This window comes from Bartonella sp. CL435QHHD, from assembly GCF_042195095.1.
Taxonomy (GTDB): Bacteria; Pseudomonadota; Alphaproteobacteria; order Rhizobiales; family Rhizobiaceae; genus Bartonella.
Genome location: NZ_JBHINS010000081.1, coordinates 57,672 through 115,342 on the forward strand (window position 1 = coordinate 57,672; position 57,671 = coordinate 115,342).

Annotated in this window: 38 protein-coding genes, 1 tRNA gene and 1 pseudogene (1 of these 40 only partly in view); 19 read left to right on the plus strand and 21 right to left on the minus strand. The window is 37.0% G+C overall.

Annotated features, from left to right (window positions below; all coding sequences use genetic code 11):
- Positions 1 to 456: 456 nt before the first annotated feature.
- The 5 genes from ACFILH_RS07630 to ACFILH_RS07650 form a co-directional block, all read right to left on the minus strand.
- The gene (locus tag ACFILH_RS07630) at positions 457 to 1,722 is read right to left on the minus strand and encodes an acetyl-CoA carboxylase biotin carboxylase subunit family protein (protein WP_375631304.1); all 1,266 of its coding nucleotides are present in this window, start codon (positions 1,720 to 1,722) and stop codon (positions 457 to 459) included.
- Complete coding sequence (locus ACFILH_RS07635; protein WP_375667599.1) at positions 1,719 to 2,666, minus strand: DMT family transporter; 948 nt, start codon at positions 2,664 to 2,666, stop codon at positions 1,719 to 1,721. The genes ACFILH_RS07630 and ACFILH_RS07635 overlap by 4 nt, the downstream gene beginning before the upstream one ends.
- A complete protein-coding gene (locus ACFILH_RS07640; protein ID WP_375663243.1) occupies positions 2,663 to 3,280 on the minus strand; it encodes a DUF6421 family protein in 618 nt (205 codons plus the stop codon). Before ACFILH_RS07640 ends, ACFILH_RS07635 begins: the two co-directional genes overlap by 4 nt.
- Positions 3,281 to 3,353: 73 nt before the next feature.
- Positions 3,354 to 3,869, minus strand: a complete 516-nt coding sequence (locus ACFILH_RS07645) for a hypothetical protein (protein ID WP_375663244.1) — start codon at positions 3,867 to 3,869, stop codon at positions 3,354 to 3,356.
- A 71-nt stretch (positions 3,870 to 3,940) separates the two neighbouring features.
- Positions 3,941 to 4,363, minus strand: coding sequence for a hypothetical protein (locus ACFILH_RS07650; RefSeq protein WP_375667601.1), 423 nt, complete (start codon positions 4,361 to 4,363; stop codon positions 3,941 to 3,943).
- 694 nt (positions 4,364 to 5,057) lie between these two features.
- On the opposite strand from ACFILH_RS07650, the gene ACFILH_RS07655 reads away from it, so the two are divergent.
- Positions 5,058 to 5,840: an ATP12 family chaperone protein gene (locus ACFILH_RS07655; RefSeq protein ID WP_375657871.1), complete on the plus strand. Its 783-nt coding sequence runs from the start codon at positions 5,058 to 5,060 to the stop codon at positions 5,838 to 5,840.
- Between the two features lie 34 nt (positions 5,841 to 5,874).
- Here ACFILH_RS07655 and ACFILH_RS07660 read toward each other — a convergent pair whose 3' ends face one another.
- From ACFILH_RS07660 to uvrA, 4 genes are all read right to left on the minus strand, one after another.
- Complete coding sequence (locus ACFILH_RS07660; protein WP_375621407.1) at positions 5,875 to 6,420, minus strand: hypothetical protein; 546 nt, start codon at positions 6,418 to 6,420, stop codon at positions 5,875 to 5,877.
- A 156-nt stretch (positions 6,421 to 6,576) separates the two neighbouring features.
- Complete coding sequence (gene glnA, locus ACFILH_RS07665) at positions 6,577 to 7,986, minus strand: type I glutamate--ammonia ligase (RefSeq protein ID WP_375667603.1); 1,410 nt, start codon at positions 7,984 to 7,986, stop codon at positions 6,577 to 6,579.
- A 59-nt stretch (positions 7,987 to 8,045) separates the two neighbouring features.
- The gene (locus ACFILH_RS07670; RefSeq protein WP_015856528.1) at positions 8,046 to 8,384 is read right to left on the minus strand and encodes a P-II family nitrogen regulator; all 339 of its coding nucleotides are present in this window, start codon (positions 8,382 to 8,384) and stop codon (positions 8,046 to 8,048) included.
- 1,071 nt (positions 8,385 to 9,455) lie between these two features.
- Complete coding sequence (uvrA, locus tag ACFILH_RS07675) at positions 9,456 to 12,371, minus strand: excinuclease ABC subunit UvrA (RefSeq protein ID WP_375637459.1); 2,916 nt, start codon at positions 12,369 to 12,371, stop codon at positions 9,456 to 9,458.
- Positions 12,372 to 12,700: 329 nt separating this feature from the next.
- Between uvrA and ssb the strand changes: the two genes are divergently transcribed.
- The 7 genes and pseudogenes from ssb (at position 12,701) to ACFILH_RS07710 (ending at position 22,952) form a co-directional block, all read left to right on the plus strand.
- Complete coding sequence (gene ssb, locus ACFILH_RS07680) at positions 12,701 to 13,207, plus strand: single-stranded DNA-binding protein (RefSeq protein WP_273791491.1); 507 nt, start codon at positions 12,701 to 12,703, stop codon at positions 13,205 to 13,207.
- 230 nt (positions 13,208 to 13,437) lie between these two features.
- A complete protein-coding gene (gene gyrA, locus ACFILH_RS07685) occupies positions 13,438 to 16,221 on the plus strand; it encodes a DNA gyrase subunit A (protein ID WP_375667604.1) in 2,784 nt (927 codons plus the stop codon).
- A 24-nt stretch (positions 16,222 to 16,245) separates the two neighbouring features.
- Positions 16,246 to 16,765, plus strand: a pseudogene (gene coaD / locus ACFILH_RS07690) (pantetheine-phosphate adenylyltransferase).
- Entirely contained in the window at positions 16,755 to 17,348 is a 594-nt protein-coding gene (locus ACFILH_RS07695) for a peptidylprolyl isomerase (protein WP_375660080.1), read from the plus strand. The pseudogene coaD and the gene ACFILH_RS07695 overlap by 11 nt, the downstream one beginning before the upstream one ends.
- A gap of 18 nt (positions 17,349 to 17,366) precedes the next feature.
- Entirely contained in the window at positions 17,367 to 17,879 is a 513-nt protein-coding gene (locus ACFILH_RS07700; protein ID WP_375664124.1) for a peptidylprolyl isomerase, read from the plus strand.
- A 1,454-nt stretch (positions 17,880 to 19,333) separates the two neighbouring features.
- Entirely contained in the window at positions 19,334 to 20,452 is a 1,119-nt protein-coding gene (gene tgt / locus ACFILH_RS07705; RefSeq protein WP_375667606.1) for a tRNA guanosine(34) transglycosylase Tgt, read from the plus strand.
- Positions 20,453 to 21,752: 1,300 nt separating this feature from the next.
- Positions 21,753 to 22,952 (plus strand): MFS transporter, encoded by a 1,200-nt coding sequence (locus ACFILH_RS07710; RefSeq protein ID WP_375631313.1) that lies wholly within the window; start codon positions 21,753 to 21,755, stop codon positions 22,950 to 22,952.
- A 42-nt stretch (positions 22,953 to 22,994) separates the two neighbouring features.
- On the opposite strand, the gene ACFILH_RS07715 is transcribed toward ACFILH_RS07710, so the two are convergent.
- The 3 genes from ACFILH_RS07715 to ACFILH_RS07725 all read right to left on the minus strand — a co-directional run bounded on the left by ACFILH_RS07715 (position 22,995) and on the right by ACFILH_RS07725 (position 26,639).
- Positions 22,995 to 24,419 (minus strand): MFS transporter, encoded by a 1,425-nt coding sequence (locus ACFILH_RS07715; protein ID WP_375631314.1) that lies wholly within the window; start codon positions 24,417 to 24,419, stop codon positions 22,995 to 22,997.
- 118 nt (positions 24,420 to 24,537) lie between these two features.
- Positions 24,538 to 25,752, minus strand: a complete 1,215-nt coding sequence (locus ACFILH_RS07720; protein WP_375631315.1) for an NADP-dependent isocitrate dehydrogenase — start codon at positions 25,750 to 25,752, stop codon at positions 24,538 to 24,540.
- A gap of 812 nt (positions 25,753 to 26,564) precedes the next feature.
- Positions 26,565 to 26,639, minus strand: a tRNA-Glu gene (locus ACFILH_RS07725).
- A gap of 1,346 nt (positions 26,640 to 27,985) precedes the next feature.
- Between ACFILH_RS07725 and ACFILH_RS07730 the strand changes: the two genes are divergently transcribed.
- Both ACFILH_RS07730 and glpX read left to right on the plus strand, forming a co-directional pair.
- Positions 27,986 to 29,302: a homoserine dehydrogenase gene (locus ACFILH_RS07730; RefSeq protein ID WP_273791204.1), complete on the plus strand. Its 1,317-nt coding sequence runs from the start codon at positions 27,986 to 27,988 to the stop codon at positions 29,300 to 29,302.
- A 140-nt stretch (positions 29,303 to 29,442) separates the two neighbouring features.
- Positions 29,443 to 30,429, plus strand: coding sequence for a class II fructose-bisphosphatase (gene glpX, locus ACFILH_RS07735; RefSeq protein ID WP_375667608.1), 987 nt, complete (start codon positions 29,443 to 29,445; stop codon positions 30,427 to 30,429).
- Positions 30,430 to 30,534: 105 nt separating this feature from the next.
- On the opposite strand, the gene ACFILH_RS07740 is transcribed toward glpX, so the two are convergent.
- Entirely contained in the window at positions 30,535 to 31,641 is a 1,107-nt protein-coding gene (locus ACFILH_RS07740) for a branched-chain amino acid aminotransferase (protein ID WP_375667610.1), read from the minus strand.
- Positions 31,642 to 31,951: 310 nt separating this feature from the next.
- On the opposite strand from ACFILH_RS07740, the gene ACFILH_RS07745 reads away from it, so the two are divergent.
- Complete coding sequence (locus tag ACFILH_RS07745) at positions 31,952 to 32,227, plus strand: hypothetical protein (RefSeq protein WP_273791201.1); 276 nt, start codon at positions 31,952 to 31,954, stop codon at positions 32,225 to 32,227.
- A gap of 176 nt (positions 32,228 to 32,403) precedes the next feature.
- On the opposite strand, the gene ACFILH_RS07750 is transcribed toward ACFILH_RS07745, so the two are convergent.
- The 3 genes from ACFILH_RS07750 to ACFILH_RS07760 all read right to left on the minus strand — a co-directional run bounded on the left by ACFILH_RS07750 (position 32,404) and on the right by ACFILH_RS07760 (position 38,062).
- Positions 32,404 to 34,920 carry an SPOR domain-containing protein gene (locus ACFILH_RS07750; RefSeq protein ID WP_375667611.1) on the minus strand — a complete coding sequence of 839 codons (2,517 nt, stop codon included), beginning with the start codon at positions 34,918 to 34,920 and terminating at the stop codon, positions 32,404 to 32,406.
- A 151-nt stretch (positions 34,921 to 35,071) separates the two neighbouring features.
- Entirely contained in the window at positions 35,072 to 36,829 is a 1,758-nt protein-coding gene (gene argS / locus ACFILH_RS07755) for an arginine--tRNA ligase (RefSeq protein ID WP_375637463.1), read from the minus strand.
- 30 nt (positions 36,830 to 36,859) lie between these two features.
- Positions 36,860 to 38,062: a deoxyguanosinetriphosphate triphosphohydrolase gene (locus ACFILH_RS07760; RefSeq protein ID WP_273791198.1), complete on the minus strand. Its 1,203-nt coding sequence runs from the start codon at positions 38,060 to 38,062 to the stop codon at positions 36,860 to 36,862.
- A gap of 108 nt (positions 38,063 to 38,170) precedes the next feature.
- On the opposite strand from ACFILH_RS07760, the gene ACFILH_RS07765 reads away from it, so the two are divergent.
- The 5 genes from ACFILH_RS07765 to glmS all read left to right on the plus strand — a co-directional run bounded on the left by ACFILH_RS07765 (position 38,171) and on the right by glmS (position 43,716).
- Complete coding sequence (locus tag ACFILH_RS07765; RefSeq protein WP_273791197.1) at positions 38,171 to 38,494, plus strand: iron-sulfur cluster assembly accessory protein; 324 nt, start codon at positions 38,171 to 38,173, stop codon at positions 38,492 to 38,494.
- Positions 38,495 to 38,533: 39 nt separating this feature from the next.
- Positions 38,534 to 39,523, plus strand: coding sequence for a carboxypeptidase regulatory-like domain-containing protein (locus tag ACFILH_RS07770; RefSeq protein ID WP_375664103.1), 990 nt, complete (start codon positions 38,534 to 38,536; stop codon positions 39,521 to 39,523).
- Between the two features lie 43 nt (positions 39,524 to 39,566).
- Complete coding sequence (locus ACFILH_RS07775) at positions 39,567 to 40,355, plus strand: cytochrome c biogenesis CcdA family protein (protein ID WP_375631278.1); 789 nt, start codon at positions 39,567 to 39,569, stop codon at positions 40,353 to 40,355.
- Between the two features lie 14 nt (positions 40,356 to 40,369).
- Entirely contained in the window at positions 40,370 to 41,719 is a 1,350-nt protein-coding gene (gene glmU / locus ACFILH_RS07780) for a bifunctional UDP-N-acetylglucosamine diphosphorylase/glucosamine-1-phosphate N-acetyltransferase GlmU (RefSeq protein WP_375657879.1), read from the plus strand.
- Between the two features lie 173 nt (positions 41,720 to 41,892).
- Positions 41,893 to 43,716 carry a glutamine--fructose-6-phosphate transaminase (isomerizing) gene (gene glmS, locus ACFILH_RS07785; RefSeq protein ID WP_375663626.1) on the plus strand — a complete coding sequence of 608 codons (1,824 nt, stop codon included), beginning with the start codon at positions 41,893 to 41,895 and terminating at the stop codon, positions 43,714 to 43,716.
- Positions 43,717 to 44,107: 391 nt separating this feature from the next.
- Here the strand turns inward: glmS and recG are convergent, their stop codons facing one another.
- Positions 44,108 to 46,216, minus strand: coding sequence for an ATP-dependent DNA helicase RecG (recG, locus tag ACFILH_RS07790; protein ID WP_375667613.1), 2,109 nt, complete (start codon positions 46,214 to 46,216; stop codon positions 44,108 to 44,110).
- A 376-nt stretch (positions 46,217 to 46,592) separates the two neighbouring features.
- On the opposite strand from recG, the gene dnaE reads away from it, so the two are divergent.
- Positions 46,593 to 50,060 (plus strand): DNA polymerase III subunit alpha, encoded by a 3,468-nt coding sequence (dnaE, locus tag ACFILH_RS07795; protein ID WP_375664102.1) that lies wholly within the window; start codon positions 46,593 to 46,595, stop codon positions 50,058 to 50,060.
- Positions 50,061 to 50,253: 193 nt separating this feature from the next.
- Here the strand turns inward: dnaE and ACFILH_RS07800 are convergent, their stop codons facing one another.
- Positions 50,254 to 51,501, minus strand: a complete 1,248-nt coding sequence (locus ACFILH_RS07800; RefSeq protein ID WP_375657881.1) for an FAD-binding protein — start codon at positions 51,499 to 51,501, stop codon at positions 50,254 to 50,256.
- Positions 51,502 to 51,553: 52 nt separating this feature from the next.
- Positions 51,554 to 51,802, minus strand: coding sequence for a zinc-finger domain-containing protein (locus ACFILH_RS07805; protein WP_375657882.1), 249 nt, complete (start codon positions 51,800 to 51,802; stop codon positions 51,554 to 51,556).
- A 326-nt stretch (positions 51,803 to 52,128) separates the two neighbouring features.
- Here ACFILH_RS07805 and ACFILH_RS07810 point away from each other — a divergent pair, with 326 nt between their 5' ends.
- Entirely contained in the window at positions 52,129 to 54,309 is a 2,181-nt protein-coding gene (locus ACFILH_RS07810) for an RNA degradosome polyphosphate kinase (RefSeq protein WP_375667614.1), read from the plus strand.
- Between the two features lie 6 nt (positions 54,310 to 54,315).
- The gene (gene ppx, locus ACFILH_RS07815; protein WP_375667616.1) at positions 54,316 to 55,833 is read left to right on the plus strand and encodes an exopolyphosphatase; all 1,518 of its coding nucleotides are present in this window, start codon (positions 54,316 to 54,318) and stop codon (positions 55,831 to 55,833) included.
- A gap of 270 nt (positions 55,834 to 56,103) precedes the next feature.
- On the opposite strand, the gene ACFILH_RS07820 is transcribed toward ppx, so the two are convergent.
- Positions 56,104 to 56,289 carry a helix-turn-helix transcriptional regulator gene (locus ACFILH_RS07820; protein WP_375643226.1) on the minus strand — a complete coding sequence of 62 codons (186 nt, stop codon included), beginning with the start codon at positions 56,287 to 56,289 and terminating at the stop codon, positions 56,104 to 56,106.
- 647 nt (positions 56,290 to 56,936) lie between these two features.
- A protein-coding gene (rnd, locus tag ACFILH_RS07825) for a ribonuclease D (RefSeq protein ID WP_273791188.1) crosses the window boundary here: on the minus strand, positions 56,937 to 57,671 show its 3' portion. It continues 420 nt past the right edge of the window; only the last 735 of its 1,155 coding nucleotides appear in the window; its start codon lies beyond the right edge, outside the window — the gene reads right to left on this strand; its stop codon occupies positions 56,937 to 56,939.

Below are 57,671 nucleotides of genomic sequence, written 5' to 3' on the forward strand. Positions count from 1 at the left end.
AGTGGTAAAGCTTGAACACTTTTAACATCAAATTCAATATTTTCAGTTCTTAATAAAGATAAATCCTTTAAAAAAATTGTTCTAATGGCTGTATTGAATATATGAACAAGATCATGTCTTCTTTGTTAAATAGATATGAAATATAAGTTTTAAATCAAAGTGGGGGAGGTAAGATCTTTTTTTCTTCTTTTAAGACGTGGGGAGAAGAGGTTGATCGTATCAAAAAAGTCGTTTAGAAGTTTTTATTATTGTTTCAAATATAGAAACATTGAAGAGCTTTTATTAAAATGGGGTGTAAAAGTAGATTATATCTTCCTCAATTCCTGTTTTTTGAAATATGCACCTTTAATGGAAGATGTTTGCAAAGTTTTAGGCAATCGCATTCGCATTGTGAGTTCGTTTGTATCGATAAGATTTATATTAAAGTTCAGGGGCAGTAAAAATATCTTTATCGGACTATTGATAAACATGGTGTTTCCATATGATGCTTAAGGTGTCATCGAGCCATTTGTGGTAATTGCGTGCTTCTTCGTTTGAGTTATGAACAGAGAAAATAAAACCAGGATATCCACCAAATGCTGGTGGAGGTGGTGAAAGATGATTGGTTTCAAAGAAAATGATAGTTCTGGCGGTTTGAGGATGCTGTGCAACCTTATCTAGACCTAAAAATCCAGAAAACCGTCCATGACCACGAAGAGGAATAATATAATTTGCCGCCACTTTTTCAGCTGGGAGTATATCGGGAAGGTCTGGGGTTTGTTCAGCTAAAGCGGCATTCATACATAGTTTTGCAAATGAAATCCCTGTACCTTGCTCAACAATAAAATGGGAGACACCCGATCCACCTATACGAGCGCCAATCTCAATGATATAAGGTAAATTATGAGCATCTAGGCGTAGCTCTACATGGGCAGCACCTATATTTATACCAAGAGCTTTAACTCCAGAGCATGCAGCCTCACATAAAGCAATAATTAAAGGATCATCTATATCACAGCGTTGACGATAAATTGTTTCTTCAAACCATGGTCCCTCAGGCTGTCCCTTGTCTCCAACGGCCAGAACGTGTACACCTGCTGTATCAACAAAGCATTCTACGACAAACTCTTTTCCTGGCAAATACTGTTCTACGACTAAACCTACAGGTTTACTTTTATCATTAAAACGTGCCATGTCTTTATGCTGAACATTCCATACGGCTTTAATGAGATCAGGAAGTTCGGCGGAATTTTTAGCTAACATTACGCCTGTACTTGCCCATCCAGAGACGGGTTTAATAACGAGTGGATAATCCAAGGCTTGTGTTTGTGATAGGTCTTCTGGATGATCTATATAAAAGAATCCTGGTGTTCTTAAGCCTGCTTTAGCGAAAGCTTGACGCATGAGATATTTATTTCTGGTTAATGCTGCTACTTCTGGTTCAATACTTGGAGTATTGATTTTTTTTGCAGCCAAAGCTGTCCATAGGATGGCTTCTTCGCGAAGGGTCATAACCCCAGAAATATTGCGTTCTTTTGCTCCCGTTGCAAAAGTGTCTAGAGCTGCCTCTGGGTTATCAAAAACAGGAAGTTGCCAAGTTGAAGTTACTGCTGCAGGGTGTTGAGAGGGAACGCTTTCAGCGGTATCATAGATCATTACTAATTCGATATTAGCTGCTTGTGCTGCTTCAAATATAAATGGTAATTTTGCATTGCGCTGGCAAATTAACGCGAGTTTTTTCATTTTGTTTCCTCATTAAATTTGGAGTTTTGAGAATGGCGTTTATGTTGCCATGTAGATACCTTTGATGCATCTATAAATAAGAGTGTCATCCCTATAACAACTACAATCATAGCAATTATTTTGATCATATTGAGAGAAGGGCTCGAGCCGATTATCCATTCACATGCAATCACTGCAAAAGGGGATAATACGCCGATAGTGTTGGCGTATAATACGCCTCCTTCGGCTAAAACTTTTTGATATAATACGTAAACTGGTGCCGAGCAAACAGTTCCTAAAATCAATATTTTAAATATATCTTCTAACTTAAGATAGAAGAGTGGGGCAGGATCAAAAATAAATAATGGCATAAATGATGCTGCAGAAATTGTCGTGATCCAAGCCAGTGAGGTGAGCAAAGGTAGATTTTTAAGATAACGTTTAGACAATAAGCCATAAGCAGAGTAAGAAAGTGCTGCTGTTAAGGCAAGCACTACTCCTATCAGGTTATAATATCCACCTTCTCCACTATTTATATTGAATACTACAGCTGCTACACTGACAATTATCACTCCACTAAGCTTCAGCCATGAGAATTTAAGGACATTTGTCAATGCACCTAATATATAAGTAATTCCTGGAATAGTAGCGAGCACCATGGTTAAATCACTGGCTTTGAGTGATTTTAATGCACCAAAACTGCATACAAAATACAGCGAAAATCCTAACACTGAGAGAATTAAAAAAGAAGGTATCATGGAAAGCAATGGTAGGGATCTGAAAACAGCTTTCTCACGAAATATTGCAATCAGCCATAAGGTGGCAGCGGTGGCAAACAACCTAAGTCCAACCGCATGCATGACGGGTATATTGCTAACCAAATTCTTAGATAATAACCAACTTATGGAAAACAATGCTAGAATGGCAAAAGTAAATAATAATAATCGTCTTTTTATAAAACTCAATGATTTAATCCTCTAATCACTCGCTGTGCATAAGATGATGTTGAAAAATTAAATCGTGACTTTGAGGTCTGTGGTTTTCCAAGATTATTTTGGATATAATCTTTAGCTCCTGCCAAATAAGCGCCATCATCTAATGCTTCAAGTGCTTCTATATCTGCTATCATCAATATTATTACTTTTTCAAGACGCTCCAAATCAAATTGAAGATAACCTTGATTTGTTTCAATCAATGCTTTGTTCCGCATCAATATTTCAAAAAGCAAGATCCCTGTACCAGCATCGAATTTCATATGCTGATCAGAATCTTTTGGATAACGAAATATGCGTTCTAATAGGATAAATTCAGTTATTTCTTTCCAAAATTTTGGATGATTTTGTAGCATAATACGCACTGTAATTAAAACAACTTTAGTTTCTTCTAGAAGACCTGTAAACCAATTTAATTTTATATACAGATTTTTATCCAATGGCCGCGGTCCGGTATGATGTGCATAGTCATGATAATAGCCCCACAAACAGCGAGCATCGTAAATGTCTTCTTTAGATAAGTTACGACTATGCAATTGACCGAACAGGAATTTACTATCTCGACCGAGTAAACGTTCAGCTTCCACAATTGTCTGCTTGTTGTAAATATCAAAGAATTTACTGAAAAAAAAACAAAGCCAATGCTTGCTTTGTTTTTTTTTAAGCAGCCGCTACAGATTCTGGGAATAGAACAATGCAATTGCCTTCTAAAAAACCTCTTGATGCTATTCCCATTTTTATACATTGAAAAGGTGATACATAATTATTTGTATATTTTGAGGCGTCAGCAAGATAGGCCGTTTCATGACGATATCCTGTAACTAATTCCAGCCGGAATCCTTCTGGATCAGGTCTATTTGTTGCACGCATTGGAGCCAAGAAAAACAAGGGAGCATCTGGTAATGGGGCTTTGAAAGCAGCCAAAGTGTTATCAAATTTAGGAGGGGTCGTTAAACCGCTGATTATCCACTGATGAAGATCATCAGAAATGGTCGCTAAAAGTTTTGGAGATAATCCGTCAAGAATATTGGCATGGTGGTTCAGCAGAGTGATCAATTCATTGATCATATTATTATCTGCTGAAGTTGGTTCTTTAATGCTCCCATCTCGTTCTTGGCGCATACGGAATTTGTCAACCAAGTTAACAATGGAAAGAAGCGCTTCAGATTTTTTCATGATTAGTTGACTTTAGTGAGTGGGGCAAAAAGGCCATTGGCACTTGTCCAAAATTGTCGACAATATTCAGCCTATAGCGATTTGCCGCAACCGATGTTGTGATACAAGAATCTTGCTTTTTCAGCCTTACAAAGAACGGCTGCATCAGCATTGCTGTTGGCAAATACTTTGTCATATTGATGAGCTACTAGAGATTGTGGGGCAGGATGAGTCGCTACGGTTTTAATTTCATCAGCGTTATTGCGTTTAGCTAAAACCATAGAGTGAGTAGGCATGATAAAGCTGTCAAATAATTGCATATCATCTAAACGGGTAAATATGAGTGTATGCAAATCAGGGTAAGTAGCATGGCTTAGGAGATACCTATCTTTTTTTTTGAGCAAGTTCATTAAATGCTTCTTCAAGAGTTGCGTATAAGATAATACGGGATCTCGAGTCAGTGGACAAAATATTTTTATTGTGATTGTTAAGCCACCACTGTGCTGCTGTTGCACAGTTAGTATCTGCAGGGATAAGTGTAAAAGCATAATTTTCAGATTACATGATCTCTATTCTTTTAATTATGCGACTAAATTTAAATTAGTGTAATATGTAGAGTATATAAAGAACAATGCGTTAAGTAATTTAGTGCTTTATAAAATCATGTATATGTGAAAGAAAATTTACGATAAATTTTGTCTTGTCATTATTCTATCATGCCGTAAAACATCGTCGTTTAGGGGAGTGATTGAGCAGAAAAAATTCTATGCAGGGTATTTATTGGATATGTTAGAGAATTATTGGAATGGTTAAGCGAAGGTGAATGACACGTAAACCGTACTGCTCTATCATTTTTTGGATGAGCAGCGTTTTTGAATCTATTCATATTGATAATACTATTGTAGATGAATAATAAGCAAATTGGTAAGGCGTGAACATCTTTGCCATAAAACTCAATATATTTAATTTCTTAATTAAGATCATACTTTTAAAAATTGTTTTACTATTATGATTGTATTGAATATATAAAAGGCAATCATCATTGTCTTGTTTGTAAAAGAAACATGAAATATAACTCTTAAATTAGAGTGGGATTGGCTAGATTTTTTCTTCTTTGGAATCGTTAAGAAGGTCAGATTAAACCTTATTGAAGCTACAGAACCTAAAAAAACAGTCGTTTTTTTTGTGAAAAGATCAGAGGTAAACAATATGCGTGAGATTTTGGATCGTTTTGATATACCATTGAATAAGAAGAGTTCTGTTCAAAAGATTCAAAATCTTTCATGCCAATCACACCCAAAACGGTTTTATAAGCAAGTGAAGATCGCTTGTGAGGAGGTCGGCTTTACGATTTTGTTGGATGAACGTCCCGTAAAAACGCCCGCAAGGCGTCATTTTCATGTGCCAACAGAAGTGTTTGCTGAATATGTTGCTCAGGAATTTGAGAACCAAAAGCACGTTGTTGATCCTGCAAAAATGCCGATGACGCGTTTGGTTAATACTGTTATTGATGGTATCGCTGATGATATGCAGGTGGTTTTTGAAGATTTATTGCGTTTCGTTGCATGTGATATGATCTTTTATCGTGCACAGACACCTAAAGAGTTGGTGCAAAAACAATCTGAGCAATGGGATCCTTTATTAGATTGGGCAGAAAAAAAACTGGGTGCAAGGTTTTATTTGACAGAAGGGCTGATGCATGTGGAACAATCACCAGAAGCACTTCAAGCTGTGAGTCATTATTTACGTAGCGTTGAGTCTCCTTATATGCTTGCTGCACTTCATATGATGACAACCTTAACGGGATCTGCTCTCATTGCTCTTGCTGTTGCTGCGGGAAACATTGATGCTGATCATGCTTGGTCTATTGCCCATTTAGATGAAGATTGGATGATGGAGCAATGGGGAATAGATAAAGAAACAATGGTACGTCGTGCTCATAAAAAAGTTGAATTTAAGGCTGCTGCTACAATTGTTACAACTTGTTTATAGGGGTAAATCTTTTATTTACGTGCATTCTTTTGGCTCAGAGTATTTTTGTGACTTTTTGAGGATTGGTTTTTACTTTATCAAGTCCAGGAAATAGTTCATTGGTTATGGTTAAGAGCGCTTCGTCATTACCACGGATAAAATACCATTGGTTATCGTGAAGTAGGGCAATAATTTCAGTTTGAATAGAGCATTTTTTTCCAGCATTTGTTGTGGTTACAAGCTCCACGGGTATAACAAAATAAGGGGTACCATTATCAAGGGTACCTTCACGTTTTTGTTTTTGATCAATGTTGATCGTTTCAATCTTGTAACTTTCTGCCAACCGTTCTATTTGGCTTTTCATGATTTGTAGAAATTGTGATTGATTAAGATTTTTTTTGGCGGTTAAGCGGTTGATGACTTGGGGAGGAATAGCATTTAAGATGGCATTTGCATCGGCATTTTTAAGTGCTTTACTATAAGCAGATGTTGCTTTCTCAAGAGTTGTAAGTTTTTGGTTGGTTATTGTATGTGCTTTAGTTGTTGATGTGATAAAGACAATGCATAAAAGAACGGGAACGAGAAAACAAATTCGCGGCATTAGAAACCTTTGTTAATTCATTTGAAGAGATTCAACACATTATAAAGGAAAAGCAGACGAGCAAAAAGCCTCTTGCGCTTTTGCATGAGAAGAATATCCACAAAAATGGAGGCTTTTGCCTCCATTTTAAAAATCAAAAGAATGCGTATTGATTGTTTAAACAGAATAGTACATATCAAATTCAACAGGATGGGGTGTTGTTTCGTAACGCAAGACTTCTTGCATCTTTACTTGAATGAAGGAATTAATCTGATCATCATCAAAAACGTCGCCAGCTTTAAGAAAGCCACGATCTTTGTCAAGTGCTTCAAGCGCTTCACGCAGGCTTCCTGAAACAGTAGGGATTTCTTTAAGTTCCTTTAAGGGAAGATCATAAAGATCTTTATCCATAGCATGTCCGGGATGAATTTTGTTTTTGATGCCATCAAGACCAGCCATTAAAAGGGCTGCAAATGCCAAATAGGGATTTGCTGTTGGGTCTGGAAAACGCACTTCTACGCGTTTTGAATTTGGTGAGGAGCTCATAGGAATACGGCAAGATGCAGAACGATTACGTGCTGAATAGGCAAGAAGAACAGGAGCTTCATAACCAGGAACCAAACGTTTATAGGAGTTTGTGGATGGGTTTGTAAAAGCATTGATTGCTTTTGCGTGCTTAATAACACCACCGATAAAAAACAGACAGGTTTCTGATAGTCCGGCATATTCATTTCCTGCAAAAATGGGTTTGCCATCTTTCCAAATGGAAATGTGGACATGCATTCCAGAGCCGTTATCACCAAAAACTGGTTTTGGCATGAAGGTTGCTGTTTTCCCATAACTATTTGCTATTTGATGTACAACATATTTAAAAATTTGCATCTTGTCAGCCTCGCGAACAAGTGTATCAAAACGAATACCCAATTCATGTTGGCCTGCTGCTACTTCGTGATGGTGTTTTTCGACCTGTACGCCCATATCCTTGAGTGCTGTGAGCATTTCAGAACGCATATCTTGGCAGGAATCAATTGGCGGAACAGGAAGGTAGCCTCCCTTTATTCGTGGGCGATGCCCTAGATTTCCTGTTTCATATTCCGTATCATCATTGGAGGGAAGTTCACTTGAATTGAGTTTAAACCCTGTGTTGTAAGGGTCCGTTTTATAGCGCACATCATCAAAGATAAAAAACTCTGCTTCTGGACCTACATTGATTGTATCTCCAATGCCTAAAGATTTCATATAAACCTCAGCCCTTTTGGCGATAGAACGAGGATCTCTACGATAAAATTCACCAGAAACAGGATCAAGTACATCACAAAATATGACCAAAGTAGATTGAGCAAAAAAAGGATCAATGTGTGCTGTTTCTGGATCTGGCATTAAAACCATGTCAGATTCATTAATTGTTTTCCAACCAGCAATTGAAGAACCATCAAACATGACACCATCACTAAAAGTATCTTCGCTGATCTCTGCGATATCCATTGTAATGTGATGCAATTTTCCTCGTGGATCAGTAAAACGTAAATCAACAAAACGGATTTCGTTGTCTGTAATCTGTTTGATAATATCTGATGCGGTTGTCATATTCAATTTCCTTAATGTGGCGTTGAGGTGGATAAAAAAGTGAATTTTCTCGTTATTTATTAAAGGGCATCGATACCGGTTTCGTCCGTGCCTATACGAATTGCATCATCAATGGAAAAGACAAATATTTTTCCATCTCCTATATGTTTGGTTTGAGCTGCTTTACGTATTGCATCAACAGTTTGTTCCAGTTTTTCATCGGACACAACAATTTCAATCTTTACTTTAGGTAGAAAGTCAACAACATATTTCGTACCACGATAAAGTTCTGTATGTTCCCTTTGACGACCAAAACCTTTCGCTTCTGTTACTGTAATACCATGTAACCCAATTTTTTGAAGCGCTTCTTTCACTTCATCAAGTTTGAAAGGTTTTATAATGGCTTCAATTTTTTTCATGCTGAAATTATCTCCAACGTTATTTTGTCTTTTTAGACTGCATCACATTATATTGACAACTGTAAGATGTCCAACAGATACTTTGTGCACAAAAAGTCGCAAATAATGATACTCTAAGCTCTTTTAGGAGAGTTTCTTTTGTAGAATACAGTCAAACACTGTTTTTTGGGAAAAAACCTTACAATTCTTTTACAAGAATTCAAATTATACAATAAAAGAGTTTTGTTTCTTTTTTTTAGATAACACATTTACTTATAAGGATAATTAGACATTTTCCACATTAAATGAGAAACTCTAATAGCGTAGGATTTTCTCATTTTAGATCTTTTTGTCGTCAATCAATCAAAACAATACCTTTATATATCATAAATAGTACGAGTGTGTGGGTAACAACATTTGAAAAAAGAAATAAAATGTTTTTTATGAAAGCTTTCTATCACTAAAGGCTTTACAATATTAGGGAGTAGGGGAGATAAATATTGGAAAAGAGTGTGATGTTGCTGATTATGCTTCTTCATAAACGTAAAAATGGTGGTGTACAATAAATGAGTTTATCATTATAGCATTCATAGCTGCTGTTGTGAAATGGGCTTGGGAGCATTGAGAAATGTTTCTTTAAAACAGATGTGTGAATTGGCAATGCAAATATATTCCGTTTGGGGCGTTTTGTCCCTTCGTGAGGAATATGATCCCATTAAGGAACGCGATGAATAAAAGCGTGAAGCAATGGCAATCTTCATTATAAGATATTGCCGCGGATTCCTTTGAAATCATAAAGATAAATTAAGAAGTGATGTAAAGATAGGAACTTATTTATACCTTTAAAACTTCGTATTTTTCCCAGTTTAGGCTGTCTGGTCGTTTCAGGTATAAACAAAACAGAGAATAAATATGCAATTATGCGCGCATTCTTATTTGGCAATACGACAACTGAAACAGCTTATAAAGCGCTAAATTGTTTTTAGTCTTTGCTTCAAACGTGTTGCACTACTGGAATTAGGTGTTGGTTTACAGGTAATAGTAAAAGTACAGGCTTTGTTAGTATGCTGTATTTTACAATAAAAAGCGTTTCTAAGAATTGGAATTATAGAGAGATGGGCGTAGTAAAACATCTTTTAGAAATTTTCCCGTATAGGAAGCGGGAACCTTAATGATGTCTTCAGGGCGTCCAATTGCAACAATTTCACCACCGCGATCTCCACCTTCTGGTCCTAAATCAATAATCCAGTCGGCTGTCTTTATAACATCAAGGTTATGTTCAATGACTATAACTGTGTTGCCCTGCTCGACTAGTTCGTGAAGCACTTCAAGAAGTTTGGAAATATCATGAAAATGTAAACCTGTTGTCGGTTCATCCAAAATATAGAGTGTACGTCCCGTTGTTTTACGAGAAAGTTCTTTCGCAAGTTTTACACGTTGTGCTTCCCCACCAGAAAGTGTGGTTGCTTGCTGTCCTACTTTTATGTAACCCAATCCTACTTTAATGAGAGTTTCCATTTTATTATGAATAGCGGGAATAGCTTGGAAAAATTCTTCTGCCTTTTCAATTGTCATATCCAAAATATCGGCTATAGACTGTCCTTTGAATTTTATTTCTAGTGTTTCTCGGTTATAGCGTTTTCCTTTACAGACATCGCAAGTAACATAGACATCAGGTAAAAAGTGCATTTCAATTTTGATGACTCCGTCGCCTTGACATGCTTCGCACCGTCCTCCTTTAACATTAAATGAAAAACGCCCAGCTTTGTAACCGCGGGCTTTTGATTCTGGAAGATCAGCAAACCACTCACGAATCGGTGTAAAAGCACCTGTATAGGTTGCGGGATTAGAGCGTGGGGTGCGTCCAATAGGGGACTGGTTGATATCAATGACTTTATCAAGAAATTCTAATCCATCAATTTTGTCATAGCTGGCAGGGCTGTGATGAGAGCCCATGATATGATGTGATGCTGCTTTGAAAAGCGTTTCAATAAGAAATGTTGATTTTCCTCCTCCAGAAACACCAGTTATGCATGTGAAGGTTCCAAGAGGAATATTCGCATTGATATTTTTGAGGTTATTGCCTTTGGCGCCAATGACTTTAAGTGTTTTCGTTTTTGATATTTTGCGTCGCTTTGTCGGCATTTTAACAGCCATTTTTCCTGAAAGGTATTGGCCTGTGAGAGAGGCTGAATTTTCTATAATTTCCTGCGGTGTCCCTTGCGCTATGATTTCTCCACCATGAACGCCCGCGGCAGGCCCCATATCAACAACATAGTCTGCTGTGAGAATAGCATCTTCATCATGTTCAACAACAATAACTGTATTGCCAAGATTGCGCAAATGACGCAGCATTTCCAAAAGGCGTTCATTATCGCGTTGGTGTAAACCGATAGATGGTTCATCTAAAATATAAAGAACACCTGTAAGACCAGAACCAATTTGGGATGCCAACCGAATGCGTTGGCTTTCTCCCCCTGAAAGCGTTCCTGAATTTCGAGACAAGGTAAGATATTCCAATCCTACATGATTTAAAAAAGCCAAGCGTTCACGAATTTCTTTTAAAATACGTACGGCGATATTACGTTGTTTTTCTGTGAGATATTGATGAACATTGGCAAACCAATCATCTGCCTTTAGAATAGAAAGATCTGATATTTGCCCAATATGCATTCCGTTTATTTTTACAGCAAGTGCCTCTGGTTTTAAACGATAACCGTGACAAGCTGGGCAGGGCGAAGAAGACATATAACGTTCGATTTCTTCTCGAGACCAAGCAGAATCGGTTTCTTTCCAGCGTCTCTCCATATTAGGGATGATTCCTTCAAAGGGTTGGGTCATTTTATGCGAACCAGAATTATTTTTATAGATAAAAGAAATTTCATCTCTTTTTGTACCGTAGAGAATAGCCTGTTGTGCTTCACTAGAGAGTTCACACCATTGATCTGTGAGTTTGAAACCGTAAGCTTTTCCTAATGCTTCTAAGGTTTGACTATAATAAAGTGAATCCGATTTAGCCCAAGGAGCAATGGCTCCATTCTTTAGGGTAAGGTTTTTATTTGGCACAATTTTTAGTGGATCCATTGCCTTTTTGATACCCAATCCATCGCAGAGAGGACAGGCCCCAAAAGGATTATTGAACGAAAAAAGGCGTGGTTCAATTTCAGGAATAGAGAAACCCGATACTGGGCAGGAAAACTTTTCTGAAAAAATGAGCCGTTTGTGTGTATCATTTTTTGATTTATGAGCAGATTCCTTTGTCGTTTCTTTTTGTGCTAAGGGTTGGTCTGCCATTTCAGCTATGGCAAGCCCATTTGCTAGCTGTAAACAGGTTTCTATACTATCAGCCAAGCGAGAGGTGATATCCTTCTGTACAACAATGCGGTCTACCACGACATCGATGTCGTGTTTATATTTTTTATCAAGAGGTGGAATATCAGCGATTTCATAGAATTTTCCATCAACTTTAGCGCGTTGAAATCCTCTTTTTAAAAGTTCTGTTAGCTCTTTTTTATATTCTCCCTTTCGTCCTCGCACTAAGGGTGCCATAATAAAAATTCGTGTTCCTTCTGGTAAGGACATAATTTGATCCACCATTTGACTTACTGTCTGGCTTTCAATAGGAAGTCCTGTTGCAGGAGAATGAGGAATACCAATACGTGCAAAGAGAAGACGCATGTAATCGTGGATTTCAGTAACGGTACCTACCGTTGAACGAGGGTTGCGACTGGTTGTTTTTTGTTCAATGGAGATAGCTGGAGAGAGACCGTCTATGCGGTCGACATCGGGTTTTTGCATGACTTCCAAAAATTGGCGTGCATAGGCTGAAAGGCTTTCGACATAGCGACGTTGTCCTTCAGCGTAAATTGTATCAAACGCTAAAGATGATTTCCCTGATCCAGAAAGTCCTGTTATAACAATGAGTTTGTCACGAGGCAGATCAAGATCAATATTTTTAAGGTTATGCTCACGTGCACCGCGAATGGAGATATATTTTTGATGAGTCATACTTTATCCTTGGCATATGTGGCAAAAATTGAGCACCTAAAATGGAATAAAACTGTTTTTTTAGAATTACAATGTGTTTAACTGCTTTAATGCAAAAGGAAGGTATAAGTTTTGTGAAAAAAATACAAATGAGCAGCTTTTTATTCTCTCGTGGTGGAATAAACTATGTGTTTTTATCATCTTTTGGTATAATTACACTCAATACAGTATTGAGAAAGGATAGCATACCCATATTGATGGTCAATTGCGACATGTAAATTGAAGGTCAAGATGGTTATAACTGTTATAGAACAGAGTACTTTACGAATTAAAATTTTGGAGTTTATACGATGGCTGGTAGCCTTAATAAAGTTATTTTGATTGGTAATCTTGGTGCCGATCCTGAAATCCGCCGTTTGAATTCTGGTGATCAAGTGGCAAATCTGCGTATTGCTACTTCAGAAAGTTGGCGCGATCGGAATACAAATGAGCGAAAAGAACGCACTGAGTGGCATAGTATTGTTATTTTTAATGAAAACCTTGTCAAAGTTGCAGAGCAATATTTAAAAAAAGGCAGCAAAATTTATATTGAGGGGCAGTTACAGACACGAAAATGGCAAGATCAAAATGGAAATGACCGTTATACAACAGAGATTGTTTTGCAAAAGTACCGTGGCGAATTACAAATGCTTGATGGGCGGGGAGCTGCGAGCGGGGAGCAAGGAGCAAGTCAAGGGGGGAGTTATAGTGGTGGCTTTGCCGATAGTCACTCAAATCAGAGAAATACTTTTGGTCAAAATAATAATCAATTGGGAGAAAGTTTTTCACACAAATTAGATGATGATGTCCCTTTTTAAGAGTCTTTAAATTGCAGTATTATGATCATTTTATGGTTTGCTTGTTTCAGATTTTTGAAGTTTAGCGAAGTGAAAATTGTTAATTATTATTGGTAATTTAAAATATAAATTAATAACATCTTGAAAAATATTGTTAAATTTCTTTTTTGTCATGGGAGAGAAATTAGCATTTTGGTGTATTTTTCGCTATAAATAAAGTGAAATGATTCTTTTTTGAAAGTTTTGAAATTGTGACCGATCTTACTCCACACCCAGAACGTGATGTGCTAACCGGTATTGAACCAATCAGTATTATTGATGAAATGCAACGCTCCTATCTCGATTATGCGATGAGCGTGATTGTTTCACGTGCACTCCCTGATGTCCGTGATGGTCTTAAGCCTGTTCATCGACGTATCCTTCATGCTATGAATGAGATGGGGCTTTCTTTTAATAAGTCGTATCGTAAATCTGCTGGTGTTGTTGGTGAGGTTATGGGGAAATTTCATCCCCATGGTGATGCTTCAATTTACGATGCATTAGTGCGTATGGCGCAGGACTTTTCTTTAAGAAATCCATTAATTGATGGTCAGGGAAATTTTGGTTCCGTTGATGGTGATCCACCTGCGGCCATGCGCTATACTGAGTGTCGTTTAGAAAAAGTTTCAGAAGAACTTTTAGCTGATATTGATAAAGATACTGTTGATTTTCAGGATAATTACGATGGGCGTGAGCGTGAACCGGTTGTCTTGCCAGCGCGTTTTCCCAATCTTTTGGTTAATGGGTCAGGGGGGATTGCTGTGGGAATGGCAACCAATATTCCTCCCCATAATCTTGGTGAAGTCGTTGATGGTTGTATCGCTTTGATTGATAATCCCGATATCACACTTGATAAAATAATTGAAATTATTCCTGGTCCGGATTTTCCTACAGGGGGCATTATCCTCGGACATTCTGGTGTTCGTGCAGCTTATGAAACAGGGCGTGGCTCAATCATTATGCGTGCTAAAGTTGAGATCGAAGAGATTCGCAATGGTCGACAAGCAATTATTGTGAGTGAGATCCCTTATCAAGTTAATAAGGCAACGATGATTGAGAAAATGGCCGAATTGGTGCGCGATAAACGCATTGAAGGAATCTCTGATTTGCGTGACGAATCTGATCGTGATGGATATCGGGTCGTTATTGAGCTGAAGAAAGATGTTGTTGCAGAAGTTGTTTTAAACCAATTATATCGGTATACGCCGCTGCAAACTTCCTTTGGTTGTAATATGGTTGCTTTGAATGGGGGAAAACCCGAACAGATGACGTTGCTTGATATGCTTCGTGCATTTGTTTCTTTTCGGGAAGAAGTTGTCAGTCGGCGAACAAAATATCTTTTGCGTAAAGCGCGTGAGCGAGCACATGTTTTGGTTGGTCTTGCCCTTGCTGTTGCCAATATTGATGAAATTATAGCGCTTATTCGCAAAGCTCCTGATCCGCAGACAGCACGTGCACAGTTAATGGAGCGACGCTGGCCAGCGATGGATGTTGCGCCTTTGATTAAACTTATTGATGATCCTCGTCATATTATTCATGAGGATGGTACTTATAATCTCTCTGAAGAACAGGCGCGTGCTATTTTAGAATTGCGTTTGCAACGATTGACAGCCCTTGGGCGTGATGAAATTGCTGATGAATTGAATAAAATTGGTGTGGATATCGCTGACTATCTTGAGATCTTGGCATCACGCGTGCGGATTATGTGTATTGTTAAGGATGAGTTGAGTGCTCTTCGTGAGGAGTTTGCAACGCCGCGACGTACCGTATTTGGTTTTGGTAGCGCTGAGATGGAGAGTGAAGATCTGATCGCGCCAGAGGATATGGTGGTAACGGTAAGCCATAGTGGTTATATTAAGCGTGTGCCTCTTAATACCTATCGTGCACAGCGACGTGGTGGTAAGGGGCGTTCTGGTATGTCCACGAAGGATGAGGATTTTGTAACGCGGTTGTTTGTTGCCAATACGCATACTCCGGTTCTTTTCTTTTCATCACGTGGGATTGTTTATAAGGAAAAAGTTTGGCGACTGCCGCTGGGGACACCCCAATCGCGTGGGCGGGCTTTGATCAATATGCTTCCCTTACAACAAGGTGAGCGTATTACAACGATTATGCCTTTGCCTGAAGATGAAGCGAGCTGGAGTGCATTAGATATTATGTTTGCGACAACACGTGGAACTGTGCGTCGTAATAAATTATCAGATTTCGTTCAGGTTAATCGTAATGGTAAAATTGCGATGAAACTTGATGAAGAAGATGAAATTCTTTCTGTTGAAACCTGTACAGAACATGATGATGTTGTTCTAACAACAGCCAATGGACAATGTATCCGTTTTCCAGTTGTTGATGTTCGGGTCTTTGCTGGGCGTAATTCTGTGGGAGTTCGTGGTATCAATTTAGCTAAAGGCGATAAAGTCATTTCGATGACAATTTTAGAGCATGTCGAGGCGACGTCCATTGAGCGTTCTGCTTATATTAAACGTGTAATGAATGAACGGCGTGCTTCTGGTGCAGATGCTGATGTTGAAGATGTTATAACTCTTGATGAAGAAGATGGGGGTGCTGAAACAGAGTTAACAGATGAACGTTATGCAGAACTTCATGCACGTGAACAAATGCTTTTGACAGTGAGTGAATTTGGTTATGGTAAACGTTCTTCTTCCTATGAGTTCCGGATTTCGGGACGTGGCGGAAAGGGGATTCGCGCAACAGATCCATCTAAAACAGCTGAAATTGGTAAATTAGTAGCGGCTTTTCCGGTGAAGGCGCAAGATCAAATTATGTTGGTATCAGATGGGGGGCAGCTTATTCGTGTCCCTGTTGAGGGAATTCGTACTGCTGGGCGCTCAACTAAGGGAGTCACAATTTTTAATACAGCCAAAGGTGAAAGAGTCGTATCGGTTGAACGTATTTCTGAACCTGAAGATGATACGAGTTCATTAGATGATGAAGGTGAGAAGCATTCTGATACAGTTGATATGAGCGAAGAAAAATAATTTTTAAGAGGAAGGAGTAAAGTCATGAAAATTGCTCTTTACGCGGGTTCTTTTGATCCTCTTACAAATGGTCATCTTGATGTTTTGAAAGGGTGTTTTGTGTTAGCTGATAAGGTGGTCGTCGCTATAGGGATACAGGCTGACAAAAAAACACTCTTTAGCTTCGAAGAGCGTGTTGATTTCATTACGCAGGTCGGGAAAGACTTGTTTGGTGCAGATTCTAATCGATTGCAGGTTCTTTCATTTAGCAACCTTCTCATTGAGAAGGCGCGTGAAGTTGGTGCTTCATTTCTCATTCGTGGATTGCGTGATGGTACTGATCTTGATTATGAAATGCAAATGGCCGGGATGAATGGCGTTATGGCTCCTGAATTGCAAACTGTTTTTTTGCCGGCAAGTGTTTCTGGGCGTGCGATAACTTCTACATTGGTACGCCAAATTGCCTCTATGGGAGGTGATGTAACACCATTTGTACCGCCCAATGTTGCACAAGCTTTGAGCTCGAAATTCCAATCTTTTAGGGGAGAATAATTGTGTCTCGTAGAACTTTTGCTGTTTTGATATGTGTGTTTTGTTTTTTTTCATTGTCCGCTGTCGCTGGTAATCCTAGACCAGCAAGCGATGCAAGCCTTCTTGTTTTATCTCTCAAAGATGGTGATGTCATTATTCGTCTGCGTCCTGATTTGGCGCCAAAACATGTTGCGCAAATCAAAAGATTAACAGAGGAGGGGGCCTATAATAATGTTGTGTTTCATCGTGTTATTCCTAATTTCATGGCACAAACTGGTGATGTAGAATTTGGAAAAAAAGGCAGTAGAGATTTTGATCTGAAACGCGTTGGTATGGGTGGCTCAAATTATCCCAATATACCGGCAGAGTTTTCAAAACAGCCGTTTAAGCGTGGTACAGTTGGGATGGCACGGTCACAAGATCCGGATTCCGCGAATTCTCAATTCTTCATTTGTTTTGATGATGCTGCTTTTTTAAACGGTCAGTATACGGTTGTTGGAGAGGTTATAAAGGGGATGGATGTTGTTGATAAAATAAAAAAAGGTACGACAAATAATAATGGATCTGTAAAAAATCCTGATGTTATTAATGCTGCTACTTTACAAGTTGAGAAATGAATCAAGGGAGCTTTCCATATGGCTGAGAATAAAAATCCAGAAAATACTTTAATTCTTGAAACAACAAAGGGCAGGGTTGTTATTGAGCTTTTTGCTGATTTAGCACCTTGTCATGTTGCACGTATTAAAGAATTGGTACGTGAAGGTGCTTATGATAATGTTATTTTCCATCGCGTTATTGATGGTTTTATGGCGCAAACAGGGGATGTGCAATTTGGAAAGAAGGATAGTGAAAAATTCAATTTATCACGTGCGGGTATGGGGGGGGCAGAAAAACCAAATTTAACAGCAGAGTTTTCAAATCTTTCTCATAAGCGTGGTACAGTTTCTATGGCACGGAGTCAGAATCCAAATTCTGCTAACTCTCAGTTTTTTATTTGTTTTGCAGATGCTCCGTGGCTTGATCGTCAATATTCCATATGGGGGCAGGTTGTTGAAGGTATGGAAAATGTTGATAAAATTAAACGTGGTGAACCTGTTTCAGATCCAGATTCAATTACCAAAGCCATTATTGCTGCGGATACAAAATAGTATAAACTATACTGATTTTAATTATAAGTTTCTAAGAAAAAAATACTCTTTTCTGATCAATAAAGGCACACAAAACTCTTTTGTAGTATCACGCTTACCTTTTATAATTTCGAGCTAAGCATTGTCCATATATTTCCTTCAATCGGATCTTCCTTAAGAATATAACGCAAAGGATTTGTACAAACACTTGTCAGAATAAGAAAACGCAAAGTCTGTTGTATTATGGTTGTTGTTTGGCAAAGTGTTTTATAAAAAATTTGGCAGTTCTCTTCCATCCATTGCTGGTCTTAATAGTTTTATGATGTTACTTTCCTGAGAGAGCGTGTGCTTTTGTTTCTGCTTGTAAATCAACATCCAATCCTAATGCAGAAGCATGTTTGAAACACATATTAAGACGGATAAGAGCTTTACTCGCTCATCCAGTTTTCTTAGCAAGGTGGAAAACCAGCATTTATATATATATATTGGCGTAATCTTTAAAATAAGAAGACAGTTTAATCTTAGAAGAATATAATAAAGGCGCAGAAGTGAAATAAATGGCTAGTCTTGCCATCTCCTTTTTAATTCAACTTTACTTTTTTAAGTATCTAACGCAATATCTTTTAAATAATGAAGATTATGTATGGACTTACGCTTTTATTTTTCTCGTTTTTTTATAGAGGAACGCTCCAAACGGAATACACTTGTGTTGCATATTTACGTGTTTTTTTAAGAAGCATTTCTCAGTACATATCAACATTCACTTCCACGATGACATTCATGGCATGTATAGTTTTAAAGCTATAAATAGTATAAAATATTATGCACCACCATCTTTAAAGCTTGTGAAGGAGCAAACGGGTACCATCATACGCTTTTTCAGCCTCTAATGTTACGATAGAGCTTTTGGTATTTGAGAATCTTTACAAAAAGCATTTTTAGTTTTTTAAAGTATTTTTATTTACACGTTAATTTCTTTTGTGAATTATCTCCAATGCCAAGAGCTATCTCAATATTGTGAGTGGATAAATGATTATGTTCATTTGCACTTTTATTAAGCGTGAGGATCGCTGTGCCCAGTAGATGAAAAATTTTTATCTGTAAAAGTTAAAGAATATTGTGAGCTGTACAATGCGTTCAAAATTTTCTTTTATGGGTACAAAGTTACTGCTTATGGAAGTATGTGAAGATGAAATTATTGTGATAATAATTTTGCAGTTCTGTTAAGGATAAGCGTAGGTATTTTGAGGTATGATATTATAAGGATTTTACTATTTTTCTAGAGTTAGATTATCACTTTTATTATGGTGATTTCTTAACAAGAAATGTTCTTTTATCTCGTTTAATTTTTGATGCTGGTTACAATATTGAGCGAATCAAAAATTAATTCATAAAGCTTATGACAATGCGCGTAAGGGGATATCTTTTTTCTTTCTATAGAGATATGCATTGATGGAATCAAAAAGACGAGAGTTATGATAAAGACATTTCATTATAGAAAAATTGCTCAAGATGGGTATGCACGTCGAGGAGAAATTATAACGGGGCGAGGATGTGTTCGTACACCCGCATTTATGCCTGTTGGGACGGCAGGAACTGTTAAGGCTATGTATATGGATCAAATTCGTGATCTTGGTGCAGATATCATTTTGGGGAATACTTATCATTTAATGTTACGTCCAGGAGCTGAACGTGTTGCGCGTTTGGGAGGATTACATGAATTTTCACGCTGGAGCGGACCTATTTTAACCGATTCTGGTGGCTTTCAGGTTATGTCATTGGCGGGAATCCGTAAAATTACTGAACAAGGTGTGATTTTTCGCTCTTACATTAATGGAGCTTACTATGAAATGAGTCCAGAGCGTTCTATCGAAATTCAAGGACTTCTTGGTGCGGATATCCAGATGCAGTTGGATCAATGTATTGCATTACCAGCAACTGAAAAAGAAATGGAAGAAGCTATGGAACTTTCATTGCGGTGGGCGCTGCGTTGTAAAACAGCTTTTGGAGATCAGCCAGATAAAGCATTGTTTGGGATTGTTCAAGGTGGTGATAATATGAAACTGCGTGAACGTTCTGCTCAAGCATTAAAAGAAATGGATTTAAAAGGTTACGCTATTGGAGGGCTTGCTGTTGGTGAGCCGCAGAGTGTTATGATAGCAGTATTGGATACTACTTGTCCGATTTTACCAGAGGATAAACCACGCTACCTTATGGGAGTAGGGACACCTGATGATATTTTACAAAGTGTTGCACGTGGTGTTGATATGTTTGATTGTGTTATGCCAACGCGTGCAGGACGTCATGGTTTAGCTTTTACCCGCTTTGGTAGAATTAATTTGCGTAATGCGCGTTATGCAGAAGATCCACATCCTCTTGATCCACAGTCACTTTGTTCAGCAGCACATGATTATAGTTGTGCTTATTTGCATCATTTGATCAAATCTGGTGAATCTCTTGGGGGGATGTTGTTGACTTGGAATAATCTTTTTTATTATCAACAACTTATGCAGGGAATTCGTGATGCCATTGAGGAAGGCTGTTATGCTGATTTTTGCGCTGAAACGCGTGCTCTATGGGCACAAGGACGCTAAAATATTAATCGTAATATAACGCCTCATTTTTTTATTGAATTTATTCTCGCACTTACAAATTTAGTTAAAAATATGAAATTAGAAACATCTTCCAAAATTATAAAATTTCACTATCTTAAAATATAACAGTGCGGTTTTATAAGGGCACATATTCTGTTTCTAATTACTATATAAAAACAGAAACTGTTACTCCGGTACGCGCTACCTGATCCGGAGAAAAACAGTTTTTCTGTTTCTGATGACTGTTTACAGCAACAATGTTAATGAGGCGTTAGCGAACTCTTAAAGAAGTATGAAAATTGTATTTTTATGAGATATTTTGTGTTTTTTATTATTAAAGGTAAAGAATGGATTATATACAATCGAACAGATAAATTTTTAGAAAATTAAAATAAAACTAAAATAAGATTACATATTTAAAATGTTATAATTTTATATTGTTATTATTTTTATATATTAATATAAATATTATTTACAGAGATTTATATAATATTATTAATATTGTAAAACTAAAAAGCTATAGTTTCAATGTAATAAAAATTACATATTAATCACAATAATTATCATATATTATAAAATATCAATAGATATATTTAAACAAAACTTATTATATTTGTTTTGTACTTTGTTTATAGAATTTATATGAAAATAATCATAATATATTTACGTGAATATTTTAATTTACAGATAGTGAGTTAGATATCTGATGCGATTCCTCTGTGAGGGAGGGGGAAAGATGCCTAAAAGAGGATATTTAATAAATCTAGAAACCAAGCACTATTATCATGAGAATTTTTTAAAGACTCTATAATAATTTATAAGAATGGCCTAAAGTTGAAATTATAGCTTATCGATTTGGGGGATCTGCATTTAGGTAGCAAAAATAAAGCAACAATAATTGGGGGAGAAGTTTTATCTTTGTATCAAGATAATGATGAGATATTGTTCACTTGTTTGAAATGCATTATTCAGCAAATTTTAGAATTATTTATAGGGTATAGTATATCGTTGTAAAATAAAGTTTTCACTGTAAAATTTCAACGGCTGAAAAGAGGAGACAAAGTTTATTATCTGGTATATCTGATAGAAATAGGTGAATGTGAATACGTCTATGACCTTGAGGTTTTCAAAGATTTTCCATTAAAGAATCTTACTTAAAACTCCATAAAATGCTTTATATATAAAAATATTTCTAAAACTTTATTGGGGACTATTGGGCATGCGTATAACAATGTTTTGAATTTTTGTTTGTGTGTATTACAGATATTTACAGTTAAAACTCCTATCCAGAAGTGATGATATGAGGGATTCTTATCAACAAAAGGTTCTTGCATTGGGAATTGATTCGAGAATACGACGTTTAATAATTTTAGCTCTTGCTGTGGGCAGTTTTGCTATTGGTACTGCAGAGTTTGTTGCAATGGGGCTACTGCCAGAGATGGCACGAAGTTCCTATGTTGATATTCCTACCGCTGGTCAATATATTTCTGCTTATGCATTAGGAGTTGTGATTGGAGCACCTCTTTTAGCTGTGGCAACAGCTCAGGTATCACGCAAAACTGTTTTGATAGGCTTGATGCTTTTTTATGCCTTAGCAAATATTGCTAGTGCCTTTGTTTCTGATTTTAGCATATTAGTAGTATTACGTTTTCTCAGTGGACTTCCCCATGGAATCTATTTTGGACTTGCGGCTATGGTTGCCTCTTCAATGGTAGAAATGAAAGAACGTTCTAAAGCTGTTGGATATGTTATGCTTGGCTTAACAATTGCAACCGTTTTGGGAGCACCCAGTGCTACTTGGATTGGTCAACTTATTGGTTGGCAGATTGCTTTTGTCCTTGTGGGGATGATCGCTTTATTATGTTGTTTGCTTATTTGGAATTTTTTTCCTTGTGATTCAAGTTTTCCAAAAACGAATCCTTTGCAAGAAATGGGTGCATTAAAGCAAAAGCAGGTGTGGCTTCTTTTGTTGATGGTGTCGGTGGGAGCGTCAGGATTATTTTCTGTTTTCACTTATATCAAGCCAACATTAATGCATATTTCTGGTGTTTCACTTGAGTTGGTACCATTTATTATGCCGTTAGTTGGATTGGGAATGGTGGTAGGAAATCTCTTGGGGCCTAAATTAGCCGTTAAAATTGGTATTTCGCCGATGATATTTTTTTCTATGCTTTGGAGCGTATTTGTTTTTTTTATTTTTTTATTTTTATCCTATGCTCCGTTAACAGCGGCAATAGGATGCTTTTTTGTTGGAACTTCTTTTGCTGCTATGCCTTCTATACAAACAAAAATTATGGATGTTGCACTACAGGGACAGATTTTGGCAGGAGCATTAATGCAGTCTGCTTTTAATATTGCCAACGCTCTTGGTGCAGAATCTGGAGCATTAGTTTTAAAATTGGGTTATAGTTATGAATATACAGCTGTTTTAGGAAGTGTTCTAACTTTGTGTGGATTAATGGTTTTTTGCGTCTCATGGTATATGGAGAAGCATGCTTAATGTTTTTCATTTTTAAAATGAAGAAGGTATTTTTATATTTATTTAATTATTGGAATGTCCTGTTGGATTTTTTAACATGCAGTAAGAAATGCGCAGCGCTAATGGAATAGCAAAACAAAATAAAAAACCAATGAGCACTACAAGAAGAGTTTTTGCTGCTAAGATCATTCCTATTGTTCCTCCAGGATTAAAGAGTCCGGCAAGATTGGTGATAACTCCGGCTAGAGTTGCACTCAATGCAGCTGAAAATAGTTGTACGGAGGTAAGGGATTCACTGGCACGGAGAGCATCTTCATCATTTGTACATTGTAAAATTCGTGTGAGCAAATGTGGCCATGCTATGCCTGCACTGATTCCAATAGAAAATAGTGCTAAGCAAATAATAAAAATATATTCAAGCGTGGAAACTTCTGTTGGTATGAGCCATAAAAGAATCGCTATGCCTAACAGTTTTAATAGGGGCGAGTATATAATGATGTTGCGAATTTTTTTTGTGGAGACAGCAGCACTTGAGAGGGCTCCACACGTCCACCCTAGGCTCATAAGTGTTGCTATATAACCGGCTATAAGTGGAGCTTGTCCATGAAGTTCTTGAAGAAAAAGTGGTAAATAAAGTTCTATACTGTACACGACTGTTGTCATAACGAGTATTAATGCGTAAACAGGAAAAATTTCAGAAGAGAAAGAAAAGGATTTGCGCGGCAACATAGGATGAAAGCTATATGATTCGATTTTTGCTAAAACAAAGAGAAGACTAAGTCCGATAACTAATCCGCAAATTTTTGCCATTGTTGTGTCCATAGCTCCTCCAACAGAGATGATAAAAATCAATAAGGTGAGTGTGAGAAGCTGGAGAAGAGGGAGGGGGGATGTTGGAACATAGTTTTCATTCTTTTTGGGTAAAATTTTAAAGGCTATGAGTGAGAAGAATATAGCTAATGCGCCAATGATCCAAAAGGATGCTCTCCATAGGCCATAATATACAGAAATTCCTCCGATTGCTGGTCCTAACAAGGTTGATATTCCCCACATTCCAGAGATAACACTTAATGCGTGTGACCATAAAGATGGGCTGAAAACAATACGTACCATGGAATAGGATAGAGATAACAAAGAACCACTTCCCAATCCTTGAATAAAGCGTCCTATTAAAAATAATGGCATAGATGAAGAAATGCTGCACAGGAAAGTGCCTAGGGTAAAGATAAGACCAGAGATAACATAAGCGTTGCGAGGACCTAATTTCCCTAATATTTTTGTTGCAAGTGAAGTACCAAGGAGTGAAGCTGTAATAAAGACAGTCGCCACCCAAGAATAATATTCATTGCCAATATGATTTATAAGGGAAGGTAAAATAGTAATAACAATATAAACATTGGTAGCGTGTAATATAACACCACCTGTAAACGTTAAAAAGCAAAGACCATTTTTACCCAATAAAAGCTCAGACCAGCTCTGTTGTTTCACTGTTTTTTGCTATTTAATAAAAATTTATCCTCTTTTTACTTATAAGGTACTTCTTTGAATTTGCCAAGAGAAATTCAAAGCTCTGTTTAGAGCTTTGAATTTTAATTTAATTAATAACTTAATTGCCCATTGCTTTTTTGAGATTCTCATCAATTTTATCGAGGAAACCTGTTGTAGAAAGCCATTTTTGTTTAGGCCCAATCAAAAGTGCGAGATCTTTAGTCATAAAACCTTCTTCGACGGTTTTAATACAAACTTCTTCCAATGTCGTGGAAAAGTTTTTTAATTTCTCATTGTTATCTAGTTTAGCACGGTGCGCCAGTCCACGTGTCCATGCGAAAATAGATGCAATAGAATTTGTTGATGTTTCTTCGCCTCTTTGATGCTGACGGTAATGGCGTGTTACGGTGCCGTGTGCAGCCTCTGCTTCAACAATTTTACCATCAGGTGTCATGAGAACAGAAGTCATGAGACCAAGAGAACCAAAGCCTTGGGCAACAATATCAGATTGGACATCACCATCATAGTTTTTACATGCCCATACGTATCCACCTGACCACTTTAATGCAGAAGCAACCATATCATCAATAAGACGGTGTTCGTAATATAATTTACGGTTTTCAAATTCAGTTTTAAATTCCATATCGAATATTTCTTGAAAGATATCTTTAAAACGACCATCGTAAGCTTTTAGAATGGTATTTTTTGTTGAAAGATAAACTGGAACATTCCGTTGTAGTCCATAATTAAAGGATGCGCGGGCAAAATCACGAATTGACTCATCAAGGTTATACATAGCCATGGCAACCCCTGCGCTTGGAGCATCAAAAACATCATGTTCAATAACTTGATTGTCATCACCTACAAATTTAATACTTAATTTCCCTTTTCCTGGAAATTTAAAATCTGTTGCCTTGTATTGATCGCCAAAAGCGTGACGTCCTATAATAATTGGCTTTGTCCAGTTAGGAATAAGGCGAGGGACATTTTTACAGATAATGGGTTCGCGAAAAATGACTCCTCCTAAAATATTGCGGATTGTACCATTAGGTGATTTCCACATTTTTTTTAGGTTAAATTCTTTAACGCGTGCCTCATCAGGTGTGATGGTTGCGCATTTTATACCAACCCCATATTCTTTTATAGCATTGGCAGAATCGATTGTTACTTGATCATTGGTTGCATCACGATTTTCGACGGAAAGATCATAATATTTTAGATCAATGTCGAGGTAGGGATGGATTAATTTATCTTTGATATATTTCCAGATGATGCGGGTCATCTCATCCCCATCAAGTTCAACAACGGGGTTTTCTACTTTGATCTTTACCATTAGAAATCCTTTTTCTTTTAAGCGATACTACTTATATAACACTTTCAACTTTATAATGAAAAGTAAAAACAAGGGAAAAAAGCATTCAAATATGAGCTTTTAGAATATATTATCAATAGAGTGTAAAATTTTGTTGGAGGGTTTAATCCTTGAAAAGAAGTGATGTGTTTATAAATCTATAAGTATTCTATGATTGATGAAGAATCTGTTTAATAGATAAGGTAGTTAGATCACCGAGGGACGGGGATTATGCGTTTTTATTATCAGAGATTCCATTTAATAAATTGATCGTATTCTGAATTATAGTTTCTTGATTTGTTGTGTGAGGTGAATAAGCATCTATTTTTTATATTGCTATTTCAACTCTAAGATTACGGTTTGTTTATTTATAAAAAGTTTAATGTGATAACAAAGGCACTGTAATTAGAAATGCTTCATATAAAATGCGTTTGGGATAAACTTCAGTTTTGAAGGTTGGAAAAAACGTATAAATGATGCGGCTGGTTTAATTTAAAAATTAACAGCATACGCAAGAATATGACTTATAAAATTACCGTATCGCGAGCTAGAATACTCTAATTCTTATATTTTATAGATTCTTATTGTTATAACTGTGCGCAGTAAAGCACTATCCTCGAAATGCAACAAAGAAATTAATCACCTAATGATTCTTGTATCCTTTTTACAAAGAGATTCCTTTTAATTTACGAAGAAATTCCTTTTAAAATCTTGTTCTCTCGTTTTTATTTATGCATCCCTCATTTTTAAAAACACAAATAAAATGAATATATTACACATAGAAAAAAGGAGGATGGTACGCCCAAGGGGAATCGAACCCCTGTTTCCGCCGTGAAAGGGCGATGTCCTAACCGCTAGACGATGGGCGCAAACCAATGATGAGGCTTATAGAGAGGATCTTTTTACTTCGCAAGCCCTCTGTGTCATTTTTTTTGAAAAAAGTGTGTTTTATTGAATAATTTTTGAGAAACTCTTGTTTGAATCATCTTATTTTCTAAGATTTTTTGTAGAAAAAATGTAAAGTTATCATCATTGATAGAAAGTTTTGATGTGGGTATCATCTCAGCAAATGATATTTGCATTTATTTTCAGTTTGAAAAGTAGGCAAAAATGATCAAAACAGCATTTTAAATGTATTTATTTTTTACATATTTTATCGTTTGTTATCTTTGTTGTCACATGAGAATATTATTTAACTTGCTTGAAAGAGCCTTTATACGGAAGATTTCTCATTTGAGCTTATCATAAAGCAAAAACTGTATAATTTATAAAGTAGAAATACAATATTTATTACCAAATAAACAAATAATACCAATCATACAAAAGTTTTTTTATGAATAATCCATAGATTACTTACAATTTAACAAAATATAAATAGATATCTGTATAATAAAAATGAAAATATTAAATCAATTTTTATAGAATATATTAAAAATATTTTTTATATTTACTTTTACATGTCTGTAAGAAATTTAAGATTAAAAACCCTTCATTTGCTCTTTTATATATTGAGAAGGTTCTTGATTTGAAAATGAATTAGCGTGGATAAAGGGTAGATTGAGTTTTTTTTCATTTCAATTCGCTAGTTTTTTAAAGAGGTGGCAATAAGTTGAGATAAAATATTCAAATTTTGAAACTTTATTCTCTATATTTATAATATTTCAGAATTATGGTGTGCGCATATTAAGTTTTGTTTTTTACTTTAATGTAAGGTTCTATTTTGATATATGAGTGCGTTAAGATTTTGCATTAAAGATTTATATTTAAAGCTATGGAATGGTAGGAAGAAATGTGTTATTATGTACTGATCTACTTTATTTTATCCATTCTCTTAATTTATCATATAAAAGAATGTTTTTTGTTCCATACTTGTTGATTTAGAAGAGATGTTTTATTCTTTCTTACTAAGTCTTCAATATTCTTTAACTTGTTATTGATTATTTTTTAGAACTTTTCTTTATGGAAACTTGCATTTATCAGTTTTACAGATTTTCATTCTGAATTAAATATTTTATAAAGATTCTGAAATCTTTGAAGACAATAAATATTATATTTTTAGGAATGTTGATTGAACAAGCGGGGATAATTCTATTGGAAAAAATGAAGTGAATAGAGCGGGGTATTTCTTTTGTTCTTATGGATGTAAATATTCTTTGTGTTGATTGGCACATCATTTAAACGATTTTTCAATGAAGATAGGGATCAGTGGTTAATAATGGCAGAAGCTTTAAAAGTTGGTGTTGCGGGACTTGGTACGGTTGGTACTTCAGTTGTTCGAGCTCTATGTGAAAAAGCGAATAGTTTAGCTTGTCAATGTGGGCGATTCATCAAAGTTGTTGCTGTTAGTGCGCGCGATAAAGGCCGCAATCGTGGACTTGATCTCAGTGATATAAAATGGTTTGATTCACCTGTGGAGTTGGCTGCTTCTGATGAGATTGATGTTTTTGTAGAGTTAATTGGTGGTGAATTGGATGTGGTGTATACCGCTGTTAAGAGAGCGCTTGAGGCGGGACATCATGTTGTAACAGCCAATAAAGCTCTTCTTGCTCGACATGGAGTAGAGCTGGCTATAATTGCAGAAAAAAAAGGTGTTTTTCTTCATTTTGAAGCAGCTGTTGCAGGGGGGATTCCTGTCATCAAAGCGATGAGAGAATCACTTGTTAGTAATCGCATATCGCGAATTTATGGTATTCTCAATGGAACCTGTAATTATATATTAACACGCATGTTTACGGAAGGTCTTTCATTTAAAGATTGTTTAGCAGATGCACAGAGACTTGGGTATGCTGAAGCAGATCCAACTTTTGATATTGAGGGAAATGATACTGCTCATAAATTAGCTTTGTTGACAAGCTTGGCATTTGGAACAGCTATTTCGTTAGATGATGTTTATGTTGAAGGAATTCATAATATTTCGCAAATTGATATTCGAGCAGCTGATGAATTGGGGTATCGGATTAAGCTTTTAGGGGTTGCATTAAAAACGGATTCTGGAATAGAGCAACGCGTTCATCCAACAATGGTACCAGCATCCTCAATGATTGCACAGATAAATGGTGTAACCAATGCTCTTTCTATTCAAAGTGATTTATTAGGTGAATTACTGTTTTCTGGTCCTGGCGCTGGAGGAAAGGCAACAGCATCAGCCGTTATTGGTGATTTGGCTGATATAGCAAAAGCGCGTTCTGGTTTTCAGTATGCACCTGTTTTAAGACGTCCAGCATTAGAACTTGCTCCTCATAAAAAAGCACGTATTTCGCATCATGCAGGTGGTTATTTTATTCGTTTAAATGTTCATGATCGTACTGGTGTTTTTGCCGCGGTCGCAAGGCATATGGCTGATAATCACATCTCATTGGAGTCGATTGTTCAAAGATCTTTTGTAGAAGATCAAATTGAAAAAACAATTATTTTAATTACGCATGAAACAACAGAGGTGAATGTACGACAGGCACTTGCAGAAATTGAAAAAGATGGACATCTTGTTGCAAAATCTCAATTTATTCGTATTGAACCTATGGCAAAGAATTGATAACTTTCTTGATAATAAAAACGCACGCTTGAGTTCTTTTATCTCTTGTGAAAAATTTTCATCTTTGCCAAAAAACTTTATTCTTAGTATTTAATAAGGACTCATATTTTTCTGGTATTCATTCGGTAGGATTTTTTCATATGCCCACAACTCAGAAGATTTTAAATGGACTTGATCGTATTTTGACGCTTGAATTGGTACGTGTTACTGAACGTGCTGCTGTTGCTGCTGCACGCTGGCGCGGACGTGGCGATGAAAAGGCAGCGGATCAGGCTGCTGTAGATGCAATGCGGCAAGAACTTAATCGATTGCCTATTGATGGTACAGTGGTGATTGGTGAAGGTGAGCGGGATGAAGCGCCTATGCTTTATATTGGAGAAAAAGTGGGTCTTCAAAGTGGATTGGCGATCGATATTGCACTTGATCCACTAGAGGGTACAACACTTTGTGCTAAAAATATTGCTAATTCTTTGGCAGTAGTTGCAATTGCTGAAAAGGGTAATCTCCTTTACGCTCCTGATGTTTATATGAACAAAATTGCTATTGGTCCTGGTTATCCAAAGGGAATAGTCGATATAGATGCTTCTCCTACCGATAATATACATGCTCTTGCGAAGGCTAAAGGAGTGGCTGTTAATCAGATTGTTGTTTGTATTATGGATAGACCTCGTCATGAAAAATTGGTTGATGAAGTACGAGCGACAGGGGCGTCGATTCGCTTGATTGGGGATGGAGATGTGGCTGCTGTTATTGATACAACTGATCCAGAAGAAACAGGTATTGATATCTATATGGGGATTGGTGGAGCACCTGAAGGTGTTTTAGCTTCTGCTGCTTTGCGCTGCATTGGAGGACAGATGCAAGGTCGTTTGCTGCTTGATACAGAAGAGAAAATTGCTCGTGCAGCTAAAATGGGGATTAGTGATCCCAATAAGGTTTATACAATGGAAGAAATGGCAAAGGGTGATGTTTTGTTTTCAGCAACAGGGGTGACAGATGGTAATATGCTTTCTGGTGTTAAATTTACACCTCACTACATTCAAACGGAAACTCTCGTAATGCGCGCCCATACGGGTACAGTTCGTAATATTAAAGCAAAGCATAGAGATCATTCAAAATTTGATTAATGTTTTCTTTTTTATCACTAAAAATAAAAGGAGTTTTTTTAGGAAATACGCTCCCATGAAGCTACTTTCATGGAAGCGTTTATAGATATGGGAATACCCTTAATATTATGAGAGTTGCACAGAATGCACCCAGCCATTTTTATCTTCTATGTTCCCTTTTTGAATGCCAACCAATTGTTTACGAAGCTGCTTTGTGACTTCTCCAACTGTTTCATTTCCAATAATAAATTCTCCTCCTTTATATCTAAAACGACCAATTGATGTGACAACGGCAGCTGTACCACAAGCAAAGGCTTCTTTAAGGTGTCCACTCTTTGCATCTTCTTGAAGCGCGGCAAAAGAATAAGGACGCTCTTCTATTTTTAATCCCATTTGTTTTGCCAACTCTAAGAGTGAATGACGTGTTATTCCTGGAAGGATAGTTCCATTAAGTGGGGGGGTTACAAGTGTATTATTGTCCATAATAAAGCAGACATTCATACCACCAAGTTCTTCAATCCATTTATGTTCAATCATATCAAGAAAGAGTACTTGGCTACAATTGTTTTCAGTTGCACTTTTTTGTGCAAGTAAGCTTGCTGCATAGTTTCCACCACATTTGGCAGCCCCTGTTCCTCTTGGACCGGCACGACTATAATCTGTTTCAATCCAGACGTTGACAGATTTTTCTTCTCCTTTGAAATAGGATTCAACTGGAGAGGCTATGATACAAAAAAGATATTTTTGAGAAGGGCGGACTCCCAAAAAGTTTTCATTGCCAAACATAAATGGACGGATATAGAGGCTAGCGTTGGGCTGATCAGAAACCCATTTTTGATCAATCTTTACTAATTGATGAACGGCATCCAGAAAAATATCTTTTGGCAATTCTGGCATAGCTAAACGCCTCGCTGATTCTATAAAGCGTTGTGCATTGGCATCAGGACGGAAGAGCAAGATGCGCCCATCTTTTGCACGATATGCTTTTAAACCCTCAAAAATTTCCTGTCCGTAATGTAAAACGGTACTTGCAGGGTTAATTTCTAAAGCTTTGTATTGAGAGATGATAGCATTGTGCCAGCCTTTGTCTTCAGTCCATTGAATAGTACACATGTGGTCTGTAAAAAATTGACCAAAACCGGGACTTTTTAAAATTTCTTCATATTTTTCTTCTGACAGAGGAGATGGGTGCTTTTCTATTTTAAAGGGAAGCGATGATATGGGAGATTTCATAAAAAACCTTTTGAGTATGTTTCATTTTTATTAATAAAAATAATGAAATATTTTGATTATAACTCTATTATTAACAAAACCTTTGTGTCAATGTTTTATTATAGAATACAAAGGGGTTTATTATAGAATTCAAAGGCTAGGGTAGGGTAGATATTTTAATTCTATCCTCGCCTCTTTTTCTCAACTTTATGAAGTAAGCTGGAACTTTTGTCTATAATTATCGTTTTCTCATAATAAGTATCTGAATAATTTCATATATGCATATTTTCTAGAAATTTAAAGGTAAGGGAATTGAGAAAAGGAATCCACTATGATTGATAAAAATTATCACACATATGAAGAACGTATGGCCGCAGAAAGAAAAGGTCGTGAACAACGTGTTTCAATCGCTAAGGGTATTTTTGCTATTCTTCTTGCGATGGTTATTATCTGGTTTATTTTTGGTTTTTTAGGATCTTTTTTTGCAAAATCTCCTGAACATAGTTCGCGTTATAATACTCCAGAAACAAGCCAAAGTGTAACAACGCCAAAAAAAGATTTAAATTCACTTCCTCCTGTACCTTATACCTATAAGGGTACGGAGTGATTTTTTCATAAATATAATCTTTTAGATAGGGCGAAAATCGACGTAGATTAAGGAATAAAGTCAGCACAAAGACATAAAAAGATTGGAACGATTTTAATTTCTGAAGTTTTTGATAAGTAATTAAATGGTATGAAAATAAATCATGCAACGGTTTTAACAACCGTTGCATGTTTGGTTTAGCGTGTGATGAAGCAGCTTCCACCAGAACTTTTAATGGATTCACAAAGGATTATGGCTTCATTACGGTCTTGCGCTTGAATCCGAACACGGTAATAAGTACCTTTTCCTGGTATAAAAGCGGATTGAATATTTAAAGAACGGGCGCCGATAAGGAATCCAAATTTAGATTTCATATTTTTTAAAGAATTTCTAGCGAGCTCATGCGTTGGTTGAGATGCAAGTTGTACGTAATAACTTTCTGAATTTTGTGCTGCGACTCTGTTTGGTGATGTGGAGCGAGACGCGGCTGGTGTTTCAACTTGTGTATTTCTTTCTGCATGAGAAGGAATAGGGATAAATTTTTCTTCAATATTTGAGCTAGAATTATTTTCTGCAATTATTTTATCAATATTATTTTTGAGATCATGATCTCTTTCTTGGTCGTTTATATCAGAATCATGCGACGAAACAAGGGACGAATCTTGAAGTTCATTAGAAGCTTGATCAATGCTTTCTTCAGATTGAGCAGCAGTTTTGCTGTTTGTTTGATGCGCGGGGGCTAGTGTAACTGTACCATCTTGATTGACAATAACAGTTTGTACTTCTCGCATTGGAATAGTATGGTTTATGGCTTCTGTGACTGCAACTTCAACATCAGATTCATTTAAAGACGAGGAGGAAACGTTTGAAGATTCTTCAGGGTTTAATTCTTTTAAATTTTCAGGTTGTTCAGAGTTATCAATAAGAAATTGTTGTGTATTTTCTTGTTTCTCATTTTGTTCAGTTGTTTGTTTATAGATATCTAAATTATGTGCAACATCATTTTTCGTTTCAGTTGTTTCTGGTTTGAATTTAAAAGGCGTATTATCAGCGTGGATAATGACCGTTTCTTCATTTTTTTGTGATGGCATAAAAAAGTGAGAATAACCTGCAAATCCAATTCCTATTAAAATAAGTATAAAAAAACCTTTAATGAAAGTTTTACCAAAAATAAAACTTTTTAAGGGAGGAGGAGCTGATGGATGCGTGGGAACCTCATCTGAGCTTGTGTATGATGAATTCTCGCTAAAAGAGGGGAAATTATATTCCATATTGGCAGAAGAAGAATAGTCGGAATTTTGTTCTTTAGAGTTTATATAAACACCTTCTTTTGAATTTTGCATAGACTGATGAAAAACTTCACTAAAAACTTCATTCTTCTGTTGTTTTTGAGAAAAATTATCTGTTGGAACATTTCCTACATTGAGTACATCAGCAAATTCTTCTTCTAAACCACCATTAGTTGGCACATCATATTCTGGCGCTTCATACGGGACTTCTGGAACCATAATAGGACCAGTTTTTTCTACAATTTCCTCTGAAAATTTATAAGTATCAACATTGGGAGGGGGAGTATCTCTGTGCGTATAGTTATGGGCAAAAAAGCCATCCGTTTGTTTTGTATTTAAAGAGGGTGATGAGGAAAGAAACTCATCTAAATTATTTTCATTATATGAAATTTCTCTATTTGGGTTAGAGGCACCTTCGGCATTATTGATGTATTGGGCTCGAGCCTCATCATATATCGGAACTTTTTCGCTATAAGTTTCTTGTTGTGAGGGGGGGGCTTCAAAAAAATGGGGATAATTGGTTGTATGATCTTCTTGTGAAGCCCCCTTTAAATAAGATTGTCTATCAACTGGTGGAGAATCTAAAGGTGAGGAGAAGGTACTTGTTGTTTGATTTCTTGCAGTGTTTTGTCTTTCTGACACAAGATTAGAAGATGAGAAAAACTCATTTTCCTCTGTAGAAGAGGAGGCATCAGGATAATCTTTTTTAATCCAATTTTCTTGATCAGCTGAAATTTTATAGGGATGGTTTATAGGAGTGTCATAGAGGTTTGGATTGTCATCATAAGTTTTTTGTATATTCGTAGTCTCAGGTTGTTGTGAATTTATTTGTGAAAAACGATTGGTTTGTTCAACATCTTCTGGCATCTCTCTCTTATTTTCGTGCCTTTCAGATTTATCAAAAAAGAAATTTTCTGATTCTGATTGTGACATAAGATTACTTTTTTCAAGAAAAGGATCAGCACTGGTTGCTGTTGTTTTCTGTTGATGTGATTGATTCTTTGGGATTGGTAATGGAGAAAGCTCATCTAAAATTTGTTCTTCATCATGACTGCTAGGTGAAGAATATTTCTCTTCAGATAAATTATTTTGTTTTGAATGGTTGAAAGAAGCAGCTTGTGCAATATTTGAGGCTGTTGCGTTGCTGGTTGCATACAAGTCCCATTGTTTTTTTTGATCATCAAACGGTAAGTCATGTGCTAAATTATTTTCAAGTTCCTCTTCTAGAAAGGACAAATCAAAATCATCATCATGGGATGATATTTCGGGGTGAGATGTTGATCGATCTGTTTTTAAAGAAGATTGCTCATTTTGGTTTCCGCTTTGTTTGTGCGGATTAAAAATGCGCGTAAGCCTTTCTAAAGGATCATGGTGTTCATGATCGTGTTTTGTTTCGTGTAGATTTTTGCGATCGTTATCGCTCATAGCTTTTCTCACATGGTGGTTTGCACTTACGTGCAATCAATGGTTGATTTTGATTTGTTATATTAAAATTATAAATTTTCCCCCTCTCATGCAATGATACATGAAAAAGTTTATTAATAGAGTACCTATTGTATGTATTTATAGAACTTTTTCAACGCATTTCTATGGGTGCTTCGACTCCTATGATGGTAAGCCCTGATGATAAAATATTGATAACAGCTTGTATCAATCCTAATCTTGCAAAGGATAACTCTTTATCATCAGGTTGAATAAAGCGTAAATTGAGATTTTCACTCCCTTTATTCCAATGGGTGTGAAAATTGGAGGCAAGGTCATAAAGATAAAACGCTAATCGATGCGGTTCCTTATGAACTACGGCCTGTTCAATGATACGTGGATATTCAGAAAGTTTGCGTATTAACAATATTTCATGGTCATCTGTTAATCGATGAAGATGGGCAATCAATGTATCATTTGAAAAGCTTTTAATATGAAGCGCTTCTTGTGCTTGACGAAAGACTGAGTGACAACGTGCACTTGCATATTGTACGTAAAAGATGGGGTTATCTTTTGATTGTTCTGTTACTTTTGCAAAATCAAAATCAAGAGGTGCTTCACACTTACGGTATAGCATCATAAAACGCACAGGATCACGCCCAACCTCTTCGACAACATCCCGTAGAGTGACAAAAGATCCTGCTCTTTTTGACATGCGTACAGGATGACCGTTGCGAAAAAGTTTTACCAATTGACACAAGAAGACACTTAATTTAGCCTTATCCCCAGAAATTGCTTTTGCCATTGCCTCCAGCCGCTTTACATAGCCAGCATGGTCTGCGCCTAGAATATAAATCATTTCATCAAAATGACGATTAAATTTATCCCGAAAATAAGCAACATCAGCAGCAAAATAAGTGTAAGAACCGTCAGATTTGACTAAAACACGGTCTTGGTCATCACCGACATTTGTTGAACGGAACAAAGTTTGTTCGCTTGGTTCCCAGTCTTCTGTATTTTGTCCCTTGGGAGGGGGGAGTTTTCCTTTGTAGATATAACCATTTAAAGTGAGGTCGTTGATGGTGTTACGAATGGCGCGTGCATTATCAGCATAAAGCATTCGCTCAGAGAAAAAGATATCATGATAAATATTAAGAGCAGCCAAATCTTCGCGAATCATGGACATCATTGCATGAATTGCACGTTCTTTCACAAGAGATAAGGCTTCATCTTTATCCATCGTGAGGAGTTGGTCACCAAACTCTTGAGCAAGCGATTGACCCAATGGTATCAAGTATTCTCCAGGATAGAGTCCTTCTGGAATTTCATTAATTTTTTGCCCAAGAGCCTCACGATAGCGCAATAGTACAGAATGGGCGAGGACTTCGATTTGTTGACCAGCATCATTGATATAATATTCTTTTGTAATGTTATAGCCCGTAAATTGCAGCAAATTGGAGAGAACATCCCCAACAACCGCTCCGCGGCAGTGTCCTACATGCATTGGTCCTGTCGGATTTGCTGAGACATATTCAACATTGATGCGTTTTCCTTGTCCCATTGGAATACGACCATAAGAAGTGCCTAATTCAAGCATGGATTTTATAGCATCTTGCCAAAATAATTTTGTAAGCTTTATGTTTATAAAACCAGGACCGGCAACATCTATATTTTCGATAGAGGGATCATTTTTAAGAAGTTCTATGATTTTATCTGCAAGTGCACGTGGATTGATTCCAATAGATTTTGCAAGCACCATAGCAGCATTGGTTGATAAATGACCATGGGAGGAATCACGTGGAGGATCAACAGTGATTTTTGATAAATCTAGATCTTCTCCATTTTTTCCTTTTAGATCAGATAATTCAATTGATCTCTTAATTTTTTTTTCGAAGTTTTTAAAGATATTCATATTTAGCTTCCATGATGATGCCAAAAGCCATTAAACGAAATTATCTGTATGGTCAAATAAACGGTGATATTCACGTAGAGCGTAGTGATCTGTCATGCCTGAAAGAAAGTCAGCAATCAAACGTGCTAACTCTTGATTTTTTAAGTGCACTGTTTTGCTCTGCCAACTTTCAGGCATTGTATTTGGATTTTCATAATAACAATTGAATAATTTTTGTACAATGCATTTTGCTGCATTGCGACGACTAAGAACTTGTTCATGATAGTAAAGATTTTTAAATAAAAAGTTTTTTAGTTCTTTTTCATAAACGGTCATTGTTGGTGAAAAGGTGACAATAGTTTGTTTTGCTTGGTGAATATCGTTTATGCTTGTTGGTTTGATGCGTGCTAAATTTTTTTGTGACTGTTTGATAACATCTTCAACCATGGTTGTTATTTGTCTTCGTACAAGTGTGTAACCGCGACGCGTTTGGTCGAGATGGGGATGCTCATCTGTTATATCTTTTAATATTGCTGCTGTTAGTGAAACATGTTCAAATTGATCGAGTGTTAAAAATTGCGAACGTAGACCATCATCAATATCATGCGCATTGTATGCGATATCATCTGCAATAGCAGCACATTGCGCTTCTAGTCCTGCAAAACAATCGAGTGCAAGGTCTTGCTTTGCATTGTATTGTAAAATATCGATAGGAACCTCCTTATTCTTCGCGTGGGGACCTAAAAGGGGGCCATTGTGCTTTACAAGTCCTTCGAGGGTTTCCCATGTAAGGTTAAGTCCATCAAAATTTGCATAGCGCTGTTCTAGTTTTGTTACAATGCGTAATGCTTGTGCATTATGATCAAAGCCGCCATAATGTACCATGGCTTCATTAAGAGCATCTTCTCCAGCATGGCCAAAGGGTGTGTGTCCAAAGTCGTGAACAAGGGCAATGGCTTCGGCAAGGTCTTCATCAAGACACAGGGCACGGGCTAATGTTCTTGCAATTTGAGAAACCTCTATGGAATGGGTTAGGCGAGTACGGTAATGATCGCTTTCATCAGCAATAAACACTTGCGTTTTATGTTTAAGACGTCGAAATGCATTAGAATGAATAATACGATCTCTATCTCGTTGAAAAGGTGAGCGTGTGGTGCTCATCGTTTCATGGTATAACCGACCACGGCTTGTTTGTGGATGAGCACTGTACACTGCTCGAGATTGGTAATTGAAGTTGATATTGCCTATATCCATTGCAAGCTGCCCATTATCATCTTAAAATCGAGAGTGGTTTATGACAAATAAACTGATCTTTGAGTGTGGGATACTCTTTCTTGATGGTTTAATGCAAGGATATATAAAATGAATGTGAAAATTTCAGATGTTGCTGCTAAAAAAATTGCACAGATACTTTTGCGTGAACCCGATAAAATAGCATTACGTATTTCTGTTGAAGGTGGTGGGTGTTCTGGTTTTTCTTATAAATATGACTTGGTTTCTGAAATGTGTGAAGATGACCTCGTTCTCAAAAAAGACGGGGCAGTTGTGTTTATTGATTTACTATCACTTCCTTTCATGGAAGGAGCTGAGATTGATTTTGTTGATGATCTTATGGGGCAGTCTTTTCAAATCCACAATCCCAATGCTGTTTCATCATGTGGTTGTGGTGTAAGTTTCTCAATTTAAAATGATGGCTGTGTGATATTGTTTCTTGAAAAAAAGATCATGTTGGTCAACAATGCAAAAATGGGTATTCTTATAAAAATAGTGCACCGATGTATATGGTTGTGCGTGGTGCTTGCTTTATTGACTTGGAGCCACTGTGCTTTTTCTGAAGCAGGAGAAGGGCAAGATCAGCAGCAGGGACAATCAAGGAGTTTTATTGTAAAGACTCAAGAGCAGGAAAACGAAAATTTAGCATATCAAACACAACTCATTTTGAATGCTCGATTAACAAATAGTCATCCGGATATTGAAAAAGGGCTTGTCTGGCGGGTTTATGCCCCTATTCTAGGGATTGATAATAAATTACCATTAGTGGCAACCTATAAGGGGGGAAGTGCACGTTTTGATCTCGAACCAGGAAGTTATCTTGTTCATGTCTCATTTGGTCATATGAGTGCTGTGCGCCATATTCGTTTAGAAAATGGGCAGAGTCTTGTAAAAAACTTTAATCTTGAGGCTGGTGGTGTCATTTTAAATGCAACACTGCTCAATGGCGTAATGAATGAAAAGGAACTCCGTTTTACCATTTATGAGGATGAAAAAGAAAATGATGATACGGGAGTGATTATATCAAATGTTAAACCCCAATCAGTTGTGCGTTTAAAAGCTGGCCGCTACCATGTTGCTTCCCATTATGGTTCCATTAATGCGACGGCTCGTTCGGATATTCAAGTGGATGCTGGTAAAATAACAGAAGTTACTCTTGAACATCAGGCCGCTCAGATTGTCTTAAAACTGGTACGGCAAGAAGGAGGGGAAGCGCTTGCAGATACAAGTTGGTCTCTTGCCAATGATTCTGGTGATATCGTTTATGAAACAGTTGGTGCGTATGTTTCACTCGTGTTAGCGGAGGGAGAGTATATTGCAATTGCTAAAAATAAAGATAAAATCTATCAGAAAGTTTTTTCAGTCGTTTCTGGTCATGATGAAGATATAAGTGTGGTGGCGAATGAACAAAATATGCAACAAATTGATGAAGATGTGGATTGATTGTTGTTCATGGGGGTAAGCTATGATGAAAGACGGGGTATGAATTTTGATTGAAATTTCAACAGTTGGTGTGTTTTTTGCTGGGGCACTCTCTTTTTTGTCACCATGCGTTTTGCCATTAGTTCCTCCTTATTTGTGCTATATGGCAGGGGTTGGTATTGATGATTTTCGTTCAGAAAAGCCTGATGAGAAAGTCTTTATACGGTGGGCTTTACTGTCTTCTGTTATTGCTTTTGTTCTTGGGTTTACGACTGTTTTTGTTGCTTTAGGTGCCAGTGCTAGCACAATTGGGAAATTCATCGGTTATTATCGTGATTGGTTTGCTCTTGCTGCTGGAATTGTCATTATTATTTTTGGTTTAAATTTTTTGGGGATTTTCAAAATCGCTTTTTTATTTCGTGAAGCGCGTTTTCAGACCAAAAAAACACCTGCTGGTCCTTTAGGCGCGTATATTATCGGTTTAGCTTTTGCTTTTGGTTGGACACCGTGTATTGGCCCTATTTTAGGTCCTATTATAACGCTTGCTGGAACAAAAGAAACTGTGGGAGAGGGAGCTGTTCTCTTAGCGGTTTATGCATTAGGTCTTGCTATTCCTTTTATGTTAGCAGCTTTATTTTCGAGCAGTTTTATGCGATTTTTAGGAGCTTTTCGTATTCATTTAGGAAAAGTTGAAAAAATTATTGGTGTTTTTCTTATTCTTACAGGGATTTTGTTTTTAACAGGTTCTATGCAGGATCTTTCATTTTGGCTTTTAGAACATTATCCTTCGTTGAGTTATATTGAAGATATTCGTTGGCACAATATTATGAATTTTTTTGGATTTTCTCGTTAGTCTTATGTGTTTTTATGGTTAGAAGTTGTCTTTCTATTGTTCTTGCCGCAGGTGAGGGGACGCGCATGAAATCGTCTCTGCCTAAGGTACTTCATAAAATTGCTGGATTGCCTCTTATATGCCATGTTCTAAAACAAATAGAATTGGCAGGCTCTTCACAATTAGCAGTTGTTGTGGGATTTGGTGCTAAGGAGGTTACGCACGTTGTTCAGTCATTTGTAAAAGATGTAATGATTTTTGAACAAAAAGAGCGTTTAGGAACAGCTCATGCTGTTTTGTCTGCTCGTTCAGCTTTGCAAAAGGAAGTGGATGATGTTCTCATTGTTTTTGGGGATACTCCTCTCATTCAGCAAGATTCATTGCACCAAATGCGTGCACAGCTTGCTGATGGAGCAGATGTTGTTTTTGCAGGTTTTCATACCAAAAATCCAACAGGTTATGGGCGTCTTCTCGAGAAAAATGGTCAATTGATTGCAATTGTAGAAGAAAAAGACGCTAGCGATGAAGAAAAAAAGATTTCTTTTTGTAACGGTGGAATACTCGCTATGCGTGGAAAACATGCACTTTCTCTTTTAGAGAAAGTTGGTAATAACAATGTGAAAAAAGAATATTACTTAACAGATATTGCTTCTCTTGCAACACGCAAGGGATTAGATGTGCGTGTTGTTGAAGTTCCTTTTGAAGATATTGTAGGAATTAACAATGGTCTTGAGCTTTCTGAGGCTGATTCTTTGTGGCAAAAACGTAAAGCGCGCGATTTAATGTTATCGGGTGTTACACTCTTAAAGCCAGAAACACTCTATTTTTCTTATGATACAGAAATTGAACCAGGAGTGGTGATAGAACCAAATGTTTATTTTGGGTTAAGCGTAAAAGTACAATCTGGTGCGGTTATTCATGCATTTAGTTATCTCGAAGGTGCTGTGGTTGGTAGAGATGCACAGATTGGTCCCTATGCACGTTTGCGTCCTGGAACAGAGTTGGCGAAGTCCGTAAAGATTGGAAATTTTTGTGAAGTCAAACAAGCTAAGGTAGGAGAATCTTCTAAAATCAATCATTTAAGTTATATTGGTGATGCTGAAATTGGTGCACATACCAATATTGGAGCCGGTACAATTACTTGCAATTATGATGGATTTAACAAATATAAAACCGTGATTGGTGATCATGCTTTTGTTGGGTCTAATACGGCACTTGTTTCCCCATTGATAATAGGGGATGGCTCTTATGTTGCTTCAGGAAGTGTTATTACTGAAAATATTCCTATGAACAGTATGGCTTTTGGGCGTGCACGACAGGTTATAAAAGAGGGCTATGCGACAAAATTTCGAGAGCGCTTGTTAGAAAACAAACAGAAAAAATGATTATTTTCGGCTTATTCTTTTGTTTCGTGTTAATCTAACGATGGATGGGAGGTTTATTCTTAAAGATTGCCGTACTCCATGTTTGAATTATTTTTATTATTTATAGTTTTAAATAAAGGCTGTTGGATTGTTTTATAAGATTTAAATCTTAAGATGTGGGTTGGAGCTTTTTAATGTGTGGAATTATTGGAATTCTTGGAAAGAGGTGTGTTTCGTCCTCTTTGGTTGAGGGGTTAAAACGTCTTGAATATAGAGGGTATGATTCATCTGGGGTGGCAACGGTCCATAATGGGCATCTTTATCGTGTACGTGCTGAGGGGAAGCTTGTTCATTTAGAAGAAAAATTAAAAAAAACACCTCTGGAGGGAAATTTAGGGATTGGTCATACCCGTTGGGCTACGCATGGAATTGCTGTTGAACGCAATGCGCATCCCCATGTGACTGAAAAGCTTGCGATTGTTCATAATGGTATTATTGAAAATTTTGTAGAACTGCAAAAGGAACTCATAGAGGATGGTTGTATCTTTGAAACAGAGACGGATACGGAAGTTATTGCACATTTAATAACGCGTGCATTAAAAGATGGTCTTTCTCCGCAAGAAGCCATACGCACCAGTTGGAAAAGGCTGCAGGGGGCTTTTGCTATTGCTCTTATTTTCGAAGGTGAAGATAACCTTATGATTGCGGCGTGTTCTGGTCCACCTCTGGCAATTGGTTATGGAAAAGATGAATTTTTTGTGGGGTCAGATGCGATTGCTTTGGCACCATTCGTTGATTATATTAGCTATATGGAAGATGGGGATTGGGCTGTTCTCACACGGGAGGGTGTTACAATTTATGATGCTAATAACCAACCGGTAAAACGTCCTGTGACGACATTACTTGAAGGGGCTTTATTGATTTCTAAGGGTAATCATCGTCATTTTATGCACAAGGAAATGTTTGAACAACCTGAAGTGATTTCTCATAATTTGGCGCATTATCTTGATCTTGGAAATTATGTCGTTCGACCCCTTGAGAATTTGATTGATTGGAAAAATATTCATCGTCTCCTTTTTGCGAGTTGTGGAACGGCGTATTATTCAACCTTAGTTGCGCGCTATTGGTTTGAGAAATTTGCCGCTTTAAGTGTTGATAATGATGTTGCTTCGGAGTTTCGTTATCGTGAACCTCCTATAACGTCTGATGTGTTATCGCTGTTTGTTTCTCAATCTGGTGAGACAGCTGATACATTGGCTTCTTTGCGTTATTGTCGTGAGCGGGGTGTAAAAACAGCAACAATTGTGAATGTAGAGCAATCAACAATGGCAAGGGAGGCTGATTTTATTCTCCCAACACTTGCCGGACCGGAAATAGGTGTTGCTTCAACAAAAGCTTTTACCTGTCAATTGGCAACGCTTGCTTCACTAGCACTTAGTGCTGCTAAACAACGTGGCTATCTTTCGGCTCAAATGGAAAAGAAACTGGTTCAACAGTTGGCAGAAGTTCCACGTATTTTAAATGAGGTCTTAAAACTAGAGAGAAAAATTGAATGTATTTGTCGTGATTTGGTGAATGCAAAAAGTGTTCTTTATCTGGGACGTGGAACTTCTTATCCGATTGCTTTGGAGGGAGCCCTTAAACTGAAAGAGCTTTCTTATATTCATGCTGAAGGTTATGCGGCAGGTGAATTAAAGCATGGACCAATTGCTCTGGTGGATGAGACAATACCCGTTATTGTTGTTGCACCGTATGATCGGTGGTTTGAAAAAACTTTTTCTAATATGCAAGAAGTGGTAGCGCGTAATGGTCGTATTATTTTAATAACCGATAAAAAAGGAGCAGAAGTAGCTTGTCTTAAGACTTTATCAACGATCACTTTGCCAGATGTTCCAGAATTTATTTCTCCTATTATTTATGCACTCCCTGTTCAGTTAATCGCTTATCATACGGCTGTTTTATTAGGAACAGATGTTGATCAACCCCGTAATTTAGCAAAATCAGTCACGGTTGAATAAAAGTATATTTCTGAATCTTTTGGAGAATAATCAAGTGTAAGAAATTGATTTATAATGAAACTTATTTTTTCATTTTTCTCTGTTGAACGAGAATACTGAAGAAAAGTTTTTTCTTTCTAAATCCTTTACGATAAAACGAAAAATATTTTCTTACCTATCAAAAAATAGATCAGTTATGTGAATATAATGGTAGAAAAAGACGCAATATTGCTTCTACTGTTTTAATGCAAGAATAATTCAGATTGAGAGAGAAGATAGTGCTGTTGATTTGTTATTCGTTCATGAAGCATAAAGATGCTAAGAGACTGCGTAGATCATTTATGGGTAATTCTAAGAGAGAAAACCATATTTGAACAGAGAGGTATTTAAGTTTTTTATTAGAGGGTCTTTGTTATCCTGCTCGTAAGAGGCGTGCAGCATCGTTGTGTCCGAAAAGATAAAGGAGCAACCGTAAAGCTTGTCCTTGCTCAGAAGAAAGATAAGGATCGCGTTGTAAAAATAAACGAGCATATTTTCTTGCCATTGACAAAAGATCGCTATGAACTGCAAGGTTTGCTATATGAAATTCAGGGACTCCGGATTGTTTTGTACCTAAAAGTTCTCCTTCGCCTCGTAGGCGCCAATCTTCTTCAGCAATTTCAAAACCATCTTCTGTATTGCGGATAATATTAAGGCGTGTTGCTGCTGTTTTAGTCAGTGGATCTTTATAGAGCAAAATGCAGGAAGATTTTTTATCGCCTCGTCCTACACGTCCACGTAATTGGTGCAATTGTGAAAGGCCAAAATGTTCCGCGTGTTCGATGATAATGATCGAAGCATCTGGAATATCTACTCCCACTTCAATGACGGTGGTTGCAACTAAAATACGTGTATTTCCACATTTAAAAGATGCCATAGCGGCTTCTTTTTCTGCTGTAGACATTTTTCCATGGATCATACCAACGTGTGCTCCAAAGCGCTCATGGAGAAATGCAAAGCGGTTTTCAATTGAAGTGAGATCAAGAGCTGTCGATTCTTCTACTAAAGGACAAATCCAATAGAGCTTTTCTCCTTTTTCTAATGCAATTGCGATTCTCTCTATAAGCTCATGAAGACGTTTCAAAGAAAGCGTTGCTGTTGTAATGGGTTGTCGTCCCATTGGTTTTTCGGTAATTTTAGAGACATCCATATCACCAAAAGCTGTTAAGACGAGTGTGCGCGGAATGGGTGTGGCGGTCATAACCAGCATATCAGCTTTATTGCCTTTTTCTGTAAGAGCGATACGTTGATGGACACCAAAACGGTGTTGTTCATCGATAATGGTTAAAGCGAGATTATTATAAGTAACGCTGTTTTGTATGAGAGCATGGGTTCCGATGACAATAGAAACTTGACCTGACAGAATATCATTCACGATATTTGTCCTCAACTTCCCTTTTTCTCGTCCTGTTAAAAGGGTTGTTTGTAATCCGACCTTTTCGGCAAGAGGAGCGATGGTGGCAAAATGTTGCCTGGCAAGCACTTCGGTTGGTGCCATTAAAGCTGATTGTCCTGAATTTTCAGCAATTTGTGCCATTGCCATCAATGCAACAACAGTTTTTCCTGCGCCTACATCACCTTGAAGTAGTCTTAGCATCGGTTCTGGTGAAGCAAGATCATTTGCGATATCTTCTACTGCTTTTTTTTGTCCGGTTGTGAGTTGAAAGGGGAGGATATTGAGCAATTTTTTAGTATAAATTCCTGTTGATGGTCGAGAAGTGCCAACAAGAGATTTAGTTTTCAAACGCACGAGTCCTAGTGCCAATTGACAAGCGAGCAATTCATCATAGGCAAGACGTTTGCGTGCTGTACTTTCTAAGGATAGATCGTCGGGGTTAATGGGCGCATGGATACGGCGTAAAGCAACAGAAAAAGAAGGAAAATTTTGCTGCTTTTTCACATTTTCATCTATCCATTCTGGGAGGAGTGGAATAAAATCAAGAGCGTTTTGTATGGCGCGTCTTAGTGTCTTTGCAGTTAGTCCTGCAGTAGAGGGATAGACAGGTTCGATGAGAGGTATCTGATTTGATTGTTCGCTCGAGGCAATATAGTCTGGATGCGCCATTGAAAGCTGTCCATTAAACCATTCAACTTTTCCTGATATAATGACTTTTTTTCCTTCGGGGAGTTGTTTTTTTAGCCAAAGAGGTTGAGCATGAAAAAAGACTAAATTTATTTTTCCTGTGTGATCATGGGCAATAACTCGATAGGGAATTCGGTTGTGACCACGGGGTGGTGATTGATGTTGATCGATGATAATTTCGAGCGTAACAGTATCTCCTTCTTTTGCACAAGCAATGCTGGGACGCATTCTGCGGTCTATAACGGAATGGGGCATTAATTGAAGAAGGTCAATAAGGGTTGCTTCGCGTTGTGTAGGATTAACATCTAAGAGTTTGGTCAATAAACCATAGACTTTAGGTGTAATACCAGAAAGAGTTCGAATAGAATTAAAAAGAGGGGTAAGAAGACTTGGAGGCATGAGCAAATTTAACCTGCCCTTTTTGTTTTTTCTAGACCTTTAGAAGAGCTTTTTGGGGATAACGTCATAAAGAGGAGGTTGTTTTATTTACACATTGAACTTTAGGAAGAAAAATACAATTAAAGGGTCAAAAATTAAAGTGCTTAGATGAGGTATATTGTTTTTCTTTTTATTTTAGGTGTTTATTTGCTGTGAATAGAAGCATTTTCTTGATAGAACTCTCTTATAAATATTAATAAAATTGGGATATTTCTCCTATGTATGATGATGAATTTATAGCTTTAAAGTTATGATAAACAGAAGTTTTTTCTTTTATAAGGGGTGCTGTTTAGCATTTATTTTGTAGTGGGAAATTGTGAGAGTGGTAAAAAATAAAATGCAAGAGAACAAAAATTCTCTTCCTCGCTTTATTCATTTGAGAGTGCATTCAGCTTATTCCTTGCTCGAGGGGGCTTTAAAAATCCCCCAAATTATTCAACAGGCGATTTCAGATCATGCACCAGCGGTTGCTATTACCGATACCAATAATTTATTTGGTGCTTTGGAATTTTCACAGCATTGTCTTTCTCATGGGGTCCAACCTATTATTGGTTGTCAGCTTACTGTTGACTTTCGTGATGAAAATGATCATTCACGTTTGGCTAAATGGCGTAATTCTTCTGATTTCTGCTCTATTGTTCTTTTGGCTGCTAGCAAAACCGGTTATGCTCATTTGGTTCGTCTTGTTAGCCGTGCTTATCTTGATAAATGTGATACTGATCCTCCTCATATTAAAGCTGATTGGTTGTCAGAACACAGTGAAGGAATAATCGCTTTAACGGGAGGAAAGGGAGGACCTATTAATCTTTCTTTGGCAGAAGAGAAAAAAGAACATGCTGTTGAGCGCTTAATTTATTTGAAAAAATCTTTTGCTGATCGTCTTTATGTGGAGTTACAACGGCATGGCTCTTATGATCAGAGAGTAGAAGCTGATCTTATTGAATTGGCTTATGCGCATGAAATTCCTCTTGTTGCAACAAATGAAGCTTTTTTTCTGAAGAGAGAAGGATATGAAGCCCATGATGCGCTGATGGCTGTTTCAGAAGGACAAATCGTCTCTAATCCAGATCGCAAACGTGTGACGCCAGATCATTATTTGAAGTCACAAGATGAAATGGTTACACTGTTTTCTGATCTTCCAGAAGCTTTGGAAAATAGTGTTGAAATTGCATTGCGTTGTCATATTGCCACGCCTCTTCGAAAACCGATATTGCCTCGTTTTATAGAACAATCTGCTAATTCAGAAAATACTTTAGAAATAGAAGATAGTGAGTTGTTAAATCAAGCTAAAGCTGGTTTGAAGATGCGGCTTGAAACAATAGGGTTGGCTGAAGGGTATACGATTGCAGATTATGAACAGCGGCTTGATTATGAAATTTCAGTTATTACGCGTATGCAATTTTCTGGATATTTTCTTATCGTTTCAGATTTCATAAAATGGGCAAAGGTTCATGATATTCCCGTTGGACCAGGACGGGGTTCTGGTGCTGGTTCACTTGTTGCTTATGCATTGACGATTACTGATGTTGATCCCTTACGGTTTTCTCTTCTCTTTGAACGTTTTCTCAACCCAGATCGTGTTTCGATGCCAGATTTTGATATCGACTTTTGTCAAGAGCGGCGCGAAGAAGTTATTCAATATGTTCAAAAAAAATATGGACGTGATCAAGTTGCTCAAATTATTACCTTTGGTAAGTTACAGGCGCGTGCAGTTTTGCGTGATGTGGGGCGTGTTTTAGAAGTTCCTTATCGTCAGGTGGATTATCTTACAAAATTAATTCCTGCCACGCCAGGAAGTCAGGTAGAATTGGCTGATGCTATTAAGGATGAACCTAAATTTGAAGAGGAAAAGAAAAAAGATCCCGTTGTTGTCCGCGCATTAGATATAGCACTTCAGTTGGAGGGACTTTATCGTCATGCTTCAACTCATGCTGCTGGGATTGTTATCGGAGATCGTCCACTTTGGGAGCTTGTCCCGATGTATCGTGATCCTCGTTCTGATATGCCTGTTACACAATTTAACATGAAATATGTGGAACAGGCGGGGCTGGTAAAATTTGATTTTCTTGGATTAAAAACGCTTACTGTTTTGAAAATGGCAGTCGATTTTGTTGCCAGAAAGGGGATTAAAATAGATTTATCAAATATTCCTCTGAATGATGAAGCAACCTACGCTATGATGGCACGTGGTGAAACGGTTGGTGTGTTTCAGGTGGAAAGTTCTGGTATGCGCAAGGCGTTGATTGGAATGAAGCCAGACCGTATTGAAGATATTATTGCGCTGGTCGCACTTTATCGTCCAGGTCCAATGGAGAATATTCCAACCTATAATGCACGCAAACATGGGGAAGAGGAAATTGCTTCTATTCATCCTAAAATAGATCATCTGATCAAAGAAACACAAGGTGTGATTGTTTATCAAGAACAGGTGATGCAGATTGCTCAGGTTCTTTCTGGTTATTCGCTTGGAGAAGCTGATTTATTACGTCGTGCTATGGGGAAAAAAATTCATGCTGAAATGCAAAAACAGCGTACGCGTTTTGTCAATGGAGCTGTTGCAGGTGGCGTGGATAAAGATCAAGCTGATATTATCTTTGATCTTTTAGCAAAATTTGCCGATTATGGTTTTAATAAATCGCATGCTGCTGCTTATGCAATTGTTTCTTACCAAACGGCTTATATGAAAGCAAACTATCCCGTTGAGTTTTTAGCTGCTTCAATGACATATGATATGACGAATACAGATAAGCTCAATGATTTTCGGCGTGAAGCATTAAGGTTGGGTATTGAAGTTATTGCACCTTCTATACAAACATCTCATCGTGTTTTTGAGGTTGGTGATAACTGTATTTATTATTCTCTTGCTGCCATTAAAGGTGTGGGAGAAACTGTTGTAGATCATATTGTTTCTTGTCGTGGGAATAAGATTTTTAAGGATTTGGAAGATTTTTGTGCGCGTGTTGATCCTCGTATTGTTAATAAGCGTGCGATGGAAAGTTTAGTTTGTGCTGGTGCTTTTGATTGTTTTAACATTGCACGTGAGGTTTTATTAGCCAATCTTGGAACCCTTCATGCGCGTGCACTTCGTATTCTCGATGACAATTCTAGCGGGCAGGTTGATATATTTGGAATGGCAGGCGGATTAAAAGAACCATTGATTTTATCGCAAACAACCCCTTGGTTGCCGGCTGAGAAACTTTATCGAGAATTTCAAGCTATAGGTTTTTACTTTTCTGCGCATCCTTTGGAGGAGTATCAAGCTATTCTAAACAAAAAACGCATTCAGACTTGGGGTAATTTTGCCAATGCCGTTAAAGGGGGAGCAACGGCTGCACGGCTTGCTGGAACTGTTGTGGCAAAAAACGTGCGCAAAACAAAATCTGGTAAAAAAATGGGAATTATTCATTTTTCTGATACAAGTGGACAATATGAAGCAGTTCTCTTTTCTGAGGCACTCTCGGATTATGAAGAGATGCTAGAACCCGGAAAATCTTTTATTATTACGGTGAGCGCAGAAAATCGTTCTGAAGGAGTTAGTTTGCGAATTGAAACAATTCAGTCTTTGGAAAATGAATCATTACAACAGCATAAAATGATGCGTCTCTTTATAAAAACAGTTGATATGCTTCCACAAATTGAACAAAACTTAAATCTTGGGGGGAATGGAGAGGTGGGGCTTATTTTAATTCAAGAGGATGGATTGCGAGAAGTCGAAATTGCGCTTCCTAAGCGATATAAGGTAAATTCACATGTCGCAAATGCTATGAAATTAATTCAGGGTGTTGTTGATGTAGAATTGAGTTAAAGAAAGATTAAAGATGGGAGCTGATTTTGAGTGGTGTTTTTGCTTTTAGGAGAGCTAAAAATTGAGCTTTTAAAATCGGATTGTAGGTTTCGAAAAATATTGCTTTTATTTGAGTAAATTATGATATTTTTTTAGTGTCATAAAATTAAAAAAAATCTCGTTCTTTCGTAATATTCAAAGTGTCGGAAGGATTTTATAAGTTTTTATCATTATTTTTTATAGAATTCATCGCATCATACATGTAAAGCCAATTGAGATCTGACATAATGCTCTCTGGTGTACGAATTTTCATCATGAGATTGCGTGCAATTGCTATGGGACCGGTTGCATGATAGGCTAATCTATTGAAATCTCCGCGTTTTTTTACTGCTGCAATACGGGGTGTGCGTGTTGTTTCGTAAAGCGAAAGTGCTTTCGTTAATGAAAAATCTTTCAATGAAAGTGCTTTTGCTAATGTGGCAGCATCTTCGATTGCCATAGCGGCACCCTGTGCTGCAAAAGGTAAGGTAGCATGTGCGCAATCGCCAACAAATACTTGTCTCTCTAAACCGATAAAACGATTTTGTTTCATTTGAAAGAGTGGCCAATAACTCCATTCATCAATATGATCGAAAATTTGTAAGATTTTTGAATTCCAATCTTTAAAAAGAGATTTGAGTTTTTCTTTATTTCCTTTATGGGCCCATCCTTCTTTTGAATTTTTTCCATGCGTAATGGCGACAAAATTAAAAATTTTTTCTGATGATTGAATGGGGTAGACAACAAGATGATTTTTTGGTCCCATCCAAGCCGTAATTGTCTTCATATTTTGCAATGAAGAACGAAAGTTTTGAGGAAGATTATCAAATGTTGTTGTTGCACGCCAAGCAATAAAGCCACTAAAATTTGCTTTTTCATGAAAAGGAGATTGTTGCCGTAATGTTGACCAAACGCCATCACATCCGATCAGGAGGGGCGTTGAATGAAGCTGTTCTGTTGCCGTATCTGTTTTTATTGTCGTGATTTTAATGTTGGTTGCAGATTGGGTAGAAGATACAATCGTTTCGCCTGCTTTGTATTTGATCAAAGGATTTTCAATCACTGCATTATATAAAATTTTTTGTAAAGCCGCACGGTGAATCGTCATATAAGGGGCTTTCCAATATTTTTCTGTTAGATTAATAAGATGAGCCCGTAGATGTATTTTTAAAGATAATCCATCTTTTAACTCAAGAAAATATGGGATTGTCGCGACTTCAGTGAGTTTGTTAAGAAGTTTCCAGCGAGCAAGAATAGATGTTGCATTTGGTGTCAGTTGAATACCAGCGCCTATCGTTTCAAGTTGCTTACACTTTTCGATAATGGTGCTTGCAATTCCTTTATGAGCGAGTGCTAAAGCAGTGCTTAAACCAGCAATTCCTCCTCCAACGATGATGGGTGACTGTTCCACAAATGATTTCATATTAAACAAGCAGAATGAAAAGAGGGGTTATTAAGAAAGCCAAAAAACGCAATTATAATAGCTTTTCTGGATGATATAAGCATCCTGTTGGGTTTGTTTGATCGTATGATAGCGAGGGAACATAACGATAAAGGGTTGAGCAGTAAGGGCAAATTTTCTCATCTGCTGTTCCCATATCGATAAAGATATGAGGATGATCGAATGGGTGTGTAGCGCCTACACACATAAATTCTTTCACACCAATTTCGATTGTTTTATATCCAAGGTCATTTTGGAAATGAGGAATATTGTGATCAGCCATGGCATACAAACTCCAGAATAAATTTTCTCATCAGCTATGATTGGGCTCTTCTATTTTATAGGCGTGAGTTTGTAATAAAGCGTATAATAATGCAAGATGCTTTTTAAGACAAATTTCTCTTCTTTTATGCTATATTAGAATAGTTGTCTTAGCTTTTAGTGCTTTGCGCATAGCAATAATTCCAAGTATTTTTAAATATTAAATGGAAAAATGATGAGGGAAGTTAAGCATTGATATATTATTATGATGATAACATATTATCAAATATTATGTGAGATATTTTGTCAAGGATTTTAGAAAATATAAAAGAAAATTATTTAGGATATATGGAACAGAGGGTGGTAAATAAAATTTCTATATCGAATATAACAATGAAAAATCCGGTACGGTTTATTAATCGAGAGTTTTCATGGCTACAATTTAATAATCGTGTTTTGATGGAAGCGGCTAATTCGAAACATCCTTTATTAGAACGTCTACAATTTCTTTCTATTTCAGCTGCAAATCTTGATGAGTTTTTTATGGTTCGTGTTGCAGGACTGGCAGCTCAAATTCGTGCTCGCGTTACAGCGTGCAGTGCAGATGGGCACACTCCACAGGAACAACTTGATATTGTATTAGCTGAGATTTTAAAGCTGCAGGCTCACCAACTACGAGAATTGAATGTTTTACGTGATGAATTAAAAAAGAATGATATTGAAATTATTTGTTCTGATGATCTTTCAGAAATTGAAAAATTATGGCTTGAAAAATATTTTCTTGAGACAATTTTTCCTGTTTTAAAACCTTTGCCTGTTGATTCTACTCATCCTTTTCCATTTATTCCTAATTTAGGGCTTTCTATTGCGCTTCAATTGTCTGGAGAAACTGATCAGAACTCACACATAGTGTTGTTGTCTATTTCAATGCTTTTAAGGCGTTTTATTCTTCTTCCTCAAGAAGGCAATCATTTTCGTTTTATTGCATCTGAAGATGTTATTTGCCTTTTTATTAAACATGTATTTCCTAACTATGAGGTTAAAGGAATTGGTACATTTAGAGTAATCCGAGATAGCGATATTGAAGTAGAAGAAGAAGCTGAGGATCTTGTTCACTTTTTTGAAATTGCTCTTAAAAGGCGGCGCCGTGGGCAGGTTATTCGAGTTGAGTTTGACGCAAAAATGCCAGAGAGTTTACGTCAATTTATAGCGAATAGTCTCGCTGTTCCTGATAATTGTATTAATGTTCTTGATGGATTTTTAGCGCTTAATACGGTATCAGAAATTGTTTCTATTCCTCGTGATGATCTCAAATTTATTCCTTATATTTCTCGTGTTCCAGAATGTATTCGTAAACATAAAGGGGATTGTTTTGCGGCTATTCGTGAAAATGATATTGTGATTCATCACCCCTATGAGACATTTGATGTTGTTGTCCAATTTTTACGTCAAGCTGCTTGCGATCCTGATGTTGTGGAAATCAAACAAACACTTTATCGTACATCAAATGATAGTCCAATTGTTGGCGCTTTGATTGAAGCAGCTGAACAGGGAAAGTCTGTGACTGCTTTGGTAGAACTTAAAGCACGTTTTGATGAGGAAGCAAATATTCGTTGGGCCCGAGATCTTGAATGTGCTGGGGTTCAAGTTATTTTTGGTTTTATTGCATTAAAAACGCATGCTAAGATGTCATTGGTTGTGAGACGTGAGGGAAAACGTCTTTGCTCTTATGTTCATCTTGGGACAGGAAATTATCATCCCATTAACGCTAAAACTTATACCGATCTTTCTTTTTTTTCCACAGATGATGATATCGCTCATGATGTTGCGTTATTGTTCAATTATATTGCGCAATATGAGCGTCCAAATGAAACAATGAAGATTGCTTTTTCACCCTTAACATTGCGTGGTCGTATCTTAGAGCATATTGAGGAAGAAATTGTTTACGCACAACAGGGAAGGTTTGCTGCTATTTGGATGAAAGTTAATGCATTGGTAGATCCTGAAATTATTGATGCTTTATATCGTGCTAGTCAAGCAGGGGTGCAAATTGATTTGGTTGTGCGGGGGATATGTTGTTTACGTCCTGGTATTCTAGGAATTTCGGATAATATTCGTGTAAAATCAATTGTCGGGCGTTTTCTTGAACATAGTCGCATTTTTTGTTTTGGGAATGGTCAAGATTTGCCTAATGAAAATGCAATCGTTTACTTGGGCTCTGCTGATATGATGCCTCGTAATCTGGACTATCGTATTGAAATATTGGTTCCAGTTTTTAATAAAATAGTCCGTCAAAAAATTCTTTTACAGATTATGTTAGCTAATATCATTGATAATCAACAAAGCTTTGATATACTTAAGGATGGAACATCAAAACGTATTACACCGCAGATAGGTGAAAGTCTATTTAATGCGCAGGAGTATTTTATGGCCAATACAAGTTTTGCGGGGGAAAATAAGTCTTTTGAGTCTTCTGTTTCGCGCTTGGTTGCGTTGCATCGGCAACAAGCCGAAATACATAAAGACTGAAATCCAATGACATATAGAGATGCTCAAGGTCGGTTAAAAGGGTGTAAGCCTGTTGCTGTTATTGACATTGGCTCAAATTCTGTTCGGTTGGTTATTTATGAGGGGCTTGTTCGATCACCAACAGTTTTGTTTAATGAAAAGATTCTTTGTGGTCTCGGTCATGGTGTGGCAAAAACGGGATTTTTAGAAGAAAAATCGATGAAAATGGCGTTGCAAACACTGAAACGGTTTCGTACGCTTTGTCGACAGATTGGGGCAGATGAGGTCTATACTTTAGCAACAGCAGCAGCACGAGATGCACAGAATGGCGTAGCATTTATTCAGCATGCTGAAGATATTTTGCAAAATAAAATATATCTTCTTTCAGGAAGTGAAGAAGCTATGTATTCAGCATATGGAGTTGTGTCTACTTTTTATCAACCAAAAGGTATTTCTGGGGATCTTGGTGGTGGAAGTCTTGAGCTGATTGATATTGATCATTCTGATGTTGGTGAAGGGATAACTCTTCCATTGGGTGGTTTAAGGCTACAGTATATGTCAAATAATGATAGTGCTGTAGCTACAAAAATTGTACATGAGCAATTTTATAAATCGTCTGTTGTTCGTACTCGTAAAGGTATAGCACGTTATTTTTATGCAGTAGGGGGGACATGGCGTAATTTGGCAAAACTCCATATGGCAATGAAACACTATCGGCTCCCTGTTATGCATGGCTATGAAGTTGATGCCGTTGAAATGGAGAACTTTTTACGTCTTGTAGCACGTGGCAATATTGATAATATGAGAGGGATTGCAGCGGTTTCTCAGAATCGTCGAAAACTTTTATCTTATGGGGCAATAGTTCTTATTGAACTCATTCAGTGTATGGAGTTTGAAAAGATAATCTTTTCTGGTGCTGGCGTTCGTGAAGGTTTTCTTTATTCACGTTTGCCGCAGGCGATTCGGCTTTCAGATCCTCTCATTGCAGCATGCACAGAAATGGCTATTTTACGGGCACGTTCACCAAAACAAGCAGAAGAACTCATTGATTTTACGACGAATGCTTTTGAAGTTTTTGGAATTTCAGAAACCGAAAATGAATGCCGTTATCGTCAAGCCGCTTGTCTTCTTGCAGATATTGGTTGGCGTATACATCCAGATTATCGAGGCAATGAAGCAGCAAATCAAATAGCTTTAGGATCTTATCCAGGAATTTCTCATGAAGGGCGCCTTTATGCAGCGCTTGCTGTTTTTTTTCGCAATACGAGTTTATTGGTTGATAAAGAATCTCTTCCCATTTTTCAATTAGCAACTCAAAATATAATTGAAAAAGCACGTATTCTTGGCGAAACTATGCGTATTGCTCATCTTTTTAGTGCTTCTGTTGCAGGAATTTTACCTCATTTATTGTGGCATAAAAAAGCAGATCATATTATCCTGCAGATCCCAAAGAATTTCGCTGGGTTATTAGGAGAACGTCCTCTTGGACGATTACAGAAGTTATCAAAAATAATAAAACAACCTCTCGCTTTTGAAATTTTTTGATTTTTTTCTAATTTATTCGTGTTTTATGTCTTATAATAGGGCCATTGACAAGGGATAAACTAGGCAATCTATCATCACGAGCTGGACAATAGGACTTGTTCCATAACGCCCAAGCCAGACTCCATGCAAGGCATTTGTAATGCCCTGAGCGTTCATAAAAGAAAACATATTTTTTATTCTGTTATTTGCGTCACAGGATGGATTTTTCACTTCATAAGCTTCATGTGAAAATGAAAAGCCTTGTCCATTTTTACGTGAAAAGGTTTTCTTTTATGCTGCGTCGTTATAACGTTTCTGTTTAGCTTGCTCGATTATCTTGATAAGATTCGATTGTAACCAACGCGATAAAAAACAAAACTTTAAAGGTTTTGGAAGAGATCCATTGGTTACATGACGGCGGAATGTTGAAATACTCATATGAAACAGTTTTGCACTTTCACGGTCTGGCAAAAGAATATCATTTCAGTCATTATAAAATCCTTCCACTATAAAAAATAAAAATAAATCATAACTATTTATTAACCATGATTTTTGAATCCTTTGAAAGGTGTTTAATCTATAAAAAAAACAGCGCTTTATCATATAATTTCTTATGTAAAACTTTATGAGTCTTATTGAGATGGAATGAGAGAAACTTACGATATTCGGGGGCTAATTTAATATAAATAACGCTAGATTATCTTTATAAATAAATATATTGCCTTTGTTAGGTATTTTAGTTGTTATGCTGGATCGTTTTTGATTGTTAGATTGCAATCTCGGTAGTTTTTTTTAATACGATATGGTGACGTGAGGCATTATATCTTTGTTTGTTCCGATTGCTAGGCTACTATTTTTGTAATGAATACGCTTTTATTATCAGAGCTTTTTCTTTTTAAAACTTTTAAATGAGGAGCTGTCTGTTTTTTTAGATTTTCTTAATAAGATTGCTATTTGATTGATCTAATAAAGATTTATCTGTCATTTTTAATAAGAGTTTACTATTCAAGTTTTTAACTTTGTCAGAAGTAGGTTTTATTTATCCTATTTGCGTTGGCCTATAGGGCATACCAATTGATGTAGATTATATGTATCATAATGGATTTTTAAAATAAAAATGTAAATTAAAGCTGTTTTGTGCTTATTTTTCCATCGTTAAAGTAAAATCCTATCTGGCCCTTTAGCAGTTGTTCGGCTTTTTGACCAAATATTTCATAGCGCCAGCCATTCATAGCGGGAATATTTTTCTTTATTCCTCCATTGGCAATTTTTTCTAAATCATTAGATGTTGCAATAATTTTAGGGGCAATGCTGTTTTCATTTGCAACAATTTTTAATAACACTTTGAGTAGATCGATAACAGCGGCCGTCGTATCATTGAGTGGATTATGTTTAGGAATGGGGGGTAAAGTAGAAAGATCCACCTCTAATCCTTCGTGGACAGCTTTGATTAATGATTGAGAAATTGAGAGTTTATCCCAGTTCTTATTAAGACTGCGCAACCGCTTTAATGCAGATTCATCTTTTGGTTGTTGGGTTGCTATTTCTATAAGACATTCATCTTTTATGATATGACGACGTGGCATATTGTATTTTCGTGCTTCACGTTCCCGCCAAGCTGCTATCTTTTGTAATACAGCAAGTTCACGTGGCTTTTTAATTTTTCCTTTCACTTTTTTCCATGCTTCATCTTCTGGCATATCATAGGTTTTAGGATTTAAAAGGATTGTTATTTCATCGTCCATCCAGTGAGCACGTTGATTTTTTTCTAACCTTTTTTTCAATAACAGGTAAACATCTCTTAAGTAAGTTACATCGGCAAGTGCATAGAGCAGTTGTTTTTCAGACAAAGGGCGGTA

Coding starts and splice junctions, on each gene's coding strand:
- ACFILH_RS07630 (WP_375631304.1), bottom strand. CDS start 1,722: ATGAAAAAACTCGCGTTAATTTGCCAGCGCAATGCAAAATTACCATTT.
- ACFILH_RS07810 (WP_375667614.1), top strand. CDS start 52,129: ATGGAACAGAGGGTGGTAAATAAAATTTCTATATCGAATATAACAATG.
- recG (WP_375667613.1), bottom strand. CDS start 46,216: ATGCCTCCAAGTCTTCTTACCCCTCTTTTTAATTCTATTCGAACTCTT.
- glmU (WP_375657879.1), top strand. CDS start 40,370: ATGGTTAGAAGTTGTCTTTCTATTGTTCTTGCCGCAGGTGAGGGGACG.
- ACFILH_RS07645 (WP_375663244.1), bottom strand. CDS start 3,869: ATGAAAAAATCTGAAGCGCTTCTTTCCATTGTTAACTTGGTTGACAAA.
- tgt (WP_375667606.1), top strand. CDS start 19,334: ATGATAAAGACATTTCATTATAGAAAAATTGCTCAAGATGGGTATGCA.
- ssb (WP_273791491.1), top strand. CDS start 12,701: ATGGCTGGTAGCCTTAATAAAGTTATTTTGATTGGTAATCTTGGTGCC.
- ACFILH_RS07655 (WP_375657871.1), top strand. CDS start 5,058: ATGCGTGAGATTTTGGATCGTTTTGATATACCATTGAATAAGAAGAGT.
- ppx (WP_375667616.1), top strand. CDS start 54,316: ATGACATATAGAGATGCTCAAGGTCGGTTAAAAGGGTGTAAGCCTGTT.
- ACFILH_RS07700 (WP_375664124.1), top strand. CDS start 17,367: ATGGCTGAGAATAAAAATCCAGAAAATACTTTAATTCTTGAAACAACA.
- ACFILH_RS07720 (WP_375631315.1), bottom strand. CDS start 25,752: ATGGTAAAGATCAAAGTAGAAAACCCCGTTGTTGAACTTGATGGGGAT.
- glmS (WP_375663626.1), top strand. CDS start 41,893: ATGTGTGGAATTATTGGAATTCTTGGAAAGAGGTGTGTTTCGTCCTCT.
- ACFILH_RS07765 (WP_273791197.1), top strand. CDS start 38,171: ATGAATGTGAAAATTTCAGATGTTGCTGCTAAAAAAATTGCACAGATA.
- ACFILH_RS07750 (WP_375667611.1), bottom strand. CDS start 34,920: ATGAGCGATAACGATCGCAAAAATCTACACGAAACAAAACACGATCAT.
- dnaE (WP_375664102.1), top strand. CDS start 46,593: ATGCAAGAGAACAAAAATTCTCTTCCTCGCTTTATTCATTTGAGAGTG.
- ACFILH_RS07745 (WP_273791201.1), top strand. CDS start 31,952: ATGATTGATAAAAATTATCACACATATGAAGAACGTATGGCCGCAGAA.
- argS (WP_375637463.1), bottom strand. CDS start 36,829: ATGAATATCTTTAAAAACTTCGAAAAAAAAATTAAGAGATCAATTGAA.
- ACFILH_RS07660 (WP_375621407.1), bottom strand. CDS start 6,420: ATGCCGCGAATTTGTTTTCTCGTTCCCGTTCTTTTATGCATTGTCTTT.
- ACFILH_RS07740 (WP_375667610.1), bottom strand. CDS start 31,641: ATGAAATCTCCCATATCATCGCTTCCCTTTAAAATAGAAAAGCACCCA.
- ACFILH_RS07730 (WP_273791204.1), top strand. CDS start 27,986: ATGGCAGAAGCTTTAAAAGTTGGTGTTGCGGGACTTGGTACGGTTGGT.
- ACFILH_RS07760 (WP_273791198.1), bottom strand. CDS start 38,062: ATGGATATAGGCAATATCAACTTCAATTACCAATCTCGAGCAGTGTAC.
- ACFILH_RS07710 (WP_375631313.1), top strand. CDS start 21,753: ATGAGGGATTCTTATCAACAAAAGGTTCTTGCATTGGGAATTGATTCG.
- ACFILH_RS07805 (WP_375657882.1), bottom strand. CDS start 51,802: ATGGCTGATCACAATATTCCTCATTTCCAAAATGACCTTGGATATAAA.
- ACFILH_RS07670 (WP_015856528.1), bottom strand. CDS start 8,384: ATGAAAAAAATTGAAGCCATTATAAAACCTTTCAAACTTGATGAAGTG.
- uvrA (WP_375637459.1), bottom strand. CDS start 12,371: ATGACTCATCAAAAATATATCTCCATTCGCGGTGCACGTGAGCATAAC.
- glpX (WP_375667608.1), top strand. CDS start 29,443: ATGCCCACAACTCAGAAGATTTTAAATGGACTTGATCGTATTTTGACG.
- ACFILH_RS07800 (WP_375657881.1), bottom strand. CDS start 51,501: ATGAAATCATTTGTGGAACAGTCACCCATCATCGTTGGAGGAGGAATT.
- glnA (WP_375667603.1), bottom strand. CDS start 7,986: ATGACAACCGCATCAGATATTATCAAACAGATTACAGACAACGAAATC.
- ACFILH_RS07770 (WP_375664103.1), top strand. CDS start 38,534: ATGTTGGTCAACAATGCAAAAATGGGTATTCTTATAAAAATAGTGCAC.